Source organism: Butyricicoccus sp. AF35-5AC, from assembly GCF_003477715.1.
Lineage (GTDB): Bacteria > Bacillota > Clostridia > Oscillospirales > Butyricicoccaceae > Agathobaculum > Agathobaculum butyriciproducens.
The window spans coordinates 240-48,126 of the sequence record NZ_QUDX01000014.1; the positions used below are offsets into that span (position 1 = coordinate 240).

The following is a 47,887-nucleotide window of genomic DNA, read 5'->3' on the forward strand; positions in this document are numbered from 1 at the left end:
GAACAAAAGTTTAAGCACATCGTTGTTTAATTTACAAGGTACAATCTGCTGTTTTCAAAGAGTTTTCGCAACTTTTCGTTGTTCTCAACCGCTCATCAACAGCTTATTTAGTATATCAAAACTTAAACCGTTTGTCAAGAACTTTTTTCAAATTCTTTTTCAGAACTTCAATCGGTTCTAACCCAAACTTTTCGGTTTTGCGCTTGTCTCTCAGAGACAGCTTTAATAGAATACCAAATCCCGGAGGGAAAGTCAAGAACTTTTTTCAAATAGTTGAGATTTTTCTGAAACTATGATAAGATGGGTGCATGATACCATATAAAGAAGTGATTTTATGAAAATCGCTGTTCTCTATCAGGCGCACGAGCTGAAAGGCCTGGTCCGCATCGACTGCCGCGCCGCCGCAGACGGTACCTATTATATGTTCGATTTCGACCTCAAACCCAATCTAACCGGTGCGGCGCAGCCGCATCGCATGAACCAAGACTGCCTGACGATGATTTCCGCCGAGGCGCAGTGCTGGACGTACTTCGACCTGCTCCGCGCCATGCCGGACAACCGCTGGCAGCTGTGACTACGATATAAAGGAGCGCTTATGGCAACCGCACAGGACATTCTCAAACAGTATTTCGGCTACGATTCGTTCCGCCCGGGACAGGACGAGCTGGTGCAGTCCATCCTCGCCGGGCGCGACACGCTGGGCATCATGCCGACCGGTGCGGGCAAGTCCATCTGCTATCAAGTGCCCGCGATGCTGTTCCCCGGACTGACTCTGGTCATTTCGCCGCTCATTTCGCTGATGAAAGATCAGGTCGGTGCGCTGGTCGAGGCCGGTATCCCCGCTGCGTGCATCAACAGCGCGATGAGCTTCGAGGAGTTCCGCGACGCGCTGTACTTCGCCGGACGAGGCGAGTACAAGCTGCTGTATGTTGCGCCAGAACGCCTGACCGCTCCCTCGTTTCTCGAATTTGCCAAGCGCGTACCGATTTCGATGATCACAGTCGATGAAGCGCACTGTATCTCTCAATGGGGACAGGATTTTCGTCCAAGCTACCTCAAAATCCTCGACTTTCTCGCCGAACTGCCTGAGCGGCCGCTCGTTTCCGCGTTTACGGCAACCGCAACGGCTGAGGTGCGTGACGACATTGTACAGGCACTCGGTCTGCACGAACCATTCATCAAAACCACCGGTTTTGACCGTCCGAATCTGTATTTTGCTGTCGAACAACCGACCTCCAAGGGCATGAAGCTGCTGCAGCTGCTGAATGAGCGTAAGGATAAAAGCGGCATCGTCTACTGCTCCACCCGCAAAAACGTGGAGGAAATCTGCGATCTGCTGCTCAGCCGCGGTCTGCCCGCCACCCGCTATCACGCGGGCCTCGATCCTGACGAGCGCCGCGAGAATCAAGACGATTTTCTGTACGACCGCAAGACCATTATGGTTGCTACCAACGCATTCGGCATGGGTATTGACAAGTCCAACGTATCGTTCGTTATCCACTATAATATGCCGAAAAATATGGAAAGCTACTATCAGGAAGCCGGCCGTGCCGGTCGAGACGGTCAGCCTGCCGACTGTATTCTATTATATAGCGGACAAGATGTGCGTATGGCCGAGTTTCTGATTGAGCGCAGCCACGAAGCCGAGGACGAAACCATTGACGAAGCCACCCGTCAGCAGCTCATCGCGCGCGACCGCGAACGCCTGCGGCAGATGACGTTCTACTGCACCACGACCGAGTGCCTGCGGCATTACATTCTGCGCTATTTCGGTGAAAATTCGCCGATATCGTGCGGACACTGCAGCAGCTGCGACACCAATTTCGAGGAAGTGGACGCAACCATGGACGCGCGAAAAATCCTCTCGTGCGTGTACCGACTGGATGAACGCGGCCGTGCGTTCGGCAAAACCGTTGTTTCGGCCATTCTGACCGGCAGTAAGAACGAAAAAATCACGCAGTTCCATCTAGATACACTTTCCACCTATAATATCATGCCGGACAGCACCGCCGTGTATGTCCGGCGGCTGATCGACATGCTGCTCGAGCGCGGACACCTCATCGCCGACCCGGACCGCATGAACGTGCTCGCGCTCACCCGCACCGGTAACGCGCTCATGCGCGGACGCGGTGAATTCCGCGTCAAACTGCCCAAGGAGAAAAAGCCGGCAGCAGCCAAACAGTATGCGGCTCTTGCGGAAGATGTGGATGAAAAGCTGTTCGATGCGCTCCGCGATGTACGAACCCGCCTTGCAGCACGCGCAGGCGTGCCGCCGTACGTTATCTTTTCCAACGCAACACTCGCTGATATGGCCGCAAAACAGCCATCGAGCGAGTTCGATCTGCTGTCCGTCCGCGGCGTAGGCGACGCAAAAGCAAGGCGGTACGGCAAGGAGTTTCTGGCAGCGATTCAGAAATACCGGGATGAAAACCTCGGGAAATAAAGCAAATTGAGAATTAAAAGCGGTATTGCCTTAAATCCGCAGGTGCTATCCGCAACCACCGCGCAAACGAGTTGCGCAACATTGTTATCCCCCAGGGGACCTTCTCTTGCCCTTCGGGCAATTCACCTTGTGCTGCGCCTGCGCAAAGCAGCCGGTATGTGTAGCAGTAAGGAATCTGACACTGCGAACAGATTGAGAAAGATACGGAAGTAAAAATCCTCTGCCGTTCCCCTATTTCAAAGCGGTCGCCGCTCTCTGATCTGCGCCAGACTAAGAAATAAAGGAAACGGGATTCACAAGGGTGGAAACCTTGGTGTCCACCCTTGTGCCCGCCGCCGCAGGTGCGGCGGACCTCCCAGCCGTCCGGACTGCACCCATTCCGAAATCTTCAGCGAATAGATAAAAATAAGTAAAGCCGACAGGCACACCCATCGGCTCAGGAAAAAATATCAGCCGTTCTGCTGATCGTTTTTCTGATTCTGCTGCTGATTCTGCTGCTGATTCTGCTGACCCTGCTGGTTCCGGTTCTTGTTCTGCTTGCTCATTTGGCTCACCTCGTTTCGTTTGCAATGCTATTCTGCACCGCAAACGCGAAAAATATACTCGCAGGACTTGCAGAATAGCGAAAAACCTGTTAAAATTGTTCTGCGTGTTATACAGTTAATATTTTAGATGATATAAAAGAAAGAAGGACACTCACCATGTCGGGACATTCCAAGTGGAATAACATCGCAAAGCGCAAGGGCGCAAACGATGCAAAAAAAGCAAAGATTTTCACCAAAATCGGCCGTGAAATGGCAATCGCAATCAAGGAAGGCGGCTCCGCCAATCCGGATTTCAATGCTCGCCTGCGCGACTGCATTGCAAAGGCAAAGGCCAACAACATGCCGAACGACAACATCAAGCGCACGCTCGATAAGTACTCCGGTGCAAACGGTCAGGTCGATTACGAGGCAAACAACTATGAAGGCTACGGCGTAGGCGGCGTTGCAGTCGTTGTTGAGACCCTGACAGATAACAAGAACCGCACCGTTGCGGACGTTCGTCACCTGTTCGACAAGTATGGCGCAGGTCTGGGCGCTTCCGGCTGCGTATCCTGGCAGTTCGATAAGAAGGGCGTTATCATTATGGAGAGCGAAGGTCTGGACGAGGACGCTGTTATGATGCAGGCGCTCGATGCAGGCGCTGAGGATTTCCTCGTTGAGGAAGGCGTTTTCGAAATCTACACCGCTCCGGATGATTTCTCCACCGTTCGTGAGGCACTCGAGAAGGAAGGCTACACCTTCGCACAGGCCGAGCTGCAGATGGTTCCGCAGAACTACATCACCCTCGAAAAGGAAGAGGATATGGCGCAGATGCGTAAGCTGCTCGACAACCTCGAGGATAACGATGACGTTCAGGCAGTTTGGCACAACTGGGAGAACGAGGATGATTACGAGGGTTAATACCCCGGTCAAAACCGCATAAAAAAGCACCGCATACCGAGGTATGCGGTGCTTTCTTCACTTTCTCACGAACTTTACCGCGCTCATTGCAGCCTCAGCGCCGTCTGCGACGGCCTTTGCCACCTGCAGCAGACCGCCGGTGCAGTCACCCGCCGCAAACAGGCCGGGTACAGCCGTCGAGCCGTCGGCGTCCGCCTTGATGCGCGTGCCGTCCAGCTGCGCGCCCAGCTTGCGGGCAAAATCGCCGCTGCCTGCGGTGCCGTAGGCGACGAACACACCGGAAACGTGCAGCGGTTCTCCCTCGGCAAACGCCACGCGCGACACCAGTTCATCGCCCTCGACCGCGCTTACCTTTCGCGTTTCCACGCACAGACCGTCCGGCAAATCCGCCGGAGCCTCGCTGCCGTTCGTCAGCAGCGTAACGGACTGCGCCACCGGCAGCAGCACCCGCGCTTCCTCGAGCGCATACTCACCCTGACCGAGCACGGCAACGTCCTTGCCGCGATAGAAAAACGCATCGCAGATGGCGCAGTAGCTGACGCCGCGGCCCTCAAATGCAGCTACACCCTCGATTTTCGGCACCGCACGCGGCGAACCGGTTGCCAGAATGACCGCATCCGCGTCAAACACGCCGTCCGCAGTCTTAACCGTGAAGCCTTGCGCCGCATACTCAATACCGGTTACCTCGGTCTGCCGCAAAACTGCACCCAGACGTTCGGCCTGCTTCTGTCCGCGCTCGAGCAGCTCTGCGCCGGAAACCGGCTCAATAAAGCCGAAATAATTCTCGATCTTGTCCGTTTTGGCCAGCGCACCGCCGTCCTTATACAGAACGGTTGCCTGCATGCCGGCGCGTACCGCGTAAATCGCAGCACTCAGTCCCGCCGGTCCGCCGCCAATGATAACAATGTTGGGCATTCTTTTGTCCTTTCCAAATTGAAAATTGAGAATGGAAAATGACGGATACACGCAATGCGCGATACCTCAATTCTCAATTATTCCTTTTCAATTCTCCATTATTTTGCGGTTTTCTCGTCAAACCACTGCTGATACGCCTTCTGCAGCTTATCGAGCAGTGCAGGATCCTTGCCGCCGAGCGGCTTGCCGTCCAGCTCGCATGCGCCGACGCAGTGCGTGCCGGTGGACAGGATCATCACCTCATCTGCGTTTTTCAGCTCATCCACAGTAAATGGTGCAATGCGGGTCGGCACACCGAGCTTGTCGCACAGCGTAAGAAAATGCTTGCGCGTAATACTCGGCAGAATAAGATTATCCGCCGGAGGCGTACAGAACACGCCATCCTTGAGAATCGCCAGACCGGAATGTGCGCCCTCAGTCACGCGGTCGCCGCGGTGGAAAACGACCTCGTCACAGCCCGCCTCAACAGCCTGCTGCATCGCCATGCAGTTCGGAATAAGGTTGAGCGTTTTGATGTTGCAATGCAGAAAACGCGTGTCCTCGACCGAAATCAGCTTGTACGGATGATCCTGGCGGTCCAGTCCGCACGGCTCGGAAAATGCCATCAGGCTGGCCTTGCCGCCCTTGGGGAACGCGTGCATGCGGTGTGCCACTGCACGCGTGGACTGCCAGTACAGCATATGCGGCGCATCCGAATCCAACTGAGACACCAGCTCGTTCAGCGTTTTTGTCAGCTCGTCACGCTGCATCGGCGGCTCAATGCGGAGCAGCTTCAGACTGTTGTAAAAGCGGTCCAGATGATCCTCAAGCTCGAAGATTTTCTTGTTGTTGACCATCGCCGCATCGTAAACGCCGTCGCCGAAGTAAAAACCGCGATCGGTGATAGGCGCCTGCACCTCGTCAATGCGGCCGATTTTTCCGTTATAGTATGCAATATCCTTCATGGGAATATGCCTCCTTTGATCAAAATTCCGGGTCAATCTAATCTCAGTATAACGGTTTTCGACAGGGTTTGCAAGTAGGCCGGAAACGCGGTATAATAATTAAGCCGGCAGGTTGCTGACAGGCGCTATCCGATACCGCAACCGCATGTTGCTTGTCCGTAAAAAGATCCTATGATACACTTACCTCACGGAGGTGTTCGATTATGAATACAAAGGATATTTTATATCATCTCAGAACCGAAAAAGGTCTCTCACAGGACGAACTGGCTGCAAAAATTTTTGTCACCCGACAGGCGGTATCCCGCTGGGAAACGGGCGAAACCACGCCGAATGTCGAAACGCTCAAGCTGCTTTCCGCGTTCTTTAACGTGTCGATCAATACGCTTCTCGGCTCTCCGCGGCAGCTGATCTGCCAATGCTGCGGCATGCCGCTTGAAGATTCCATCACCAGTAAAGAGCCGGACGGCTCCTTTAACGAGGACTACTGCATGTGGTGCTATGCCGACGGAACCTTCAAATACACCACGAAAGAGCAGCTGATTGACGTTTGCGTAACGCATATGGCAACCGAAAGCTGGCCTGCAGAGCAGGTTCGCGCCCATATGGAAGCCATTGTGCCGACCCTCAAGCACTGGAAGAAATAAAGGAGAACGCTATGCCGTTTGACTTCAAAAAAGAGTACAAGGAACTCTATCAGCCGAAAAGCAAGCCGCAGATTACCGCAGTGCCGCCAATGAACTACATTGCCGTGCGCGGCACCGGCGACCCGAACGAGGACGGCGGTGCATATCAGCAGGCCATCAGCGTGCTGTATGCCGTGGCCTACACGCTGAAAATGAGTTATAAGACCGATTATAAAATCGCAGGCTTCTTTGAATATGTTGTTCCGCCGCTGGAAGGTTTCTGGCGGCAGGATGATGTAGACGGTGTAAATTATGCGGATAAATCCGGTTTCCACTGGATTTCCGTCATTCGTCTGCCGGATTTTGTGACCAAGACGGATTTTGACTGGGCGGTACAGACGGCAGCAAAAAAGAAACATCTGGATTGCTCCTCAGCCGAGTTTTTGACGATTGAGGAAGGTCTGTGCGTACAGATGATGCACGTTGGCTCCTATGATGACGAGCCTGCATCTGTTGCGGTGATGGACGAGTATCTCGCACAGAACGGCTATGCAAACGATCTCACCGCCGAACGGCTGCACCACGAGATTTATCTCTCCGACCCGCGCAAAACCGCGCCGGAGAAACGCAAAACCGTCCTTCGCCACCCGATCAAAAAGGCGTGAAATAACAAGAATACTTTTCAGAAAGGTTTGATTTTTTGTCCGGAACACTTCTTCATATCTGCTGTGCGCCCTGCTCCATTGCGTGCATCGACACGCTGCGGCAGGAGGGCATCGAGCCGGTAGGTTTTTGGTACAATCCCAACATTCACCCGATGAAAGAGTACAAAATGCGCAAGAATACACTCGTTGAGTATGCAAAAAGCATTGATCTCAAGCTGGAGATTGAGAACGAGTACGGTCTGCGAAAGTTCATCGAAGCTGTCTATCCCAACTGGGATAACCGCTGTGCGACCTGCTATGCGCTCCGCTTTGAGGAAACCGCGCGCTACGCCGCCGAGCACGGCTACGACCGGTTTACCTCTACCCTGTTTGTCAGCCCGTACCAGAATCATGAGCTGATGCGTCAGATCTGCGAGCAAATGGCCGAAAAATACGGCGTAGAGTATCTGCACCGCGACTTTTCGCCGCGCTTCCGCGAGGGACAGGATAAGGCGCGTGAGCTTGGCCTGTACATGCAGAATTACTGCGGCTGTGTTTTCTCCGAGGAGGACCGCTACCGCAAGCGCAAAAAGAAGAAAAAGCCGGACGCCGCGCAGGCGTAAGACGGAAATCGGGGTGTTTCGGCACAATTCGACCGAAATACCCCGCAATAACCGCTTTACAAACGCACGAAAGACTGGTATACTATATCATGTACTCGCGCCCGTAGCTCAGCTGGATAGAGCGTTGGACTCCGACTCCAAAGGCCATGCGTTCGAATCGCACCGGGCGTACCATGTTAAACCGCTTGTTTCGTTGAAATAAGCGGTTTTTTATTATCTTTTTGAGCGTTACTTTAGCGAAATAAAACCGAGGCTACTGCACAGGCTACTACGTGGTAGCCTGAACAGTAAAAAAGAGCGGCATTGCCGCTCTTTTCGTTTTATGTAGTTATTTGACTGCTTTCTTCTTTCGAAGGATAAGAATTATTGCCACAACAGTAAATAGGATAATGATCATAACAATACATCCAGCTATATTTACTGTATTAGTGATTGCAGCATGACCATTTGCACCGGTACTAGCCGCTTGATCGTTTTCGATGTTATTGAATGCTTTAGCGATTTCTTCGAAATCATATGCTTTTCCAACATCGAGTTGTTCTGAATTTTCAGTATTGGCATGAGCACTTGCCTCTTGAACGTCGTTATTTTTAGTAATAGCGATGCCGGTTTCGGCAAGCGGTATAATTTTATCTGCGTAGCCGTCCGCAAAAGTAATAGCGAACAAAGATTTCATTTTGGCGGTACCTCCGACCAGAATAAAATCAGTAGCTTCACTGATGCCTGCCTTTTGCAGATCATCCAAAATGTTTGCAATAGTTTGCGTGGTATCAATCTCTGCTTCTGGAGCCGTCCATGTGCCAGCCTTTTTCACTAACTCATTATATGTTGTTTCAGTGATAACGCCATTATCAACTAATTCATGTTCTGGCATTTGCGCTCGGGAAATCGTTACACGAACATTATGATTGTCTACGTTATCCATGTAACTCCATATATAGTCTAGTGATTTCATAATATCGTCTTTTGAATAAGAGGATAATGCAAAGATATCATTATTATCAACATATATCTTATATACGTTGTCCCAGTTAATATTATCGGGCTGTAGAGAGGAACTCTCGGTTAATGTATTTACAAGGTTGCATATATCAGATCCAGCGATTTGGACTGATGCATAATCATTGGATATGCTCAAACGTTCGATTGGAATATCTACAGCAGCTACCTGAGTAATATTCAATGCAAAAAGAATGAACATAGAAATAATTTTTTTCAAGCTGCTCATTTATTGTCACCTCCGTCAAATAGTGATAGAGTTACTCCATTTTCCGGATCCGGATTGAAAATCACATCCCGTAATCATACTATTATAAGAAAACGCCTTTGTACCACAGCCTGTCCATGGATCAACAACGGTTAAAGTATTCGCACTTACATTGTATCCTGATACAACGACCGCATGAGCACCGCCAGCATCCCAGATGATCTGAATATAAATTGGTTCACCTGAATCTAATTCAGATTTTGATGCCGCGAAGGAAAGGGCTGATCTTCGGAGGGTAGTGTTACGCAAGGTTGCATAATTGACGGCTTTCTTTTCATTTTCAATATCGCCACTGCTTACGTTAGCAACCGTCCCCAAAACATAATCGACAATAGCGCTCTGCGTGACATCACGCCCCATGGTGTGTCCCATCATTTGTGCGCTAGCGGCCCAACACCACTTGGATTGTTCTTGCTGGTATCTATGTACATAGATTGCATTAGCAGAATTTATAAAAATTGCTGAAATAGTCATAATAGCAATAATTTTTTTTGAATAAAGATTTCATAACGCACTCCTTTTCATCCATGAATTCTCATTTATGTCTGTGTTGAGTGAGCGATAATATATAATTAGCCCATGGGAGTCACCTCTTTGCAATTTGTTTATGTAATTGTACCAAATGGTAACTATATAATCAAGTTAAAATTGTGAAAATACCCAATATAAAGATGGGTAGAGAGTGATGATATTTTGGTTGTTTGTTGCGGTGCGGTACGGTTGGTTATCGCTTTCTGAACAGTCTGGTCCAGCTAGGCGTTAACTGGTGTGGTAACGTAGAAACAGTGCTTGAGTTATTGGATCTGCTGCAATTGGTTTTCGCAGCATGGAAAAAATGAAAGAGGGGCAGTTACCCCTCTTTCATTTGCATACGCATACTCTAAATTAGACATCTCACACATTTGTCGTGCAATATTTGAGCAGCGTCTTTACCTTCGCGTCCATCTCCTGCTGCGTCAAGACATGTCCGGCAGCTATATCTTTATTGCTACGCGACAGCTTTTCAGCGATTTCATCATCCATAAGATCATCTCCTCACAGCATGATTTTATTATCGGCGCTTCTATGTGTCAAGGTTCTTTTCGGCCGCAGCCGCGCAGCATAACATCAGCAATGCACTCGCCTGCCTGCACGCGAGACTGCTCAATCAAGTGCGCATAGTACATCTCGGTCGTAGCCGGACTGGAATGGCCGAGCTGACGAGCAACGGTAACGACATCGGTGTGGTTGGCGATCAATACGCTGGCAACCGTATGGCGGAACGCATGCGGATTGATATGCGGCAGGCCATGCCGTTTGCTGAATTTATTGAGCCACGCGGTGATGCTGTCCGGGTGCATGACCTGTCCGTCATCCCTCGAGAACAGGAAACCCTCGTCATTCTGCCACCGATCACCGTTCAGCTCGCGCAGCTTCTCCTGTTCTGCACGATATTCACGCAGCAGTGTGACGGTTTCGGCCGGAATTGGGATATAGCGCGTCTCACCCGTTTTCGGTGTTTCCTCATAAATACCGCGCGCCTTGGAATAGCGAAGATTAACCTCAATGTAAAGATAGCGCTCATCAAGGTGAACATTCTCCCACTTCAGCCCCATAATCTCGCCGCGCCGCGCACCGGTGACGATCAGCAGATGGGTAATCGTCCGCCACTTGAGCAGTTCGCTCTCGAGTGCCTGCAAAATGCGGAAGATCTCTTCCGGCTGGAAATAGTTGATCTTCTTTCGCTGAGCGCGAGGCAGTGTAGCGCGCGCCGCTGCATTGTAGGTTACGATCATTTCCTTCTCCGCCTGCGAAAGCACGGTGGAGATGAAACGGTGATGCTGCAGGACGGTTTTCACCGCAAGATGGTCGGTATTCAGGATGTACTCGAACAGCTTTTGCGGCGGTATACCCAGCGCCGCAGAAATTGCGTCTGCGGAGGACTTGCGGATAACCTGTCCGCGGCAGGCAGCCGTTATGGTAACCGCATTGAGGCGAGACAGCTTTGCCAGCTTAGCGCGTGAGATGTGCCGCTCTGTCAGCAGCGCGCCCAAATCAACCTTCGAGCGTGCCTTGTCGAGCACATGCTTGGTGCAGTTCTGCAGAAGATCCATGTACAGGCGATTTAAGTGCTGCGGTCGCAGCTCGGTCAGCTTAATGTGACCAATCGCAGGGATAATGCGTTCGCACAGGTGTTTGTACAGCTCGATTGTACTATGCTTTGTGCCGGTATGCTCCTTGAGGTCAATAACATACTCTGCATACTCGGCAAACGTCTTGTTGTTGTCCGGCTGAAACCCCAGCTTGATGCTGTTCTCGAACTCATAAGCAACTTTCTGGGCCTCTCGCTCGGCACGCTGCTCTGACCAGTTTTCCGGCGCTCTCCACGTCTTGAAGTGGCAGCGCTTGCGGTAACGCTCATCGTAGCCGCACGAAACCGTGATTTTGAAGCTCAAGCCGGACTTTGTGCGAATTTTCTTAATACTTGGCACGTTTTTCTCTCCTTTCGTGCAGAATAATGCGGTGCGCCGCTTGGACGCACCGCATGCTTCAGCTTATACCGAAATTTTCGCCGGAATGTACGACGGACGATCGTCATCCGGCGAAATATTGTTGTTGCCCTCGGTCAGCAGTTTGATGACGTTCGGGTAATACAGCAGCGACTTCCGGCCAATCTTAACGGCCGGCAGAATACCCTGACGGATAAATCCGCGCAGAGCATTCTCCGAAATATTGTGCCCCTCGGCGAGCAGACGGCGATGGGTTTCAGCGACGGTTGCCGTGTCGTAGAAACGACGCGGCGAAACGAATTGAATGGTATGTTCAGCCATAATAGACTCCTCCTTATTTATGGTCCTTCAGGAATATAATATATAGCAGCTTACGTTGCATTTTCAGATCGTTTGATTTTGCAGTTTTTGCCCGAACCATCGGTTTCGATATGCTTGAACGCTTCCTTGACAGCCGCGTTCTTCCGAGCTTCTTTCCATTGCCCCGGCTTCATACCGAGCTGTCCCTGGACCTCTGCAATCAAGATTGGGGAACCGTCCCAATCCGCGAGCCATTTGAGCAGCTTTGAGGCATGGGTCGGTTTTCCTTGAAAGGTTCGGCCGGCTGCCAGTTCGGACAAGCATTCGAACGGTAATTCGGAAATCTCGTCATGTTGGCAGTCTCTGAACGATTCACGAACGTGCATGACAACCTCTTCGGGCGGCTGAATCAGCCACAGAGAAACTGGTTCTTTACCGCCATGATTGCGCAGCGTACTGCGGAATACAAGCTGGACCAGATCGCGCGCCATCGTTAGATTTCTCATTTTCTGTACGCACGCCAGATCGTCTGTATTCCGGAAACTCGGATCGAGACACGCCTGCTCGAATTCGCCCCACGCACTGCCATCGAAATCGAATGCCAGTGCTCGATTGAAATATTCTTCCGAGTCGAAACGGCCCAAACCGGCACAAATCACGCAATCCGCTTCATTGTATCGATTCGATCCGTTCATGCCTCCGAAATACGGCAGACTCTCTTTGGGTCCACTGTTGTCATCCGCTTGAAGCGGAATCAGACGATCGTGGAACTCGCTCAGGGCATCCCAAAGCTCTTTCGCGTAGCCCTTGTATGTAACCACAAGGACCTGGTGCCCTGCCATACCGGACAGCTTGTTCTTCAGCCAGACCGTCAGTACGTTCCGAGTCGTTTTATTCGCCATCGCGGTCTTGCTGACGCTGAACCGGGTGTCGGAACGCTGCACATGAATGGTAAGCCGCTGATACGATTCCTGCACATCTGCCGAAGGTATATCGACTTCAGGATTCTCATACAATTCAGGCGAGAGAAACGCTGAACCGCTCAAAATGAACGTGCGCAAGTCATCTCGTATGTCGAACGGGCGGCAGTGCGGAACCGTTAATTCGTGTTCCTGGCCGATTTGATAGGCAGCGGGCTGCTTTGACAGTACGCTGACCGTCTCAATAATTTCGTCGGAACGCGGACCGGCATAGTGCTCCAGCTGATCGCAGAACGGATCCAGCTTGCTCCAATCGAATGCTGCCGCATTGAAATCGTCCGATGTTGCCATTGCAATGCGACTTCCGTTCGCTTTATACTGCCGAAGCAGTTTTTGAAACGGAATACGGAGCGAATAGTTCAGCGTGCTCAGCAGCGTCTGTTTTGGCTTGTCCCAGCTCAGCTCATAGCTGGGTTTGTACGTCGAAATCATTCCTTCACAGGCAGCAATCACACTCGTTGAAAGCTTAGAAACTTTCATCAGATTCGGTGCTTCATCAACAATCAGCAGCTTCCGCGTGTAAATCATTTCCTCGCCGGAACTCCACTCACGCAGAGCAGACAGATTCTCGATATAATATTGATCGTATCGAGCGTGCATAAAGACGAGGAACGGTGTCTGATTGGCCTTATCAGCGGCATGCAGCAATCTGCATTCTGCCGCCTGAGGGCAATCTTTTCCGGGACATTCTGCACGCGTCTGCACATCGCTGCGCTGACAGCCGCCATGGGCAATATTAAAATCGTTCGGGCTCTCGAGCACGCGAACGAGATCGCGGTTAGGAGCGTTCTCCTGTATCAAGTCGCGCAGCTCGTACGCCTCGGCGGTTTTCTCAACGACAAGGATAACGCCGCCGAGCGACTTGGCGTAATCACTCATGCGAACGAACTCGCGCGTCAGCACCTTGACAAGCGCACGCACCAGCGTAGACTTGCCCATCCCCGGCAAGAGCGGAATGGTCGTGACCGGCTCCTCCGCCTCGCCCAGCATCAGGCGGACAGTATCTCTGAGCAGCTCGCGCTGCCCAGATAGATATGTTAACCCGCGTGTAGAAAAGTACTCGTCAAGCTCGTTCATCACTTGTCCCGTCAAGTCGTCAATACAGTGCGGAGAATACGCGCTCCACTCCAATGCCCGAAGCTCTTCGTTTTCACCGAAACTCGAATCAGCAGATTTTTTGATATCTTTCATACCTCATTCTCCTCCGATTCATCAATTTCTGCAACAAAATCAGCTTCGGCTTTGCAGTCGTCCGATTCGAGTGAAAACAGGCTCCCAAGGTCATTCCCGATGCTGATTTCATGCTGTTTGAACAGCGAAAGCAGGTCATTGAGAGCGACACCCATACAGGGCAGCGGCTTGTCAGCAGGCGACAGCTTGTACTTCCACGTCGTGTCGCGTCCGCCGGTGCGGAACGGAATGCCGTCCTCTGCTAAAGCTGCCTGCAACGCCGCTTCGGCAGAAATGTCGAGTTCCACGTCCCTCTCTTGCAGCCAGTCCTTATATGCGGTGAGCAAGCTCCTGCGACCACAGATCAACAAGAGAGTTGTCTGATTCTTGAGCGTACGCAGCCATGCCACCGACTGCGAATCCCATGTTTCCCCTTCCTTACGGATACCTGCAATGTGGTCATGCAGATACTTCTTGAAGAACAGGAGGAAGGTGTACGCATTTTCCGGATTGAGCTTTGCAGTGGTGTCTTCCGGCGGTTTGGGAGACGTTTCGGGGAGAATCGCGCCCCAAACTGTGCGAAAGAACGCCGATGCCTCATCATAAATGCAGTAGTTTTGCTGAGTACCCCAAATCAAAAGCGTTTCTAGTACGGCAAGCAATTTTGCCTTTACATGTACCATTGTATCAGCAGAGGTACATGTAAACCTGCCATCATGTTTAGATGGGATAAACCGCGCTGCACGCCGCTCAATCTCTGCGGCAAAGTCTTTCGGATTTTTACGACAGAGCACAACAAACTTCCGCAGGGTATTCTGGATATTGCTGTGCTGTGCGAAAAGTCTTTGCAGCATTTCCTCGTCGTAGTTTAACAACTCGTTGCCGTCCAACGTAAAAATTGTACGTTCGCTGCCGGCCAGCTTGCGACCCAATACCACAGGAACAGAGAACGGGTAGCTCTTACTTACTGTGTTGACCACAGCCTGCGGGATACTGTTCTCCAGCGCGACCAAACGGTTGACAACCGGTGCTGGGAGCGTCATACTTTTCTTACCGGCAGTGACCTTCAGCTTTGCATAATCTGCAAGGTCATCACTCGGCCGAGCTGCACAAAGCTCACGGTGCGGCTGCCAGCTGTGAGGTACAGTAGCCGTCCAGTGCTTGCCTTTCCATTTCTCCGGACCGCCGCAGGTACGCAGGAGTTCCTGCAGAACCGGAGACTGGGAGACGGTCTGAATCCCGGTAAGTACGACGGCAATGCTGCCGCCAAACAGCGGGTACAGAATAGAGAGCAGCGGTGCGGTAATGCACAGGACGAACAGCATCAGCAGCGTGGCGTTTTTCTGGCACAGCTCCGGCAGCTGGAACAGCGCCTGGAACGCATCCGAGCCGCTTGCGTTCCGGTAACCCGGCAACCGCGCCGTGTCGGGGTCAAGCGAAACATCGATGGACTCGATGTATACGTGCTTGCTGGGCTTGCTGAACTTGTTGAATTCCTGTTCAGAAATCCGGCTCCACTGATTGCCACGGAGAACTGCATAACCGATGGGATGCTTGCAATGGGTCACCATGCAGAGATCCACATCATCTGTGCTGCCACTAATATCGCAACCCAGCTTGGCCGCTACGTCACCAATAATAGCGGCGGAAGAGCGATGGATCGTGTTTTTGTTCTTAATGATCATAATAATTACCTCCTGATAAGTGATTCAGGCGCCTGTTTTTTAAGCTCATTCTGAGTATAAGCTGCCTTTTCTGCAATTTCAATGCTAGCATTTCCAAGTTTTTATACTATAGAATTAGGAGAAAATCGTATGGAAGTAAAAGGTGAAATATTCCATGAAAATGTATATTCCCTATGGAATGTCATGGACGCACCCAAAACAAATAAAGCTACAAATACACCATTTTTCAAAAAGTTAAATCGAATACACAACTTATTAAAACGCAAAAATATAATGAAGCGTGAACTGAGCAAAGAACATGCCTTAATGGATTGCATACAACTTCTTATCATTCTTACATACAAATACAAAATCTCCGAAGATAAGGACGAAAAGTCTTTAATATTATCCGTTTTTTCAATCCTGAAATCTTGGATTAAGGAACGTTTTTGGAAATATAATGAAGCTCAAGAGCAATCAAGTTTTAAAATTTTGTCTCTGCATCATCAAAAGCAAAGCTGGTATAGCTATATAAGAGAGTATTGCAAAATCTGTAAGCCAATGGCAGAATTCAATGCTCCTACTGAAAATCTTCAAAAGATACCATCTCGGATATCCAATATACATTCTGTACTGACCACACAAGGTGAAACGGAAATAAACCAATTAGTTAATCTGTTCTACGAAGAAAATGCAAATAGTTTCCATTGTGCTGAGCCTAAAAAAATAATCAAACAAAATATACACAACTTAATATACGCGATGATTCAGTATCCGCATTATTTTACGATTCTCCATTTTTATTTCTTTATTGCATTTACAAAAAATCGTAAATTTTTGCTGGACAATCATTCGTCAATACCTGCTTCCAACACCCAGTTCTGCCCTACACTCTTCTTTACTCAAGAAGAAAGAATGCTATTTTCAGAAGATCATTACGTCGATCTGTTCAATAAAATTGCAAAAATCTTTCATGATCGTCCAAACTCGATTTGGAATCGAATCAATATACATGCCGAGCCCAACTTTCTGCGCCTATATTTTCTTGTATCCTTATACAATCGCAACTGCGATGAAAATCATATATTCGACTGCTACGATATAAATCACGGTTTTCAAGAAACACCTCTTGATGCAGAAAATTTGAATATGATGGCTATCGACCTGGCAAGCGATGATAGTTACGCCGATATTTCACATAGTTATGATGAATACAACCATATGCGACTATACTCCCAAGGGAAGACTTCAGAATTTAATCAGGCTAAATCAGATAATACTATACTGAACATTTTATATCAGTTACGGCATCAAAAATTATCTCGTTCCAAAAAAGATGAGTTGATGAACTGCTTACAAAAAGAACCTGGCTATAAGTTAGCACTGTGGATTAAAAGAGTTCTTGAACCTCGCACAAGATTAACTCTCGAATGTGGTGTCGAGCCTACTTCTCACGTAAAAAAAGCCATTGAAAATTTGTATTTAGCATTGCAGGAATTAAATGATACGTGTTCAACTGGACTTGGTATGGTAGAAGCAATCGAATACTTTGAGAAAATAAAGAAAACAGAAGGTTTGAACATTGCTCGAAAAGAATTACTCCAGATACTACCTCACAATTTTCAAGGTATACCTGTCCCGTCCGCAGACCATCCGGAACTGCAGCTCAAATATCAATATGATTATATCTACGAATATTTGAAGGTTCGCGGATATAACTTATCCGGCATTGGATTCTTTACTGAAATTGGCAGTAAATCTCATAAACCTATTGCATATAACTCGAATTACAATATGTTGGCAAAGGATATCCTATACTTTTCTGAAACTATAGAACAGCATCGAGAACTTCTCTATCCGCTATGGTTTAAAGAACAACGCACTAATCCTCAGAAACACACTATCCTTACCGCAGAACAACGAATGGCTATTCTACAACTACAAGAAAGTATTATTCAATGGAACTGGGAAACATCTGACTATATCCAACTTATGCAGGTATACCATGATCCACTCGCATTTATTAATTGGATTAAGAAAGAACTCCGCTTACAAGCCACTAATGATATAAATCGCACAAAGTCATTTAAATATATCGTTCTAGAAAATATGGATAAATTTAAATCCTTAACAAGTTATTTTGCTGCCGCTGCCTTCTACCAGATGATCAGCAACTTAATCTACTTCCTGCGTGAGGAGATGCTGTCGCTGCTCTAAATCCTTGCGGTGCGCGAATATCTATCAAGGGGGGATATCTGTTCTTTATACTATATAGAAGTCCCCCTTCAGTGGAATGAATCATCAAGTCGATCTACGGCTATACTAATTGCACAAATCACATTTGATTATATAATTTGTGCATTACATAGCATAAACTTGAAATTTAAAATCATTTATGCTATGCTTTTATCAGGAGGGTTGCCGTATGATCGCTTCACACAAGCTCAGAAAACGAAATATCTACCTAAACAAGCTCATCGCCTTTCAGGACACCGAGCCGATCAAGGTCGTGACCGGCATTCGTCGCTGCGGCAAATCCAGTCTGCTCAAGCTGATGGCTGCCCATTTGCGTGAGAACGGTGTCAATGATGAACAGATCATCGAAATAAACTTCGAATCCTACGAGTTCATCAAAATGACCTCAGATGACCTGTATCAGTATGTGAAAGAGCGTTCACTGCCGGGCAAGCGGATGTATCTGTTTTTCGATGAATTGCAGCGTATGGCAGGCTGGGAAAACACGATCAATGCGTTTCGCGTGGATTTGGATTGCGACATCTACATCACCGGCTCCAACGCCTACCTGCTTTCGTCGGAATATTCCACCTATCTGTCCGGCCGCTGTGTGGAAATCAAAATGCTGCCGCTGTCGTTTGCAGAGTTTATCGATTTCCATGGTTTCACTATTCAAGAGGTCAAAAGCGCGCTCGGCGGTACGAAAAAGCAGGCAGTTGATGCCGACGGTACCCATTACGAGCTGCGTGAGATTTTTGACGCCTATATGCGGTACGGCGGCATGCCGGGTATTGCAGATGTCGGGTTGGAACAGGACAAGGCCCTTACCCTGCTGGACGGCATTTATTCGACCGTTATTGTGCGTGATATTCTAGAGCGCGAAAAGCGCAGAGGTCAGCGACAGATCACAGACGCCATTCTGCTCAAAAAAATTATTCTGTTTTTAGCAGATAATATCGGCAGTTCGGTTTCCGTATCCTCCATCGGCAATACGCTGGTCAACGAAGGCCTGCTCGACGAGGGCCACCGCAAGACAAAGCCCAGTGCGCATACGGTTCAGGCCTATGTGAATGCGCTGCTTGAAGCATACTTTTTCTACGATATCAAGCGTTTTGATATCAAGGGAAAGGAGTTTCTGCGCACACTGGGCAAGTATTACATCGTAGACATTGGTCTGCGCAACTATCTTCTCGGGTTCCGCAACCGTGACAGCGGCCACGCGATTGAGAACGTCGTTTATTTCGAGCTGCTGTGCCGCGGCTATGATGTTGCTATCGGCAAGGTCGGCACTGCCGAGGTCGATTTCATTGCAACCAAGGCCGATGAAAAGCTGTATGTGCAGGTAACGGAATCCATGGAGAGCGAAACCGTGCGTGCGCGCGAGCTTGCTCCGCTGCAGAAAATTGCCGACAACTACGAAAAAATCGTACTTTCACTCAATCCAGGTCTGGATTCGTCCTATGAAGGAATCAAGTCGCTGAATCTGATTGATTGGCTGCTGGAAAGTAAATAACAAAAGATAACCGCCAGGTTCCTCATGTCGGAGAAACCTGGCGGTTACTTTTGAATATCAAATTTATCCGATGTGGCGCTGTGATGGTGTGGCGCTGGGAACAGCCTTTACCGCCTTACTCATCTCCTGCATCAGAGAGGCGTAACTGAGGTCAGACGGATCATCCGCATAGCGGATCCAGTAGTGGTCGTGCGCGACAATACCGTGCGTCTTGCGGCAGATCAGTTTTGGCTGGTAGAGCGTCAGTCCGGCGATGGCGAGCAGCTCTTTGGCATTCTGCCGCGTGGATGGGAAACACCGGTCGGCGAAGAATTTATCCAGCCGTGCAGCCGTCGGCGTCGCCTTGCCGTTCATGCCGAACAGCAGCACCGGCAAATGGGAAGGATTGAGCACCGTAAACTGCGGCTTGTTATTCTCATCATAGCAGACCTGTACTACGGGCGTCTCTTCCCAATAGATTGTGAAATCAACAGGTTTCATGCGAAATACTCCTTTAGCTGCTGCAATCTTATCTGCAGAATCGTACGGCAATAGTCGAGCATCTGTGCAGACAGCGGCAGACCATCGAATACGGTATCCGGAATGCTGTCCGGCAGGACAATCCCGCTCGGGAGCTGATTTACCAAGTGCAGCTGTTTGGAAAAGCTCGTAGAGAATGGTTTGGCTTTGCAGGAATACAGATATTGTTCAACCGGACGATGCTCCGCCTGCATGAAACCAAGTGCATAACCGTTGTCAAACAACGGTGGAAAACGGTATGAACCATCTGTTTCGTCCTTGAGAACGCCAAAATTATTCAGATGACGATCCTCATTGCAGATCAGGAAATCAAACAGCAGCATGGTGTTCAGATAGTCTCGTGCATCCAGCCCGGTCAGCGTACGAAACAGGTCAATGACAAGCGCATAGTTTTCTTTTGCGGAAACAGCCCATTGAATGGGCGCATCCGAACTTTCCACCATGGTCTCAAACGAAATATAACTCTCGTTCTTGTGACAGAAGTTGTGCGAAATCGTACCAAGCAGGAGTTTTTCATCGTCTACACGAATGCGGCATAGCTGATATTGCACGACAAGAATATGCAGCAGTTCACCAACACGCGAAGCAATGACTTCTGCAATGGCATCCTGATATTCACGCCCATGATCGACGCGATTCGCTTTGACATAGCAATCGGTTTCCGGCTGATACCATTTCATTGCGTCGCCCTTGCTCATAGCTGAAAGCAGTGACGGAATACTCGTCGCAGTTTCAATAAAACCATACAACGCACTCACCTGCCTTTACTACATTATATAGATTTCTTCCATTGGGACGCAAAAGATCATTGCAAGAATATAGAGAAACAAACAACTCCCGGCCGTGAAGATTGGTCAGGAGTGAAGAGTGCTAAGAGCTGGAATTATGGAGTTTTTCGAAGAAAACTTATAATTCAATCTATAACTAAAAACCGGAGCGAAGGCGATATCTGCACTGTGTAAACACGAAATACATAATCTGCGTTATGCCTTTACGCGCTACAGCACTTCGTACAGCTTGATAATACGTCCGAGCATCAGCGCAGACAGCACGGTTCCTACACCGATGCCGTAAAACGGGCTGTGGTTGATGATACACAGCAGGGCGCTGATCGCAACCATAGAAAGGTCAAACGAGTTCTTGACCGCGGAAAACCGCAGATGAAATACTTCGGAAATGGTGTTCACAATACCGTCTGTCGGCGTGAGCACCATTTTGCTCTTCACGCACAGAAATACGCCGGCCGCGGTGACAAACATGGTCAGCGTAAAGCAAAGCAGCCGCGTGGGCAGCGCGAACGGCAGCACAGGAATGAGCCAATCGTACACATCGGTCAGCACGCCGAATGCGAACGAAAGCGGGATTTCGAGCAGATAAGTAAGTGTAATTCTGCGCGACAGAATGCACTGCATCACTACAAAAATCAGATAACAGATGATGGACGCGGTGCCGAGTGAAATGCGATAAATCTCCGAAATGGCATACATAACCGAGCTGAATGCCGCCACACCGACGTTGTAGCGCACGTTCAGCACAACGGCCGCCGCGATCAGATTAAGACCGACAATGTACCAAACGGCACGCTTGCCGGTGTTTTCAGATGTTTCCATGTGCATTCTCCTTTAGCTGTTTTTCAGATTGTCCAACGTCTGTGTGATGAGCGCAAGCAGTGTATCTCGATCAGCCGCGCTGATATGATCGAGCAGCACATCGCCGAAGTCGGTGCAATTGCGCTGCATGGTCTCGTACAGCTCCTCACCCTGCGCGGTAAGCGTCACGGTTTTGTAGCGTGCATCATGCGGAGAGATGCGGGTGGTGAGCAGGCTCTTGTTCACCATGCGTTCCACAATGGCGCGCGCCGCCTGATGCGTGACACCAAGGTGTGTTTTCAGGTCTGCGGCGGCGCTTTCCGGGTGGGCGTGGAAGAACAGAAGCGCGTCTGCCTGATCGGCGGTCAGATCAAGTTTTTTCAGATCGCGATTGCGCCGCTGTGTGATGGTATTTGATAGCTGCTGTATCTTTCGGGAGAGAATATAGGTAGACTGCATGAATATCACCTGATTTTTATATAATATACAATACATTGTATATTAGCAGAAGAGCGATGTTCTGTCAAGACGAATTCTTGCCCTGCCGAACAATTTCGGTTGTCAAATCTGCTGAAGCTGTGTTATGCTGTTGCTATCAGCAGGACACTGCGGCAGGAGGCGTTGAACAATGGATCAGGGGCATATCATATTCCGTGTACTGCATCACGAGAATATTTCGATCACAATGGATGCAGGCGTATCGCTGTTTTTTGGTCTGCATGGACAGTATACGATTTCTACTGCACAGGAAAGCTACACCGTCGGTGCTTCTGAAGTGTACGCCGTATCTCCGTTCACGCTGTATCGCGCTGTCAGTGGAGAGAATGCAGGCGTGCTGCAGATCACGCTTTCGCCCGAAATTCTGCAAAAGGCTGACTGGTCGCCGCGGCAAATGATCGACTGCTATCTGTCCCGTAGCACACTGAAGGATTCGGTCGCGCAGGACATTCGCAGACGGTGTGCGACACTGTTCCGGCTGTATTTTCAGCAGACCAATCAGGCGGAGCTGCAGCGGCAGGCGGTATCGCTGGCCTCTCTGCTGTGGAGCCGGTTTTCCACAGCGGACTCGGTTCAGCCGGAAGAGAGCATCAACACACTGAAACTGCTGGAATCTGCACTGAAAATGATCCATACGCAGTGGAATCAGTCGATTTCACTGTCCGAGACGGCAGCACGGCTGTATGTGTCGGAAAGCTATATCTCGCGTGTGTTCAAAAAGTATGTGGGGACCACATTTACCAAGTATCTGGTTGATCTGCGGCTGTCCCATGCGGTCAACGACCTCAAAGGCACAGACTCGGTGACCGAGATTGCCTACCGCAACGGCTTCAAGAGCGACAACTCGTTCATCGACTTTTTCAAGAAAGCCTACGGCTGCACACCGGGCAAGTACCGCCAGCAGCTGAAACAGCCTGCAAATACGATAGAGCCTCCCAAAGCGGATATTTCGGACTGGCTGCAGGAGCTTCTGCAGTATGCAGACGGCGCAAGCCTGCGTTCGGACAGCCCGCCGACCGTCATCCGAAAAACGATTCGGCTGCCTGAGGCACAGGACGGAGAACCGATTCGGCAAAGCTGGCGGCAGCTGGTGAACATCGGCTACGCGCATGACGGTCTGATCGGCTCGGTGCAGGAGCAGCTGCGCCGTGCGCAGAAGGAGATTGGCTTTACCTATCTTCGGTTTCACGGCATTTTCGATGATGATATGCATATTTATCAGGAAAACGAGGATGGTTCGCCGTGGTTTAACTTTGCCTATGCGGATCTGCTGTTTGACTTTATTCAGGAGATTGGGCTGATTCCGTATGTGGAACTCGGTTATATGCCGTCCAAGCTGGCAAAAACGCAGTATACCATGTTCGACAATCCGGCAATCTGTATCAGCATGTATAATGATTCGGAAAAGTGGCAGGCGTTGGTGCAGGCGTGCTTGTCGCACTGGATTGACAAATACGGTTTGGCGAATGTGCGCAAATGGCGATTCACCGTGTTTTCGATGAATTACAGCAGACTGCAGTATACATCGCCGGTCATGTCACACGAGGACTATTGCAAGATGTTTGAAGCAGCCTATCAAACGATCAAAATGATCGATCCCGAACTAAAGCTGGGAGGTGCCGGTTGTTTTCCGGGTATTTCGCTTGCACCGGATGGTCTGCGCCGATTTCTTCTCGATGTAAAGGAGCACGGCTGTCCGCCGGATTTCATCACGGTGCAATGCTACCCGCACGAAGACTTTGCACAAGATAGTGATTTCTTCTATTTTACCTCTAAACAGACCTCGATGCCGTCGGTGCTGAGTAAGGACAGTAGTTTTACCCTGCACTTTCTGCAGCGGCTGGACCGTATTCGGCAGGAAATTGGCTTTGCAGACTGCCCGATTGTGGTTGAGGAGTGGAACTCTACCTTATGGCAGCGTGATATTTCGGGGGACACCTGCTATAAGGCGGCATGGCTGATCAAAAATGCTCTGCAGAATTACGATCAGGCGCAATATCTCGGCTACTGGCTGCTGACCGACTTTCTTGACGAATGGCTGGTGCCGGGCGGCGTATTTCATGGCGGATACGGTCTGTTTACCATCAACGGCATACCCAAGGCGGGATATCAGGCACTGCGGATGCTGAATCGAATCGGTGAACGCAAAATTGCTTCCGGTGAGGGCTGGTTTGTCTCCCAATCAGAAAATACAATTCAGGTCTATCTGTATCATTACTGCCATTATGATGCGCTGTATCGCTACCGCTACCAGAAGCTGACCGATCCGCACGATGCCTACAAGGTGTTCGAGAGCGACGGACGGCTTAAAATCGAATTGGAGCTGTGTGGTTTGGATCCAGGCATATATCGGCAGGAAATCTGGACGATCAACCGTTCGGCCGGGTCGACCTTCGACCGTTGGATCGAGATGGGAGCTCCCGGAGTTATGACACCGGAGGATTTGAAGTACCTGAACGACATGGCGCAGCCGCTCTGTAAAATCCGGGATACGGATACCGTGGGTACGTTGCGCCTGCAGGCGGAGCTGGAGCCTCATGAGGTTCGTCTGATCGTGTTAAAAAAGAGAGATGGATAAAACTATCATTTGTGAAAATCCATGATTTTTGCAAAGCTATACCAAAAAACTGAACTATACCGCATAAAAATCCCCAGTCATACAAAGAAACCGCCGGAATATCGGGAGCGATATTCCGGCTTTTCTGTATTTCTTCTCTGTATTTGCGAGTAAACTGTAAGCATGAAAATGAGCAGACCTGCAGGAAAACGCTCACACAAGAAAGAAAAGGGGAGAAAAACATGGCATCAGCAAAACAGACTGTGCAGAGCAATGCAAGCACAAATGTAAAAACCAGCATCTTTGAAAAGATCTCCTACGGCATGGGCGATGTTGCATGCAACGTCGTATTCGCACTCACCAGCGGTCTGATCACGTACTTCTACACCAACGTCATGAGCGTATCGGCGGCTTTGGTCGGTATGATCATGCTGATTTCGCGCATTTTTGACGGTATTTCCGATGTGGCGATCGGCCTCATCATGGACAAGGTGCATTCCAAGCACGGACGAGGCCGAGCGTGGGTTCTCTGGATGGCACTTCCGTACGGCATTTCCGCCGTAGCGCTGTTCTGTCTGCCCGCAAATGCAACAGCGGCTGTGCAGGCCATCTACATTTTCATCACCTATAACCTGTGTACAACGGTTGTCTACACTGCACTGAACCTGCCGTATGGCGCAATGGCTCCGCTGATGACCAGCAACGAGCAGGATCTGGCTAAGATCAACCTGTTCCGCATGGCGATGTCGCCGATTGGCAACATGATCGTTTCTGCGGCCTCCCTGCCCATCATCAACCGCATGGGCGGCGATCAGGCAGCGTGGATTAAGGTAACGCTCATCTACTCGGTAGTCGCTATCGGCCTGCTGCTGTGGTGCTTCTTCGGCACTAAGGAACGCGTCAACACCCAGGCAGCACAGGAAGCAGAAAAGCTGCCGGCAAGCGTCCGTTTTGGCGCACTGATCCACAATAAGTACTTTATCATGCTCCTGCTGACCGCGCTGTTCCTTGCTGTTTATCAGACGGTCAACGGCACCTGTGCGACTTGGTATTCGCAGTATATCCTTGGCAACGAAGAATACTATGGCATGCTCAACTTGGCGGAGGGTATCCCGGGAACCATCGTTATTATGTTTCTTGCGCCGTTCATCAAGAAGTTCGGCAAGCGCAATCTGGTTCTCGCCGGTGCAGTTTTGACCATGGTCGCTCAGCTTACACTGCTGGCAGTTCCGGCCAACCCGGCCTTTGTAGCTGTGATCGCAGCGGTGCGCGGCATTGGCAAGGCGCCCCTGTTCGGCTGCGTGTTTACCATGATGGCGGACGTTGTCAACTACGGCCACTGGAAGACCGGTGTGCGCGTACAAGCCCTTATCTTTAGCGCAGCTACGGTCGGTCAGAAGTTTGGCGGCGGTATTGCAGGCGCGATTGTCGGTCAGCTGATGGATATGTCGGGCTTTACCGGTCTAGAGCAGGAAATCCCCTCAGCGGTTGCGATGGTTGAAAACCTGTACATTTGGGGCGCCGTTTTTTCATGGGCAGTTATCGCAGTACTGATGCTGGCCTATAAGCTGGACAAGCAGTATGACGGCATGATTTCGGATATGGAGCAGAAGGGTATGCTCAAGCAGGCAGACTGACAAGGAGAATCGCAATGTATCAGAACTATCAATATGAAGTAGATCCCAAGGATCCCTTCAAGCCCCTGTATCAGGGCACGTTCGAGGAAACCGTTGAGGTCGGCGGCAAAACGCGCCGGTATCTGCTGTATATCCCGGAGGGGGCGCGCCCCTCGACGGCAGGTGTGTTGGTTCTGCCGGAGAACGGCAAGACAGCGGATGACCTGTGGCGTGAGAGCGGTTGGCGTATGATTGCGGATACCGAGGAGACTAAGGAAAAGCTGATCTTGTTTTTTCTCGAGCCGGAAAACGGCAAATGGCAGCTTGACGAGCCTTACGGCAAGCCGGACGGCGATGTAGCATACATTGAGCAGGTGTATCTCGCGGGCACACAGCGGCTGAAGTTCTGCGTGCACGAGTCCAAGTTTTACCTGACCGGCTGCCGCGAGGGCGGCGTGATGGCCAACATGGCGGCGATGTACAATCCCGCCGTGTGGGCAGGCGTGGTCAGTGTGGGTGGCTCGGAGGTGCCGGAGGACTACCGCAAGGCGGCGGCAGCGGATTTCTGCACCAATCTGGACGGCTTTATCGACGAAACACACCGTCTGAACCTCAAAAAAAGCGATATCCCGATGCCTGCATGGGTGATCGACGATCCGGAAGTCCCGACCGGGACGGACAATGGTACGGCGGCTTACTGGCGCGCGTCCTGCGGCATCACGGAAACGGGGCACCAGATCATGCCCGACGTGATGGAATATGTCCGCACGGAGGAGCCGCCCTACGCACCCAATCAGGAAAAGCAGGCATTCCGCGTTTGTACGAGCGCAATCGCAGGCGCTTCCGCGGATTATGCCAATCCGCTGCTGCGTCGGATTTGGAAGGACTTCCTGTACCGGCAGCGCCGCTGGATGAGCGGCCCGGGCGGCGACCTGCGCGTCACAAAGGACCCGGTGGCCGACCTCGGTATGGAATACCATTACGAGGGGATCGGCGGCTGGATGCGCGAATGGTATGTTTACGTACCGGAGCAGGTCAAGGCGCAGCCGGAAAAGCCGGTTCCGTTGGTATTCGCGATGCACGGCTATACCTGCGCAGGCGAAATCTACGCGGGCAATTCCGAGTGGTACAAGGTTGCGGATAAGCATGGCTTTATTGTGGTGCATCCTTCGGCAACGCCGGGACAGATGCTGATGAGCAATCAGGCGTGCGACCCGGATAATGTGCCGCTGCCGGCATGGAACTTCATGCACAATGCGCCGGACGGACCGGATGAACTGGAGTTCTTCCGCGCGATGCTGGAAAAAACCTGCGCGGCGCATGCGATTGACCGCAGCCGCGTTTATGCGACCGGCCATTCGCATGGCTCGGTCATGACGCAGGTTCTGGCGATGGCGATGAGCGAGGTATTCGCGGCGGTCGCGCCCTGTTCGGGTATTGTTTTTCAAATGCCGGATATGAATATCCGTGCCCTGCCTGAGATCGTAAGCCGTAAAGATGTTCCGGTACCGATCTGGATGTTCGGCGGCGAACAGGAGGCTTGGCTGCTGCCGAACAAACCAACGGCGGACAACGAGACCGGCAACAGCCTGCGCATCTGGCGTGGCATCAACCATATGATGCCCGAGATGCCGGACGATTTCTCGACCGGCTGGACGGTGCATGGCCGCTGGAACGATCTGACCTACCGCCGCGGCGACGGCGCGCCGATGGTGAATTTCACTTGGGTGGACTATATGCCGCATGCGACCATGACTGAGATGAGTTTCCGTATCTGGGAGGAGTTCTTCAGCAAATTCTCTCGTGTAGACGGCGAGATCAAATATAATCCAGGAGTATAGATGAGCAAAACTTGTTTTGCGCTGCCGACATATAAGCACAATGCAGCCGGGCCTCTCAATCACGAGAGACCCAGCTGTATTTTTCCTGAGATTCAAGATAAAGTGCCATTTGAGTATAATATCCAATCTTGCGTTCGAGCGTTTTCACAACAGAAAGGTACAGCAAAATGGTGTTTGGCAAATGGTATATGCTCATCTATCAGATCAAGGGAGAACAGGTCTTTGTTGAATATGTGATTGACAGACGACAGGATTATCGATGGCTGATTCAGTAAAATCCCCATACATCATCTGACGAGCGCAGGCAGAAATGTCTGCGCTCGTTTTATAGAATTCACTCGCATTTAGATATGTTGAGATGCAGAAGAAACCTTGGAGCATCTTCGGTAAAAGGTATTAGGCTTCAGCCCAGTCTGCCGCATGGCCTCAGCCGCGGTAATCTCTCCTGCACGCCATCGCGCAACGACCCGCTCGAAGTTGTCCGGCAGAGGCATCGGCTTACGGCCGGTGTACTTGCCCTGTTCCTTGGCGATGGCGATACCTTCGCGCTGGCGCTGGAGAATATACTCGCGTTCGAGCTCCGCGACTGCTGCAAATACGGTGAGCATAAATTTTCCTGTTGGCGTGGTTGTGTCGATAGCCTCTTTGCGGCTGACGAATTCCACCTGTTTCTCGGTCAGCCGTTCCACGAGGTCAAGCAGGTCGCGCGTGTTTCTCGCAAAGCGGCTGATCGACTCTACGATTACCGTATCGCCGCGGCGGACGTACTCCATCATATGGGTGAGTTCTGGTCGATCGGCATTCTTGCCGCTGGCCTTGTCGATGAAAACTTCGTCAACGCCGAGCTCGCGCAGCAGAACTTCCTGTCGAGCTGTGTTCTGCTCCTCAGTGCTGACGCGGATATATCCAATCTTCATGGTGTATCTCTCCTTTAAGTATGGTATAATGAAAATAATAAGGACGGTGACGCTAATGGATAAGACAATCGAACAGGTAAAACAGTTAGCGCACCGTTATGGAGTGCCGAAACTGGTATTATTCGGTTCGCGTGCCCGCGGCGATTATCGCGCCCGTAGCGACTACGATTTTGCGGTATGGGGCTGCACGTCGCAGCAGCGTGCGCAATTCAGCGATGCTGTCGAAAATGATCTGGACTCGCTGTATTCGGTTGATCTGGTGTTTGTCAGCGAACATACCGATGCCGCATTGCTTCAAAATATAGAGAAGGACGGGATTTGCTTGCTGGACCGTTACAATACGAAATTCGAAAATCTCACCAATGCTGTAGAACGCTTGCGTGAAGGCGTGCAGGCGTATCAAGAGAATCCGGCCAAAATCATTCGCGATGGTGTAATCCAGCGTTTTGAGTTCACCTGCGAACTGGCGTGGAAAACCACTCGTGAGTTCTTACTTGACCAAGGTTTTACAGAGTTAAACAGTCCGAAAGCGACTATGCGCAAGGCGTTCTCATATGGCCTGATCGACGATGAACAGGCGTGGATTGCATTGCCGAATGCTCGCGACCAGACCTCGCACCTTTATGATGATGCAACCGCACAGGAAATTTACTCGCAGATTGAGAGCGAGTTTGTATCGCTGTTTGACAAGCTTATCGAGCAGTTGAAATGCGGTTAATTTGAGAATTGCTTACTATGCCGAATATACAACAGACTAAGATTACCGAAATTCTTAATAACATTGCCATGTCCTGCCGCATGGAAGGACTGGAGATGACCGATGAAATACGGGCAATGTGCCTTGCTATCTATAACGGCAGCACAACTTTACAGGATTGCCTGCATAAGATCAATGAGAAATACCTTTGAAACTCATTTATGTCAATAGGATCGCCGCACATTTTGACATATTTCAAAAGCCCGAAAACGACCCTATTGACATAGTTTTTCGTTGTTTCAGATGGGCATACCCTAACGACACGCTCAAAAAATACCGGCTCTTGATGAGTCGGTATTTTTGTGTTTAGTCATCGTCAATGATATCGGCCAGCAGACCGATAATAGTCAGCGCACCGAGAATGACTTTTCCTGCGTTCATCTTCTCACCTCGTTTCAGTTGTCAGAAAAGTTTTCGACAGCTTCAATGATTAAATCAACAACAGCGCCAACGGCTTGGAAGATTGGACCGAGCGGAATCATAAGCAACATCTCCTTTCCTTAATACGCGTAGAGCAGTTCTCCGGTCATTTCGTGCAACAGAGTAGGATCATACAGCATTTCCTCGATTTCTTCCTCGGAGCAGCCGTAATCCAAGAGTGCCTGCACCTCATCAGCAGAGACACCAAAGGCTTTTGCAACGCTGAATAAGTCATCGTAGTTCACGGGTGTATCTGTGCAGCAGTCGCGGTAATATGGAGAATAACGCCGCCACCAATGCTCATAGCTGGTTCTCGGCGCAAATGCCCCGGTAGTGATACGGCCTGCTCGGTCGATTCTCAAAATCTCGCCCTCCTTTGGCTCCAGAATATCGGTGGGCGCTTTTAGTCTCAGCTTCTTGATGGTTTTGCAGAGTATTTCCTGAGTGGAAGCGTAAATCAAGAAGCCACCATAGAACATCACGCAAAGCGGATTGTCTCCGACCACGAACCAGATGGAGTTGTCCTTATCTAGAACCGTAAAGACAAAGGAACCCTCGACCTTTTCAGCCATAGCTTGTAGGCTGTCGAAGTCGAGGGTTTTCTGCTGTTCAAGAAGCTGTACGGCAACGTAGCTGTCCGTTTCAACACTTGTCATCGGGAGATTTTCTTCCATACGGAGTTCTTTGTCATTCCAGAGAACGCCATTATGCGCGAGAGCAAAGCTGCTGCCGTCAACTTTGCCGAGAAACGGATGATTATTCTGGTTGAACTGCGCGTTGCCCTGTGTGGTCATACGGGTATGACCCATGACCGCGTTCACACCGTGTGGAATGTGAATCTTCATTTTTCGAGCGGGAAGGGGGCGCTTATAAATGCGCAGACGGCCGTTGAAGCTGTAGGCAATACCTGTCGCGTCCGTACCGCGAACTTGGCACTCTCTTGCGAGAGTGTTCAGGATTTTGTTTTTCGTATGGGTACTCAGGCACTCCTTAAAGTCGATTAAACCGAATAAACTGCACATATTACTCCTCCTCGCTTGCAGATACAGGTTCGTTAACGTAAAGACGACGCTCCTTCAAATACTGAATAAGCTCCGGTTCTCTGATTTCGTCGAGAAAATCGAACCAGCTAAGCTCTTGCACGGCAGTGTCGGACATAGAAACAGCCACCTCGACGAGATGATTGACCATCTGCAAGGTGGCTTTGAGAGTATTCAGCTTCAATGTACCGCGGAACATGCGGATTTCGACCGTATCCGCGTTCGTGAGATTGACCGCCGTATAACGTCCAGCGCAGGAATTCTTTGCGTGGTTCATCTGCTCGGACGGGGTGAGGCGGATGCCGTACCGCGCTGCCCAGCGGTTCATCTGAGCCTGCGTGCGGCGGCTGAAGCGCAGCAGCTCCGCCCAGAATTTTTCGACAAAGTACAGCAAGCGAGCAATCGCGGCTTCCTGCTGCTCATAAGTACAGCCGAATGCCAAGCGGGAGATGTGAACATGAAGGCCGCAAGTCCCGGCCGCGTGGCTCAAATAACCCATGCTACGGGCCTTGCGGAGAACTTCTGCCCACGGCATTTCAGTCAAATGGTACTCAAGCGTCATCGGATGAGTGACAAGTTCCAAGCCTTCATCCAGGCTGCCGTCCGTCTTGATGTACAGGTTTTCGGCGTTGGCGTTCGCGATGTCAAGGAGCTTCTGCGCATTGCTGTTGACCGTGCCGCCGTCGTCAATTTCGAGCTCTACGCCGAAATGACGCAGACCTTTTCCGTGGAACACAAGGTCTGGCGTGTAGCTGTACTCGTGGATGACCTCGCTGTGCTCGTCCCAGCAGGACGCGCAGTAAGCGTTGTCGTCACCGTCCCAGTACGCGCTGTCACGATGAATAATGCGGCCGCAATCATCGCAGCGCACGTAATACTCATCGAAGCAGTGATCACAGAGCGTGTGGGTGTCATCCTCAACAGCGTTCTCCTCGTAGACCCGCTCGGCACAGTGGTCGCAGATTACGGTCAACCGGTCGGCGCAGTCCTCACAGAGCCAGTCTCCCTCCACTTCAAACATATCTTCAATCGGGTGCTCCGCACCACAGTTTGCACAAATTCTTGTTTCTTTCATTGGTTGTTCCTCCATTTTGTTTAGTAAATCTTAATATTCTTCGGCAAGCAGCATAGTAGAATGCGTCAAATCGTCGATGACGAACACCTTCGCGTTTATCGCATCGTCACACGGTACATCGAGCTCGTAACGGTACGGCGGCTGTTCCTGCTCGTGGACAATGTGCTGACCGGTTGCGGTTTTGGTTAAGGTGAACACTTGCAGATAGTCTTTTTCCTCGACCTCCATCGTGAGCACCATGTGCCACATGAGGTTTGTCAGCCACGATGGAATCTCAGCCATCACGCCGCGCGTCAGGAATTTTTGATTGTTGAACATTTTCGCTTCCTCCTTTTTGACAAAAAGTAAGCTCCTGAGAATATCCCAGGAGCTTCTACTGATATAATATATAGATCAAAATGGGGGAGAAACAGAAAAAGCACAGCTTCGGCTGTGCTTTTTGTCTGTATGAGGTTTACTTGCTCATTTCGCAGAAACGCATGAGGATTGCGGCAACCTGTGCGCGGGTTGCGTTGTTCTGCGGGTTCAGTTTGCCGTTGGAGCCGTTCACGATGCCGTTCGCAACCGCCCACTGCATTGCGTTTACAGCGTAGCTGCTGACGCTTGCGGCATCGGAGAAGCTATCCAGCGAACCGTTTGCAGCCGGAGAACCGGCGTAGCGATACAGCATGGTGACAAGCTGCTCACGGGTGATGTCGGCATTCGGGTTCGTGCCATCGGATACGCCCTTAGCCTTCGCCCAATTCATGCCCTTCTCGCACCAAGTAGCGCCGCCGGTGGTGTCCTCGCCTGCGTAGCGTGCAAGAACGGTCATCAGCATACCGCGGGTCGTCGAAGCGTTCGGAGAGAACTTATTGTCGCCGGTGCCACTCATCAGGCCCTTGTCAGCGACGTACTGAACTGCATCGTTGTACCATGCGTAGGAGGATACATCAACATAGCCGTTGGTAGACGGCTTCTCGTCTGCAACCTTCGTGAAGGTCGGAACGACCGTAACCTTGCCGTCAGGCATGGTGAACGTGTACTGGTTGTCGAACTTCTTGGAAACGGCAATCGTGTTGCCCTTTGCATCGGTTACGGTCAACTTGCCGAGCTCGTAACCAGCGTCCGGGGTAACGGTGATGGTTACAGTATCACCCTTCTTGGCAGTGGACTTGTCCAGCGTTACCTTACCGTTCGACGCAGTGGACGCGGAAACGGTGTTGGTCGTGGTGGTGGAACTGGAGGACGAGCTGCTACTCTTTCTGGGCGTTATGATGCTGAACGTCAGATCCTGATAGCCCGTTGCTTTTACAACTATGCTGTACGTCGCTCCAGCACCCTTGTTGAAAGGCGCCACAGTCATATCAACCGCGCCGTTGTCCTGAATAATTTTAACGGCGTTTTTCCCGGAAGCCGCATAATCCGTTCCGTCAACAGATACCACGGAAATTGCATTCAGATAGGCGGTAAACTGCTCGTCTGTAATTTCATCAGACGCTTTGACAAGAACCTTCCTCTCTGCGTCATATTTGGCATAGACATCCGATGTTTTCAGTTCAAATGTCGTGGAAACCGGCGCATACTTTCCGCCACCGTCACTGACTGTCAGTGTGTAAACGCCGAAAGCAGGTGTTCCTTCCCAAGTTAGTTTTCCATCGGCAACCATGAAGTTGAATGCACTGAGATCCTCATCACCCTTTGTCACGGCGTAACTCGGCACAAAGCCATCCGGCAAGTCTGCCGTAGTGACCGTCGTTTCCAGTGCAGTGTTTCCTGCGTCTGCAACAGAAACGGACGCACCTCTGGAACTGTAGTGCACCGGAATATTGGTACTGATGTAACGGGCGGTTCCATCATTCAAATAGTAGGTAATTCTATCGATTGTCTGTCCTTGAAGCTTCTTATAAATGCCCGTATCATCAAAGCCCAACTCGGTGCCACGCCAGATTTCCGACACATGGCGCAGACCGTACACGTTATGCTCTGTAGTGCGCAGCGTTACAGCAGAAACATTATTTTTTTCTTAAATTCAGGTGTGTAGCTTTGTGGCATGATAATTACCTCTTTTCTCTACTGGATTTATTATATCTTACTAGCCACTGCTGTTACAACGTTAGTATAGCACTTCAGAGCTTTCATAGTTTTTGACGTTCGTATGCCTGCTCCATTGCTTCAATAAGAGGCAGTTTCTTACCGCTCATAAAACGAACCATCGCGCCGCCTGCTGTGCAGACATAGCTGATTTGGGTCATGTCAATGAACTTAGTCGCACTTGAAACTGTATCTCCACCACCGATGACAGAATAAGCATGGCTGTTTGCGATTGCCTGCCATATGCCGCGCGTGCCAACTTCAAACCCTTCCTTTTCATACATACCTGCCGGACCATTCGCAAAAATCGTCTTTGCACCAGCAAGCAATACATGATAATCAGCAACGGTTTTCATACCAATGTCAATAAACTGTGCATCCTGCGGTAATGCATCCACACCGCATTCGATGCGCTGTCCATTTTTTTCATATGCCAAATCACATGGCAGCACAAAACGATCAAAAAACTCAGCCAAGTATTTCTTTGCCGGTTCTACAAAGCTCAGCATATCGCGGTCCCTCAGAAACTTCATCTGCGGTTCACCGAACTTCACGCCATTGGCAAGATGCATGATGATACCGGTGACACCAGTAGTCAAAAGCTTGTCAGCCGTTCCATTCCTGAGAACAGTTTCCATCATACCAAAGGCATCGGAAATCTTTGCACCGCCCAGCACAAACATGCTGGGATGCTCTGCATTGTCCTTGACCTGAGACAATGCGGCATATTCATCAAAAAACTGAAAGCCCGCTGCCGAGGGCAACACATGCGGAAAGGCAACCATAGACGGTGCTCCGCGATGAGCCGCCGAAAAGGCATCATTGACATACAGATCAAACAGCGGAGCCAGTTTGCGGACATGCCAAACCGACTGCATTTCCTCCGGGGACAGCTTAACAAAATTTGAAAATGTAGAAAGTTCTTCGCCCAAGTAACGCAGATTCCCCAGAATAATCGCTTCGCCGGCAGGTAGTTTTTTCACTGCTTCAATGGCAGCCGGACCACACACATCATCGATATAATGTACCGGATGTCCAGTAAGCGCAGTGAGTTTTTGGGCATGCTCCATCAGAGGAATTAAGTTCTGATAATCCTGCGTATCCCCCTGATGCGCGATCAAGGCGACCGCGGCACCGTTTTCCAGCATATATTTCAGCGTCACCGCATTTTTCTTCAATCGATTATCATTGACGATTTTCTTTGTCACTGGGTCAATCGGAGAATTGATGTCTGGACGAAATAATATTTTTTTTCGCGCAATCTCCAGACCCTTCAATGCATTCATTTTTATTTCCATTTTGCCATCCCCAGATATTCGTTGGTCTTTCGGGTTGCTTCTTCCATCGTGTCCTGCATCTCAAGTGCAGCACGCACACCGTCAAGGGTCTCCGGAATGGTGACTGCTTCCTGCGGAATATAGATGGCAAACATAATCTGATCCCCGTATTCTACGATAGATTCTTCCCACAGTCCAATTTCATACATATCGCCGCGCGGGTTGCCAAGGTCACGCGCATACTTGAACATAGAAGCATTACCGAGGAAACCGTCTGCGATGCGTACTACACGGATACGATCGTGCTTCAAAAATGCTTCCAGCGCCTGCTCCTTGGTGATCTTATCCTTGCCCTGCACGGTAACCGTGATAATATGTCCATGCGTGACCGGCGTATGTACCAGAATACCAGTTGCTTCGATATGCGGCATAATCGTCATAAGATCAAGTGCCTGATGAGACGGCGCCTTGTCGATTTTCAGTGCGTTGGTCAGTCCGCGATGATAATCACCAGGGTCAGCTACACGGCGAATGATGGTGATCGCAACCCGCTCTACACCGCCGCAGTTACGATCCAGACAATCCACGGCACGAATCAGGCCAGTCGTATTGCACGAAGTCAGCTTGAGGAACTGCTTTCCCAGTCCCTTTTCATAGTTTGCACAACCGTGGAAGAATACATCTGCTACATCGTTCTTCTCGCCGCCCTGAAAAATACACGGTTTTCCCATTTTTTCAAACAGCTTCTTATTTTCTGCGCCCACACCAGCCGGAGTTGCATCCAGCAGAATATCACACTGCTCTGCAAGGTTCTCCAAGGTACCGCATACCGGAACACCGGCTTCTGCATATGCATCCGCATACTTGGGATCGGACATATACAAATCATACGGCATTCCCTTTTCCTTGAGCGCACGCACACCAAGATTCGGGGTACGGTTCGCAACACCAACCAGTTCCATATCCCCCATCTGACTTACACCGTCTGCCAAACGCTGTCCGATTGTGCCATATCCAACAACGCCCACTTTTACCTTTTTCATCAGTTTACGCTCCTTTATATTCACGACTATAAAAACGATATTGCGGATTCAAAATACTCGCGATTGGTTGTCCGCGCAGGAAACAGGACAGCGTATTTGCACAGGATTCAAAGACCCCACGGACTCCCTGCGTGCTCACTGCGGCTGCATGCGGCGTAAGTACCACATTCGGCAGTCTTTTCAGAATCGAATTCTGGTCAAACGGTTCGATCTTGAACGCATCTAAACCAGCCCCGGCTACCTTTCCGTTTTTCAGAGCTTTTGCAAGTGCTTGCTCATCAAGTACGCTTCCCCGGCTGGTATTGATAATATAAACGCCATCTTTCATCTGCGAAATCGTTTTACTATCAATAAAATCCCGCATTTCCTCTGTTCCGGGTAAATGCAGACTGATAATATCGGCCTGTTCGATCGCCTGATTCATTGATACGATCTCTACGCCAAGTTCTGCCGCTTTTTCATAATTCGGATACGGGTCATACGCAATGACACGCACCGGAAACACCTGTAAAAGCCGAGCAACCTCTTGCCCGATGTTTCCAAAGCCGACCAAAGCGACTGTTCCCTCCAATGTCTGCGACATCTTCGAAACGACACCACCCGCACGCAGTTCTCTATCATAGCGTGTCACATTTCGTAACACCGACATCATAAGTGCCAACGTATGCTCTGCGACTGCCCTTGCATTCGCACCCGGCGCATTTGCTACCGCGATTCCAAATTCCGTCGCACTCATCAAATCCACGGTATCATAACCAGCACCAAAGCGAACAATCAGCTTCAGATCCTTTGAGCAGGCAGCCAATGTTTTCAGATTCCATGGTTCCCGACCGGCAATAACATAGTTGCAGTCACGTGCTGCGCGAATGACTTCTTTTTCATCTTGTGTATGATAAAGAGGGAGATGACGAATTTGGATACCCCGTTCCACCGCATCACTAAAAATTTCATTTAAATTTAAATTCAGTTCGTTTTGGACCAATACAGCTAGTTTTTCAGGCATTAACCGCACTTCCTTCCTTTCAAATTTGTCAGGCTGTATATTCACGACATGCCCCAATGCATAGATGTTAAAAAATTAACAAAGATATCTTTGAAAAGAGGCGTCCCAATCAGGGTATGGGACGCCTTCTTCATAGAGAGGAGACTTTATGAACAGCGGCAACGATGAGCGTTTATATTTACATCATCGTCTTTCCGCCTTCCACACGGGTATTCCGTGTCCATTTTCCATCGTACATCCAGCAATTTTCCTCTGCCGCATACGATTATTCAAATGGATTTTAATATGCCTGATAGGTATATTCGATATATTCCTTGACCTCATCCATACCGGGCGCTCCGGGCGAGTTGCCAAACGCGCCGTCGTGTGCAAAGCTTTCCGCCGAGAGCAGGCAATCTTCGAGCGTAAATCCGGAGTCCTTGATGGATTTGATCTGAAGTTCCTTCATCAGATCAATTACCTTCGCAGCCAGAATCTCCGCCAGTTCCATGGTATCCATATCCGCAGAATACGCTACACCCATCGCGTCTGCAACTTCCTCAAGATTACGGCGCTCACCATATTTTGCCGTGTACATCATCACGCCCGGCAGGCCCCATGCACATCCAAGACCATGGGGAATATGATGCTTTGCACCAAAGGTTTGACTGAAGCTGTGGCCGATCTGACAGCCGCATGCCGAGATCGCCATACCGCCAAGATTCGCCGCCAGAGACATCTGCTCACGCGCCTCGGCATTTTTCGGTTCCTTCACCGCGACAGGAAGCCACTTCATCGTGAGCTTGATGCCTTCTTTACCAAAAATATATCCATAAGGATTGTAATTTCGATTCGTAAGTGCTTCCACACAATGCGCAAGCACGTCCATACCAGTCGCAGCCGTCGGACCTGCCGGCAACGAATAGGTCAGAACCGGGTCAACAATCGCCAGATCCGGCTTATAGATCGGCATCTCCTTCGCGCCTGTCTCCACGTCGCCGATAACCGCCCACTGCGAGATTTCGCTTCCCGTGCCGGATGTTGTGCTGAGCGTGATGAGCTTCATCGTATGCTCCGCTTCTCCGATACCGTAGTAGTCACGAATGGTCGTGCCGTTCTGACTGATGATGATACCGATGGCCTTTGCCGTGTCCAGCGTGCTGCCGCCGCCAACCGCAACGATGCCGTCAATGCCATGCTCGCGGACATAAGCCGCGCCTTCGTCGCAGATATCGCTCGGCGCATCTGCCCTGCATTTATCAAAAACGAAGACCTCCAGACCGGCCTCCTTCAGCACATCAATGACCTGCGTTGCAACTTTAAACTCACACAGTGCATGTTCGGTACAAACCATGACCTTATGCATTCCAAGCTCTTTTGCCTTGTTTCCTGCCTCTTTCGAGGCACCGGTTCCGAACAGCGTCGGGCAGAACGTATTCCACAGATAAACGCCCATTTTTTGATCTCCTTCCCGCATGTCAAAACAGGCTCTTCAGATATTTCAAGACTGCATCCAGGTCGTAGCCGTACTCGTGATACAGTTCCTCAGCGCTGCCAAAGCCCGGATATACCTGCGGAATGCCAAAGCGCTTAAACGATTTGAGCTGCACACCATGGTCGGTCAGCAAATCGGCAACCGCACTCGCCAGACCATTCTTCATCAGATGATCTTCCCAGACGATCAGGCGGCCGGTTTCCTCCGCAGCCTTCAATACGATCTCCTCGTCCAACGGCTTTACCGTGAACATATCGATCACACGCACGCTGATGCCGGCTTCCGCTGCCAATTCGTGCAGACGCAGCGCATAATCCACCATTTCGCCGCAGGCGATAACCGTAATATCCTGACCGTCCCGCGCCATGAAGCCCTTACCGATCTCAAACTGCGTATCCGCCGGATACAGCACACGGTTTTCCTTGCCCGGATCAATGCGGATGGACAGCGGACCCGGATAATCCAGGCTCTTCTCAATGATCTGACGAAGCTGTACCGGGTCGGATGCCGCACACACGGTCATATTCACGAGCGACGAATACAGCGCCATATCCTCCATTGCATAGTGAGTGGAACCGCCGTTGCCGGTCAGACCGGAATAGTTCGCAATGATACGAACCGGCAGGTTCGGATAGCAGACATCGGTGCGCACCTGCTCGAGCGCACGCATGCTCATAAACGGCATCATGCCGATGATATACGGAATATTGCCTTCATAAGCCAGACCAGCCGACACACCAACGACGTTCTGCTCAGCAATTCCTGTATCAATAAAGCGGTCGGGATGTTCTGCCTGAAATCCCTTGCAGCCAAAGCCGATATCCGGCGTCAGCAGCCAGACCCGCTCGTCCTTATTTCCCAGCGCGGACAATGCGTCACCGACAACCGAGCGCGCGGAGTTGAATTCCTCCATCGTATATGACTGTTTCATTGCAGTGCCTCCTTCTGTGCGGCAAAGGATTCATCCAGATCATGCAGCGCAGTCTCCAGGTCGGCATCGTTCAGACTTCCGGCATGCCACTTGAGCTGACGCTCCATAAAGGAGATTTGCTTGCCCTTGATCGTATGCGAGATCACGACAGTCGGCGTTTTCGTATCGCTTTCCGGAAGTTTTGCGAGCGCATCCAGCACCTGCGTCATATCGTTGCCGTCCGCAATCTCGATCACGTTCCAACCGAACGCACGCCACTTGTCAGCGTAATTCTCCAAAACAATGGATTCCTCCGAAAAGCTGGTCATAAACTGGCAGTTGCGGTCTACAATCGCGACCAGGTTGCCAAGCTGCTGTGCGCGGGCAGTCATCGCTGCCTCCCAAACAGAGCCTTCACAGGTCTCGCCGTCGCCCATCACAACGAATACCCGGTGCTTCTGACCCTTCTGTCTGGCGGCTGCTGCCATGCCCGTTCCGAGCGGCAGTCCATGTCCCAGCGAACCGGTCGAAGCATCCAGCATCGGCAGCCGGGTCTTGCAGGGATGCTGACCAAACTTGCTGCCAATCTTGCCATAGGTATCGCAAATCTCTTTATAGTCAAAGAAACCCTTCTGCGCCATGCTGATATACATGCATGCCGCGCCGTGTCCCTTACTCAGGATAAAGCGGTCGCGTTCAGGGTCACCGACCAGTTCAGGTCCAACGTGCATCGTGTGATGAAACAGAGCTGTCAGCACATCAATCATGGACATATCGCCGCCCATGTGGATGCTGCCGCTATACGCACCGCACAGTTTGCACAGGTCTGTCCGTGCCTGATATGCCAACTCTGTCAGGCGCAAAATTTCGTTTTTATTTGCCATTTTTGCTCTCCTCCTCAATTACAGATCCATGGAGACGAACACTTTTCCGCACTGACGGCTGGCTGCCAGATCGAGCGCTTCCTGATAACGGGATGCCGGAATAACATCGGTCACAATCTTATCCAGCGGCAGGATGCCCGATTCGATGATCTGCGCTACCTTGCGCATATAATACTTGCCGAGATAGCCGCCATATACTTCAATCTCGTTTTTGAGCAGTTCCGCTACCGGGAATTCCGGATGGGACAGTTCGTCGTGTCCAAACTGCAAAATCTTACCGTGCGGACGCACCAGCGGCACACAGTCCGCCAGCATGGAAGCCACCGCTTCGACGCAGTGGTCGGCGCCCAACCCATCGGTCTCTTCCTTGACGATCTTCACCAGATCCTCTGTATCCGGATTGACTACGCGGGTCGCGCCAATCTTAAGTGCCAGCTCGCGACGGTGCTCGATTGGTTCGGAAACAATGATCTTGCGGCAACCGTTTGCCTTGAGCAGTGCAATAAACATCAGACCGATCGGGCCTGCTCCCAGTACACATGCCGTATCGCCTACATGTACGTTCAGTTTTTCCAGTGCGCAGCCGCAGCCAGCCAGCGGCTCTGCTACACCCATCAGCTCAGGTTTAGTTTCCGGCGCAACCTTATAGCAGAACTGCGCTGGCATCACCACATAGTTCGTCAGGCCGCCGTCCGTCCAAACACCGCAGCAGCTTACATTTTGGCAAGCTTCCGGCAGACCGGCAAGGCAATTATCGCACTTCCCGCAAGGTCCATGCGGATCAATAACCACCTTATCACCCGGCTTCAGATTTGTCACATCTGCGCCGACTTCAACGACCTCTCCGCAAAACTCATGACCGAAAATGATATCCGGTTCGCATGGATGACGCTGCGGAACGGCGAAAATATTGATATCGCTGCCGCAGATGGAGCAGCCATAGCTCTTGATCTTGACATCGTTTTTATTCTGAATCTCAGGGATCGGACGATCTTCATACTCGAAATGGCCCGGACCTTTATAAACGATTGCTTTTTGCATCTTTGCCATTATAATTTCCTCCCTACACCGGTTCTGCGGATGGAACCTTTTCCACGGCTCCATCCGCAATCCGTTCTGTTAATTTCCTCAGTCGAGTTCTACCCACTTGGAATTATTGTGTGCACTCTCGATAACGGCATGGAAGAATTTCACACCGCTTACACCGGTTTCTACATCCGGGAAGTCCAGATCTTCCTCAGTCGGCGTCTCACCGTTCTTGATCTTGAGAATAGTGCTGATTACGCTGCGGTAGATATTGGCGATTGCGATATAATAGCCCTCCGGGTGACCAAACGGTACACGAGCCAGTTTACCTGCGGGTACATCAATACCATCGCCGGCACGGTTGAGCGTGCGGGGAGCTTCACCCTTTTTGATATAGACTACTTCATCCGGACGGGTCTGACGCCACTCCAGGCAACCCTCGGTACCCATGATTCGAAGCTCGATTTCATTGGGGCAGCCACAGGCAACCTGAGTGAACCAGTATGCACCATGTGCGCCGTTATCATATTCCAGAATAATATTATCATTCAGATCAAGCTTTTTGCCGAAGGTATCAGCGGTAGCCAGCAGGCGCTTAACCTTCAGGCCGGTGACATAGTTGACCAGATGCTCTACATGCGTGCCATCATCCGCGCAGGTGTTGGAAACGCCGCTGTACTTGGGGTCAGTGCGCCAAATGCGGCCGTTGACCTGTTCCTTCTCGGCAAGCAGATCGAGGAAGCTGTTCTCGATGTAGTTGGAGTTGACTGCAATGATCTTGCCAATATCGCCGCGGGCAATCATCTGCTTCATTACCTTGCACATTACATAGCCGGAGTAGCAGTAGTCCACTGCAAAGACCAGATTCTTTTCCTTGGCAATTCGCGCCAGGTCTTCCGCTTCTTCCACAGTGAGGGTCATGGGCTTTTCGCACACTACATTGATGCCATGCTCCAGAAAAGTCTTGGCTGCAGAGTAATGCACGAAGTTCGGCGTGCAGATAGAAACAAAGTCGATCTTACCTGCTTCAGCCTCTGCCATCTTTTCCGCATCATAGTACACACGGGACTTATCCACATGATATGCTTCTGCGCACTCGTCGTTCAGCTCATCGATTGCGGAAAAGCAGCCGCATACCAGCTTTGCACGGGGATCCAGACCCAGAGCTTTACGGTGACATTCACCAATTAAAGCCTTCAGGTCGCCGCCTACCATACCATAAGTCAGTTCCTTAAACATACTATTGTCCTCCTTAATTTTAATGATGATTTGAAATGAATTCGGATTGTCGTAAATGTATTCGGATTGCTCTTACGCGAGCATATCGCACAGACGCTTGATTGCAGGGAAGCCTTCCTCGGCTTCGCCGGCTAAGTCAATTCCTTAACCATACTATTGTCCTCCTTAATTTTAATGATAGTTTGAAATGAATCAGGATTGTCGTAAACGTATTCAGCTTGCGCTTACGCGAGCATATCGCACAGACGCTTGATTGCAGGGAAGCCTTCCTCGGCTTCGCCGGCGGGGACATACTCAAAGCAGATTGTACTGTCGTAGCCGTTCGCCTTGAGCTGCGGGAGCAGATAGTCAAAGTGGATTTCACCAGTACCCGGTTCATGACGGTCAGGTGCATCCGCAATGTGTACGTATGGCACGATGTCCATATTATCCGTGATGTTCTGCAGGAGTTTTCCGTGCATCATCTGCATGTGGAACACATCACACAAAAGCTTTACGCTGGGCGAACCAACCGCGCGAACGATATCAGCGCCGACCGAGGTATCGGTGACCGACATACCGCCGTCGCTGCCAATGTTGCAGATCGGCTCGAGCAGCACGGTCATATTCGCCGCCTCCAGCACGGGCGCCAGGCGGGTAAGGGTGGCGGTGATATTGGCTATCATCGCTTCATGGCTGTATTTACTCCGGAAATCGGCGCAGCCATTCGGCGTGAAATGGTTTGGGAACAGGATCAGCGTATCACACTCCAGATCCTTGGCGACTTCGATGGTTTTTTTGATCCAGTCGATATACTCACCGCTGTGCTCACGGTCGCAGAGCGACCAGTCGCCCGTGCCGCTGAAGGCACGCACTTTGACGCCCAGATGCTTACAGGTCGCCTTGAGTTTTGCAAGATCCTTGTCCTGCCAGCCCCAGAACTCAATGGCCTGGAAACCGGCAGCGTGGACGCGTTCGATCTTTTCACAGATATCCATGCCGGGATACAGCATTTCAACATTGATCGCAAAGTCAATCATACTAACACCTCTTGTTGTTTTGCTTTTTGTTTTTTGCCGAGGCGGCAGGAGAGGTAGTACCGCCTCGCATCTATTGTCCGGTTGTGTTCCGGCCAATTTTCTTACAGAATACCCTGCGCGTCGCGTTCCTTGAGGTCTGCGATGACCTGCGGATACAGCTTATCCAGCTTATACAGCAGGCAAAGCACCACGATGATAACCGAGAAACCGATCGGCGCATACATGCAGATCGAACGGATCATCGACATAGCTTCCGGAGTCTGAGTCGCTGCAAGACCGTTGTAGCCGACAGAATTCATTAACAGACCGATTCCCGCCGATGCCAAGCCGCCGCCCAGCTTGGAGCCAACCGAAGCCGCACTGAAAATCATGCCGTCTTGACGAACGTGAGTCTTCCACTGGCCAAATTCCGCGGAATCTGCAATCATGGGGAATACACATGCCCACAGGGGAGCTACACCGATGCCGCGCAGAACCGCGCTGGTCATCGCCACTGTAACGCTCAGAGGATTGGTTATCCATACAAACTGTGCTACGATTACGAGCACGATACCTGCAAGTGTCAAATTTCTCTTGCCAAAGCGGGTTACGAAATGAGGAACGATCAGCACAACGATACTCTGCGCGATCAGTTCCGCTGCATAGATTGGGCTGTACAGTGCTTCATTGCCGAGCATATATTTGCAGTAATAAGTCGTAATGGTACCGGAGACCGTGCTCATCATAACCATAACGCCCCACAGACCAAGGCAGATCGCCCAGTACTGATTAGAGAACAGTGCCTTCAAGTTTTCACCGACAGAAACCTTCTTATTCTGTGCAGCTTCAATAACAACGCGCTCTTCAATATTAAAGAAGCAGACCAGCAGCAGAACCAGCGCGATTACTGCAAAAATCACCGAAACAATGATCCAGCTCTTCTGCGTATTGCCGAAAGCCTTGACCAGCGGAAGCGTAGAAACTGTGACCACCATCTTGCCCATCGGGCCGCAGAAAATGCGAATCGCCTGCGTGGAAGTACGGGATTTCTGATCACGCGTGATCAGCGAAGCCATAGTGGAATACGGAAGATTGAGTGCGGTATATACGACCGTGTTTACAAGGTTATAGGTAACGAAAATATAAATTGCCTGCACCATCACCGAGGCATTTGCCGGAACAAAGAACAGTGCCACAAACGTGACCGCATACGGCACCGCCATCCACAGGATCCACGGTCTTGCCTTACCGTATTTTGATTTTGTTCGGTCGGTGATGAAACCCATGATGATATCCGAAACACCGTCGAAAACGCGGGTGATCAGAAAAATGATACCAACCACCGCGGCGCTGATGCCTACATAATCGGTATAAAAGAATGTGAGCAGTGTGCTGCACAAACCGTATACAACGTTACATGCCGAATCGCCTAAGCCATAGCAGATCTTTTCGCGTAAACTGACGATATGATCTTCTCTTGCACGACGCATCTCCATAGAATTGTCCATTGTCATATAGCCCCTTTTCTCATTCAAAATCTGAATCCATTGACTTTGTCTTCTTATATCGCTGCCAAACGAATTGCCAGCGATGCCGCATCAGGGAATATAGTCGCATATCTGTTCACATGCAACAATTCTGTCAAAGAACATTACCGTGGTACAGACGTGACTTTTGCAATCGTCAATCCTCTCAGCGTATGATACAGCACGGCATTATCTGTTTATCTAAACAGTTATTTCGCCTCAATATTCATCGATCTCCTTTCTTTTCCTTACGCATTTTATTTTGCCTTGCAATTACTTATCGTCTCTTCTATAATGGAATCATACTATATCACGCCACTATGTTCAGCCACTTTCGTTTCAAATTATATCAAATCTCTCCCAAAGTTCCGAGACAATTGTTATACTTTTATGCTTTTCAACTATTGTAATCAAGCGCATTTCGACATATATTAATCATTTTGCACAAACGTTTTCTTGCCCTTGATGTTTTTCGAAACTTTTTATATGCAAAACTGTTCTTAAATAGAGTTTTTCTTTTTCTCTTTTGTGCACTTTTCCAGAGACTATTTTTATACTATCCGCAATTTCTGAATTAAATCGAAAGGAGAATATACCTTGGAGAACAACATCGTTAACCGCGCTATACGAGAGGAACTCACCTATTCCAATCAAACATTTCCAATTTCAGAATTCATCGACTATTTCGATACCTTTGCAGACAAATGTTTCCCCAGCCACTGGCATGATGAATTTGAATTACAAATCATTCTCAAAGGAAGCGCAGAATACCGAGTCAATGGCGACACATATATTGTAGAAAGAGGAAGCGGTATTTACATTGCACCAGAGGCAGTACACATGATAACAGCTCTTTCCGAAGGAACAATCGGTTATAACATTATCTTATCGCCACAGTTTCTGATTAATCTCATGCAGAACGTTCATTGCGATAAATATACACTTCCCTTGACGACACACCAACCATCCGCTCTCGTCATTACTCCCGAACGGAAAGAGGGACATGTCATTCTCGAATTCCTGAAGAAAATATATTATACCGAAAACACGCATGCTACTTATGAACTATTTTTACTTGAAAACATCATTGGGATATGGCGTAACTTATTAGCTCTATTTCCAAAGACATCATTAGACTCCGAAGACAGTAGCAAATTTCTACGAGAACAGCGCATGAAGGCCATGCTCAATTATATTCGCCAAAACTATTCACAACCCATTTCAATTTCGGAGATTGCTGGAGCCGCAAACATCAGTAAGAGCGAATGCTTCCGTTGCTTTTCTGAATTGTCAAAAACGACCCCTATTGAATATGTAAATCAGTTTCGACTATTTCAAGCATCTCAGCTACTTATTACCACCTCAAAAAGTATATCTGACATCTGTTATCTGACTGGATTCAATAATACGAGCTATTTCTCTAAGAGATTTAAAGAACAATACAGGATATCTCCGAAAACATATCGTTCACAAAATCAAAGATAGTACTTTATCGATGTGGTAGAATACCAGTTTTTAAGGGAAACCGGATACACATAAACTATTCACCCCTATTGCAACGCGCCCTTATTTTTTTAGTATGTCACACTTCAGCATATAGATTGAGCTGACACGCCGCTATCTGTTCTGGCGGCATAGAACCGTGCGTGGTCTGCGGGTTGGAGACAGCGAGGAGCGTTACCTTGATCTATATGGTACGCCCTCTTCGGTCTGGGGTGGAATGATACACTATTTACTTTATGTAACAGTCGAAGATGGGGTTGTAACATCAATTCAAATGGGACGTTTTGAGTAAAGTTTGATCCCCCAAAATTTTATCCCAATATCATTAAGGCAATACCGCATAATTGAACAAGAGCGATTTACGAGTAAATTTTGCGGACTGACAAGGCGTGGTTTTGCGGTAATACTTTGTGTATTACCGTGAAATCAGCGGCAGCGCGACCGGAGCCTGCGCAAGGAACCGCAGCTTTAATTGTGCGGTGTTGCCTTAAGTTAAGAAAAACTGGACTTCATAAAATCAGCACTAAAATGAAGCGCCGCGATTTTGGTAGACACTCGTGGTAGACACCAGTTTTTCACGAATTACATCATAAAACTAAATACCGTAAAAAGTACAGAAAAAGAGCTTCAAACGTAAGTTTGAAGCTCTTTAACTTGGTGCGGATGGGGGGACTTGAACCCCCACGTCCTTGCGAACACTAGCACCTGAAGATACGATTTTTGTGCATATAACCAGCTGCAAAATGAATAGAACGAGTATAAAACTTGATTTTTGTGCTGAATATGCGTTGGTTTGATGAAAAAACGCAATTATCAATACTGAAAAATTCGAGAAAAAACCAGCAGG

Annotated in this window: 43 protein-coding genes and 1 tRNA gene; 15 read left to right on the forward strand and 29 right to left on the reverse strand. The window is 49.9% G+C overall.

Features of this window, described 5'->3' with window-relative positions:
* Positions 1–334 precede the first annotated feature (334 nt).
* From DWZ82_RS13035 to DWZ82_RS13045, 3 genes are all read left to right on the forward strand, one after another.
* Positions 335–574: a hypothetical protein gene (locus DWZ82_RS13035; protein ID WP_118481156.1), complete on the forward strand. Its 240-nt coding sequence runs from the start codon at positions 335–337 to the stop codon at positions 572–574.
* Between the two features lie 21 nt (positions 575–595).
* The gene (recQ, locus tag DWZ82_RS13040; protein ID WP_118481157.1) at positions 596–2,443 is read left to right on the forward strand and encodes a DNA helicase RecQ; all 1,848 of its coding nucleotides are present in this window, start codon (positions 596–598) and stop codon (positions 2,441–2,443) included.
* Between the two features lie 701 nt (positions 2,444–3,144).
* The gene (locus DWZ82_RS13045) at positions 3,145–3,888 is read left to right on the forward strand and encodes a YebC/PmpR family DNA-binding transcriptional regulator (RefSeq protein ID WP_110435528.1); all 744 of its coding nucleotides are present in this window, start codon (positions 3,145–3,147) and stop codon (positions 3,886–3,888) included.
* A gap of 57 nt (positions 3,889–3,945) precedes the next feature.
* Here DWZ82_RS13045 and DWZ82_RS13050 read toward each other — a convergent pair whose 3' ends face one another.
* Positions 3,946–4,803: an NAD(P)/FAD-dependent oxidoreductase gene (locus DWZ82_RS13050; protein WP_118481158.1), complete on the reverse strand. Its 858-nt coding sequence runs from the start codon at positions 4,801–4,803 to the stop codon at positions 3,946–3,948.
* A gap of 98 nt (positions 4,804–4,901) precedes the next feature.
* Positions 4,902–5,747, reverse strand: a complete 846-nt coding sequence (locus tag DWZ82_RS13055) for an aminotransferase class IV (RefSeq protein ID WP_118361674.1) — start codon at positions 5,745–5,747, stop codon at positions 4,902–4,904.
* Positions 5,748–5,950: 203 nt separating this feature from the next.
* On the opposite strand from DWZ82_RS13055, the gene DWZ82_RS13060 reads away from it, so the two are divergent.
* The 4 genes from DWZ82_RS13060 to DWZ82_RS13075 all read left to right on the forward strand — a co-directional run bounded on the left by DWZ82_RS13060 (position 5,951) and on the right by DWZ82_RS13075 (position 7,811).
* Positions 5,951–6,391, forward strand: coding sequence for a zinc ribbon domain-containing protein (locus tag DWZ82_RS13060; RefSeq protein WP_118481159.1), 441 nt, complete (start codon positions 5,951–5,953; stop codon positions 6,389–6,391).
* 11 nt (positions 6,392–6,402) lie between these two features.
* A complete protein-coding gene (locus DWZ82_RS13065) occupies positions 6,403–7,035 on the forward strand; it encodes a GyrI-like domain-containing protein (protein WP_118481160.1) in 633 nt (210 codons plus the stop codon).
* A 35-nt stretch (positions 7,036–7,070) separates the two neighbouring features.
* Entirely contained in the window at positions 7,071–7,637 is a 567-nt protein-coding gene (locus tag DWZ82_RS13070; RefSeq protein WP_118481161.1) for an epoxyqueuosine reductase QueH, read from the forward strand.
* A 97-nt stretch (positions 7,638–7,734) separates the two neighbouring features.
* Positions 7,735–7,811 (forward strand) — tRNA-Arg (locus DWZ82_RS13075).
* A 154-nt stretch (positions 7,812–7,965) separates the two neighbouring features.
* Here the strand turns inward: DWZ82_RS13075 and DWZ82_RS13080 are convergent.
* From DWZ82_RS13080 to DWZ82_RS13105, 7 genes are all read right to left on the reverse strand, one after another.
* On the reverse strand, positions 7,966–8,865 hold the full coding sequence (locus tag DWZ82_RS13080) for a hypothetical protein (protein WP_118481162.1): 900 nt from the start codon (positions 8,863–8,865) through the stop codon (positions 7,966–7,968).
* A gap of 15 nt (positions 8,866–8,880) precedes the next feature.
* Positions 8,881–9,378, reverse strand: a complete 498-nt coding sequence (locus DWZ82_RS13085; protein WP_118481163.1) for a papain-like cysteine protease family protein — start codon at positions 9,376–9,378, stop codon at positions 8,881–8,883.
* Positions 9,379–9,798: 420 nt separating this feature from the next.
* Positions 9,799–9,927 carry a hypothetical protein gene (locus DWZ82_RS15895; RefSeq protein ID WP_279217446.1) on the reverse strand — a complete coding sequence of 43 codons (129 nt, stop codon included), beginning with the start codon at positions 9,925–9,927 and terminating at the stop codon, positions 9,799–9,801.
* 47 nt (positions 9,928–9,974) lie between these two features.
* Entirely contained in the window at positions 9,975–11,375 is a 1,401-nt protein-coding gene (locus DWZ82_RS13090; RefSeq protein ID WP_118481164.1) for a tyrosine-type recombinase/integrase, read from the reverse strand.
* A 63-nt stretch (positions 11,376–11,438) separates the two neighbouring features.
* On the reverse strand, positions 11,439–11,714 hold the full coding sequence (locus DWZ82_RS13095) for a hypothetical protein (protein WP_118481165.1): 276 nt from the start codon (positions 11,712–11,714) through the stop codon (positions 11,439–11,441).
* A gap of 50 nt (positions 11,715–11,764) precedes the next feature.
* Positions 11,765–13,864: a hypothetical protein gene (locus tag DWZ82_RS13100; protein WP_118481166.1), complete on the reverse strand. Its 2,100-nt coding sequence runs from the start codon at positions 13,862–13,864 to the stop codon at positions 11,765–11,767.
* Complete coding sequence (locus DWZ82_RS13105; protein ID WP_118481167.1) at positions 13,861–15,528, reverse strand: hypothetical protein; 1,668 nt, start codon at positions 15,526–15,528, stop codon at positions 13,861–13,863. Before DWZ82_RS13105 ends, DWZ82_RS13100 begins: the two co-directional genes overlap by 4 nt.
* Before the next feature lie 129 nt (positions 15,529–15,657).
* Here DWZ82_RS13105 and DWZ82_RS13110 point away from each other — a divergent pair, with 129 nt between their 5' ends.
* Entirely contained in the window at positions 15,658–17,724 is a 2,067-nt protein-coding gene (locus DWZ82_RS13110; protein ID WP_118481168.1) for a hypothetical protein, read from the forward strand.
* Between the two features lie 208 nt (positions 17,725–17,932).
* Positions 17,933–19,255, forward strand: a complete 1,323-nt coding sequence (locus DWZ82_RS13115; protein WP_118481169.1) for an ATP-binding protein — start codon at positions 17,933–17,935, stop codon at positions 19,253–19,255.
* A gap of 63 nt (positions 19,256–19,318) precedes the next feature.
* On the opposite strand, the gene DWZ82_RS13120 is transcribed toward DWZ82_RS13115, so the two are convergent.
* The 4 genes from DWZ82_RS13120 to DWZ82_RS13135 all read right to left on the reverse strand — a co-directional run bounded on the left by DWZ82_RS13120 (position 19,319) and on the right by DWZ82_RS13135 (position 21,822).
* Positions 19,319–19,735, reverse strand: a complete 417-nt coding sequence (locus DWZ82_RS13120; protein ID WP_118481170.1) for a hypothetical protein — start codon at positions 19,733–19,735, stop codon at positions 19,319–19,321.
* Positions 19,732–20,523 carry a hypothetical protein gene (locus DWZ82_RS13125; RefSeq protein ID WP_147356941.1) on the reverse strand — a complete coding sequence of 264 codons (792 nt, stop codon included), beginning with the start codon at positions 20,521–20,523 and terminating at the stop codon, positions 19,732–19,734. The genes DWZ82_RS13120 and DWZ82_RS13125 overlap by 4 nt, the downstream gene beginning before the upstream one ends.
* A gap of 249 nt (positions 20,524–20,772) precedes the next feature.
* A complete protein-coding gene (locus DWZ82_RS13130) occupies positions 20,773–21,384 on the reverse strand; it encodes a YczE/YyaS/YitT family protein (protein ID WP_118481172.1) in 612 nt (203 codons plus the stop codon).
* Positions 21,385–21,396: 12 nt separating this feature from the next.
* Positions 21,397–21,822 (reverse strand): MarR family winged helix-turn-helix transcriptional regulator, encoded by a 426-nt coding sequence (locus tag DWZ82_RS13135; RefSeq protein WP_158575248.1) that lies wholly within the window; start codon positions 21,820–21,822, stop codon positions 21,397–21,399.
* Positions 21,823–21,991: 169 nt separating this feature from the next.
* Here DWZ82_RS13135 and DWZ82_RS13140 point away from each other — a divergent pair, with 169 nt between their 5' ends.
* The 3 genes from DWZ82_RS13140 to DWZ82_RS13150 all read left to right on the forward strand — a co-directional run bounded on the left by DWZ82_RS13140 (position 21,992) and on the right by DWZ82_RS13150 (position 27,875).
* A complete protein-coding gene (locus DWZ82_RS13140; RefSeq protein WP_118481174.1) occupies positions 21,992–24,439 on the forward strand; it encodes a GH39 family glycosyl hydrolase in 2,448 nt (815 codons plus the stop codon).
* Positions 24,440–24,660: 221 nt separating this feature from the next.
* Entirely contained in the window at positions 24,661–26,055 is a 1,395-nt protein-coding gene (locus tag DWZ82_RS13145) for an MFS transporter (RefSeq protein ID WP_118481175.1), read from the forward strand.
* Positions 26,056–26,069: 14 nt separating this feature from the next.
* Positions 26,070–27,875: a PHB depolymerase family esterase gene (locus tag DWZ82_RS13150; protein WP_118481176.1), complete on the forward strand. Its 1,806-nt coding sequence runs from the start codon at positions 26,070–26,072 to the stop codon at positions 27,873–27,875.
* A 344-nt stretch (positions 27,876–28,219) separates the two neighbouring features.
* Here DWZ82_RS13150 and DWZ82_RS13155 read toward each other — a convergent pair whose 3' ends face one another.
* Positions 28,220–28,792, reverse strand: coding sequence for a recombinase family protein (locus tag DWZ82_RS13155; protein WP_118481177.1), 573 nt, complete (start codon positions 28,790–28,792; stop codon positions 28,220–28,222).
* Positions 28,793–28,847: 55 nt separating this feature from the next.
* Between DWZ82_RS13155 and DWZ82_RS15000 the strand changes: the two genes are divergently transcribed.
* Positions 28,848–29,510, forward strand: coding sequence for an HI0074 family nucleotidyltransferase substrate-binding subunit (locus tag DWZ82_RS15000; protein ID WP_158575250.1), 663 nt, complete (start codon positions 28,848–28,850; stop codon positions 29,508–29,510).
* Positions 29,511–29,527: 17 nt separating this feature from the next.
* Positions 29,528–29,701: a hypothetical protein gene (locus DWZ82_RS15220; RefSeq protein ID WP_158575252.1), complete on the forward strand. Its 174-nt coding sequence runs from the start codon at positions 29,528–29,530 to the stop codon at positions 29,699–29,701.
* A 348-nt stretch (positions 29,702–30,049) separates the two neighbouring features.
* Here DWZ82_RS15220 and DWZ82_RS13170 read toward each other — a convergent pair whose 3' ends face one another.
* The 14 genes from DWZ82_RS13170 to DWZ82_RS13235 form a co-directional block, all read right to left on the reverse strand.
* Positions 30,050–30,991 carry a class II glutamine amidotransferase gene (locus tag DWZ82_RS13170; RefSeq protein WP_118481179.1) on the reverse strand — a complete coding sequence of 314 codons (942 nt, stop codon included), beginning with the start codon at positions 30,989–30,991 and terminating at the stop codon, positions 30,050–30,052.
* A 1-nt stretch (position 30,992) separates the two neighbouring features.
* On the reverse strand, positions 30,993–32,084 hold the full coding sequence (locus DWZ82_RS13175; protein ID WP_118481180.1) for an amidoligase family protein: 1,092 nt from the start codon (positions 32,082–32,084) through the stop codon (positions 30,993–30,995).
* A gap of 30 nt (positions 32,085–32,114) precedes the next feature.
* Complete coding sequence (locus DWZ82_RS13180) at positions 32,115–32,402, reverse strand: DUF960 family protein (RefSeq protein ID WP_118481181.1); 288 nt, start codon at positions 32,400–32,402, stop codon at positions 32,115–32,117.
* Between the two features lie 136 nt (positions 32,403–32,538).
* On the reverse strand, positions 32,539–34,041 hold the full coding sequence (locus DWZ82_RS13185) for an S-layer homology domain-containing protein (RefSeq protein ID WP_118481182.1): 1,503 nt from the start codon (positions 34,039–34,041) through the stop codon (positions 32,539–32,541).
* 160 nt (positions 34,042–34,201) lie between these two features.
* Positions 34,202–35,455: a phosphoglycerate kinase gene (locus DWZ82_RS13190; RefSeq protein WP_118481183.1), complete on the reverse strand. Its 1,254-nt coding sequence runs from the start codon at positions 35,453–35,455 to the stop codon at positions 34,202–34,204.
* Positions 35,446–36,477 carry a type II glyceraldehyde-3-phosphate dehydrogenase gene (locus DWZ82_RS13195; protein WP_118481184.1) on the reverse strand — a complete coding sequence of 344 codons (1,032 nt, stop codon included), beginning with the start codon at positions 36,475–36,477 and terminating at the stop codon, positions 35,446–35,448. The genes DWZ82_RS13190 and DWZ82_RS13195 overlap by 10 nt, the downstream gene beginning before the upstream one ends.
* A gap of 4 nt (positions 36,478–36,481) precedes the next feature.
* Positions 36,482–37,480 carry a phosphoglycerate dehydrogenase gene (locus DWZ82_RS13200; RefSeq protein ID WP_118481185.1) on the reverse strand — a complete coding sequence of 333 codons (999 nt, stop codon included), beginning with the start codon at positions 37,478–37,480 and terminating at the stop codon, positions 36,482–36,484.
* Positions 37,481–37,760: 280 nt separating this feature from the next.
* Positions 37,761–38,915, reverse strand: coding sequence for an iron-containing alcohol dehydrogenase (locus DWZ82_RS13205; RefSeq protein WP_158575254.1), 1,155 nt, complete (start codon positions 38,913–38,915; stop codon positions 37,761–37,763).
* A gap of 22 nt (positions 38,916–38,937) precedes the next feature.
* Positions 38,938–39,885, reverse strand: a complete 948-nt coding sequence (locus DWZ82_RS13210; RefSeq protein ID WP_118481187.1) for a transketolase family protein — start codon at positions 39,883–39,885, stop codon at positions 38,938–38,940.
* The gene (locus tag DWZ82_RS13215; RefSeq protein ID WP_118481188.1) at positions 39,882–40,748 is read right to left on the reverse strand and encodes a transketolase; all 867 of its coding nucleotides are present in this window, start codon (positions 40,746–40,748) and stop codon (positions 39,882–39,884) included. The genes DWZ82_RS13210 and DWZ82_RS13215 overlap by 4 nt, the downstream gene beginning before the upstream one ends.
* Before the next feature lie 18 nt (positions 40,749–40,766).
* On the reverse strand, positions 40,767–41,798 hold the full coding sequence (locus tag DWZ82_RS13220) for a zinc-dependent alcohol dehydrogenase (protein WP_158575256.1): 1,032 nt from the start codon (positions 41,796–41,798) through the stop codon (positions 40,767–40,769).
* Between the two features lie 78 nt (positions 41,799–41,876).
* The gene (locus DWZ82_RS13225) at positions 41,877–43,013 is read right to left on the reverse strand and encodes a Gfo/Idh/MocA family protein (protein ID WP_118481190.1); all 1,137 of its coding nucleotides are present in this window, start codon (positions 43,011–43,013) and stop codon (positions 41,877–41,879) included.
* Between the two features lie 224 nt (positions 43,014–43,237).
* Positions 43,238–44,032 carry a TIM barrel protein gene (locus DWZ82_RS13230; protein ID WP_118481191.1) on the reverse strand — a complete coding sequence of 265 codons (795 nt, stop codon included), beginning with the start codon at positions 44,030–44,032 and terminating at the stop codon, positions 43,238–43,240.
* 101 nt (positions 44,033–44,133) lie between these two features.
* Positions 44,134–45,519, reverse strand: a complete 1,386-nt coding sequence (locus tag DWZ82_RS13235) for an MFS transporter (RefSeq protein ID WP_243022955.1) — start codon at positions 45,517–45,519, stop codon at positions 44,134–44,136.
* A gap of 615 nt (positions 45,520–46,134) precedes the next feature.
* Here DWZ82_RS13235 and DWZ82_RS13240 point away from each other — a divergent pair.
* Positions 46,135–47,022, forward strand: coding sequence for a helix-turn-helix transcriptional regulator (locus DWZ82_RS13240; protein ID WP_118481192.1), 888 nt, complete (start codon positions 46,135–46,137; stop codon positions 47,020–47,022).
* Positions 47,023–47,689: 667 nt separating this feature from the next.
* Here DWZ82_RS13240 and DWZ82_RS15465 read toward each other — a convergent pair.
* A partial coding sequence (locus DWZ82_RS15465; protein WP_207663671.1) for a hypothetical protein occupies positions 47,690–47,887 on the reverse strand: 198 nt, incomplete at its 5' end.

What these genes read in the sequence shown, in the direction of transcription:
- DWZ82_RS13035 (WP_118481156.1), top strand. Translation starts at nt 335, where the DNA reads ATGAAAATCGCTGTTCTCTATCAGGCGCACGAGCTGAAAGGCCTGGTC.
- recQ (WP_118481157.1), top strand. Translation starts at nt 596, where the DNA reads ATGGCAACCGCACAGGACATTCTCAAACAGTATTTCGGCTACGATTCG.
- DWZ82_RS13045 (WP_110435528.1), top strand. Translation starts at nt 3,145, where the DNA reads ATGTCGGGACATTCCAAGTGGAATAACATCGCAAAGCGCAAGGGCGCA.
- DWZ82_RS13050 (WP_118481158.1), bottom strand. Translation starts at nt 4,803, where the DNA reads ATGCCCAACATTGTTATCATTGGCGGCGGACCGGCGGGACTGAGTGCT.
- DWZ82_RS13055 (WP_118361674.1), bottom strand. Translation starts at nt 5,747, where the DNA reads ATGAAGGATATTGCATACTATAACGGAAAAATCGGCCGCATTGACGAG.
- DWZ82_RS13060 (WP_118481159.1), top strand. Translation starts at nt 5,951, where the DNA reads ATGAATACAAAGGATATTTTATATCATCTCAGAACCGAAAAAGGTCTC.
- DWZ82_RS13065 (WP_118481160.1), top strand. Translation starts at nt 6,403, where the DNA reads ATGCCGTTTGACTTCAAAAAAGAGTACAAGGAACTCTATCAGCCGAAA.
- DWZ82_RS13080 (WP_118481162.1), bottom strand. Translation starts at nt 8,865, where the DNA reads ATGAGCAGCTTGAAAAAAATTATTTCTATGTTCATTCTTTTTGCATTG.
- DWZ82_RS13085 (WP_118481163.1), bottom strand. Translation starts at nt 9,378, where the DNA reads ATGACTATTTCAGCAATTTTTATAAATTCTGCTAATGCAATCTATGTA.
- DWZ82_RS15895 (WP_279217446.1), bottom strand. Translation starts at nt 9,927, where the DNA reads ATGGATGATGAAATCGCTGAAAAGCTGTCGCGTAGCAATAAAGATATA.
- DWZ82_RS13095 (WP_118481165.1), bottom strand. Translation starts at nt 11,714, where the DNA reads ATGGCTGAACATACCATTCAATTCGTTTCGCCGCGTCGTTTCTACGAC.
- DWZ82_RS13100 (WP_118481166.1), bottom strand. Translation starts at nt 13,864, where the DNA reads ATGAAAGATATCAAAAAATCTGCTGATTCGAGTTTCGGTGAAAACGAA.
- DWZ82_RS13105 (WP_118481167.1), bottom strand. Translation starts at nt 15,528, where the DNA reads ATGATCATTAAGAACAAAAACACGATCCATCGCTCTTCCGCCGCTATT.
- DWZ82_RS13110 (WP_118481168.1), top strand. Translation starts at nt 15,658, where the DNA reads ATGGAAGTAAAAGGTGAAATATTCCATGAAAATGTATATTCCCTATGG.
- DWZ82_RS13115 (WP_118481169.1), top strand. Translation starts at nt 17,933, where the DNA reads ATGATCGCTTCACACAAGCTCAGAAAACGAAATATCTACCTAAACAAG.
- DWZ82_RS13120 (WP_118481170.1), bottom strand. Translation starts at nt 19,735, where the DNA reads ATGAAACCTGTTGATTTCACAATCTATTGGGAAGAGACGCCCGTAGTA.
- DWZ82_RS13130 (WP_118481172.1), bottom strand. Translation starts at nt 21,384, where the DNA reads ATGGAAACATCTGAAAACACCGGCAAGCGTGCCGTTTGGTACATTGTC.
- DWZ82_RS13135 (WP_158575248.1), bottom strand. Translation starts at nt 21,822, where the DNA reads ATGCAGTCTACCTATATTCTCTCCCGAAAGATACAGCAGCTATCAAAT.
- DWZ82_RS13140 (WP_118481174.1), top strand. Translation starts at nt 21,992, where the DNA reads ATGGATCAGGGGCATATCATATTCCGTGTACTGCATCACGAGAATATT.
- DWZ82_RS13145 (WP_118481175.1), top strand. Translation starts at nt 24,661, where the DNA reads ATGGCATCAGCAAAACAGACTGTGCAGAGCAATGCAAGCACAAATGTA.
- DWZ82_RS13150 (WP_118481176.1), top strand. Translation starts at nt 26,070, where the DNA reads ATGTATCAGAACTATCAATATGAAGTAGATCCCAAGGATCCCTTCAAG.
- DWZ82_RS13155 (WP_118481177.1), bottom strand. Translation starts at nt 28,792, where the DNA reads ATGAAGATTGGATATATCCGCGTCAGCACTGAGGAGCAGAACACAGCT.
- DWZ82_RS15000 (WP_158575250.1), top strand. Translation starts at nt 28,848, where the DNA reads ATGGATAAGACAATCGAACAGGTAAAACAGTTAGCGCACCGTTATGGA.
- DWZ82_RS15220 (WP_158575252.1), top strand. Translation starts at nt 29,528, where the DNA reads ATGCCGAATATACAACAGACTAAGATTACCGAAATTCTTAATAACATT.
- DWZ82_RS13170 (WP_118481179.1), bottom strand. Translation starts at nt 30,991, where the DNA reads ATGTGCAGTTTATTCGGTTTAATCGACTTTAAGGAGTGCCTGAGTACC.
- DWZ82_RS13175 (WP_118481180.1), bottom strand. Translation starts at nt 32,084, where the DNA reads ATGAAAGAAACAAGAATTTGTGCAAACTGTGGTGCGGAGCACCCGATT.
- DWZ82_RS13180 (WP_118481181.1), bottom strand. Translation starts at nt 32,402, where the DNA reads ATGTTCAACAATCAAAAATTCCTGACGCGCGGCGTGATGGCTGAGATT.
- DWZ82_RS13190 (WP_118481183.1), bottom strand. Translation starts at nt 35,455, where the DNA reads ATGGAAATAAAAATGAATGCATTGAAGGGTCTGGAGATTGCGCGAAAA.
- DWZ82_RS13195 (WP_118481184.1), bottom strand. Translation starts at nt 36,477, where the DNA reads ATGAAAAAGGTAAAAGTGGGCGTTGTTGGATATGGCACAATCGGACAG.
- DWZ82_RS13200 (WP_118481185.1), bottom strand. Translation starts at nt 37,480, where the DNA reads ATGCCTGAAAAACTAGCTGTATTGGTCCAAAACGAACTGAATTTAAAT.
- DWZ82_RS13205 (WP_158575254.1), bottom strand. Translation starts at nt 38,915, where the DNA reads ATGGGCGTTTATCTGTGGAATACGTTCTGCCCGACGCTGTTCGGAACC.
- DWZ82_RS13210 (WP_118481187.1), bottom strand. Translation starts at nt 39,885, where the DNA reads ATGAAACAGTCATATACGATGGAGGAATTCAACTCCGCGCGCTCGGTT.
- DWZ82_RS13215 (WP_118481188.1), bottom strand. Translation starts at nt 40,748, where the DNA reads ATGGCAAATAAAAACGAAATTTTGCGCCTGACAGAGTTGGCATATCAG.
- DWZ82_RS13220 (WP_158575256.1), bottom strand. Translation starts at nt 41,798, where the DNA reads ATGGCAAAGATGCAAAAAGCAATCGTTTATAAAGGTCCGGGCCATTTC.
- DWZ82_RS13225 (WP_118481190.1), bottom strand. Translation starts at nt 43,013, where the DNA reads ATGTTTAAGGAACTGACTTATGGTATGGTAGGCGGCGACCTGAAGGCT.
- DWZ82_RS13230 (WP_118481191.1), bottom strand. Translation starts at nt 44,032, where the DNA reads ATGATTGACTTTGCGATCAATGTTGAAATGCTGTATCCCGGCATGGAT.
- DWZ82_RS13235 (WP_243022955.1), bottom strand. Translation starts at nt 45,519, where the DNA reads ATGGACAATTCTATGGAGATGCGTCGTGCAAGAGAAGATCATATCGTC.